This window comes from Streptomyces sp. NPDC092045 (genome assembly GCF_044756005.1).
In the GTDB taxonomy this organism is placed as follows: domain Bacteria; phylum Actinomycetota; class Actinomycetes; order Streptomycetales; family Streptomycetaceae; genus Streptomyces.
The window spans coordinates 1-55,554 of the sequence record NZ_JBIVSC010000001.1; the positions used below are offsets into that span (position 1 = coordinate 1).

Here is a 55,554-nt window from a genome sequence, read left to right on the forward strand (position 1 = left end):
TCATTCCCGAACGACGCCGTCTCCGACGTGAAACGATCCCCCGCAAGCTGCATACCATCACCCGAATCACCCGCAAAACGAATGATCACCCGGTCGAGTCGACGGACTTCCTTCGCGTTGCCGTCGTGGGGCGTGGCCGGGGCGCCTCTCTGCTCCCCGAGCAGGGCCTCGCCGGCCTCGCTGCTGACCTGGCTGGTCACTGAACTGGACCTCCCTCGTGGCAAGGGGACTCTCCGCCGGAGGCGGGGAGGAGCTCGGGGCGCGGTCGGCCGATCACCGTCCGTCCCGTTGCCCACCCTACGACGGCGGGGTCGAGTCTCCCTGGACTTCTTGCATCATGGACCGCTTTTCGAGATCCGTTCTGTCAAGATTCGTCACGTTGTGCCGCTGTCCGAAGTGCTACGGAAGGTCTGATTCCGGTTTTTTGTCGTTTCAGGACCGCCCAAGAGGCACTTCAGGCCTCCCGGGCCCCTGCGCCCCCTCAGGACCTCAGGTACGTCAACACGGCGAGTACCCGTCGATGATCGCCGTCACTCGGCGAGAGCCCCAGCTTCAGGAAGATGTTGCTGATGTGCTTCTCCACCGCGCCGTCGCTCACGACCAGCGTCTTCGCGATCGCCGAGTTCGTCCGGCCCTCCGCCATCAGGCCCAGGACCTCCCGCTCGCGCGGGGTCAGGTTCGCCAGGACGTCCTGCTGACGGCTGCGGCCGAGGAGCTGCTGCACGACCTCCGGATCCAGGGCCGTGCCGCCCCCGGCGACCCGGACGACCGCGTCCACGAACTCGCGGACCTCCGCGACCCGGTCCTTCAGGAGGTAGCCCACGCCCCGGCTGGAACCGGCCAGGAGCTCGGTGGCGTACTGCTCCTCCACGTACTGCGACAGGACGAGGACCCCGAGCCCCGGGTGGTCCCCGCGCAGCCGCACCGCCGCCCGCACGCCCTCGTCCGTGTGGGTCGGCGGCATCCGCACGTCCGCCACCACCACGTCCGGCAGCGCCCCCTCGGCCGCGAGCTTCCCGACCGTCTCCACCAGCGCCTCGCCGTCGCCGACCTTGGCGACGACCTCGTGCCCCAGGTCGGTCAGGAGCCGGGTCAGCCCCTCCCGGAGCAGTACCGAATCCTCGGCGATGACCACCCGCACCCGCCCCGCCACGTCCCGCTCTCCCACGCCCCACAGCCCCCATGATCAGGTCGTCCGGTCTTCCGTAGAAGCCCAGCATCGCACCCGGGAGCCGGTGCGCGCCCCGGACCCGTCCGGCGGGTCACGGCCGGGGCCGGGGCCCCGGCCCGCCGGGCAGGCCTCAAGCCCGCCAGGGCAGTTCGGCCGTCACCGTCGTCGGGCCGCCCACCGGCGAGTTCACGGCGAGGACCCCGTCCACCGCCCCGACCCGCTCGGAGAGCGTCGCCAGGCTCCGCCCGGCCACCGTCTCCGCACCGCCGACGCCGTCGTCCCCGACCTGGAGCATCAGCCGGTCGCCCGCCCGCCACACGTCCACCCGGGCGCGCCGCGCCCGCGCGTGCTCGGTGACGTTCCGCAGGAGCTCCGACACCGTGAAGTACGCGATGCCCTCGATCGCCGGGACCGGCCGCGCCGGCAGGTCCACGTCCACCGACACCGGGACCGCGCAGCGCGAGGCCACCGCCGACAGGGCCGCGTCCAGGCCCCGGTCGGTGAGGACGGCCGGGTGGATGCCCCGGGCCAGGTCCCGCAGCTCCTGGAGCGCGAGCTTCACCTCGCCGTGCGCGTCCTCCACCAGGACCGCCGCCGCCCCCGGGTCCTCCGCCAGCTTCTCCTTCGCCCTGCCGAGGTCCATGGCGAGCGCCGAGAGCCGGGCCTGCGCGCCGTCGTGCAGCGCGCGCTCGATGCGCCGCAGGTCGGCGGCGGCGGTGTCCACGAGGACGCCCCGGTCCGACTCCAGCTCCGTCACGCGCGAGGCCGGCCGCGACGGGCCGAGCAGCCCGGCCACCAGGAACCGGTCGACGGCGACGAACCCGCGCAGCAGCCACGGCCCCGCCATCACGAACAGCAGGCCGATCAGGCAGGTCGCCGCGATCTCGAACGGCGAGTCCAGGTAGAGGCCGTGCGTCCCGTCGCCGTACAGCTGGATCCCGTCCTGCCCGACGTACGCGGGGAACGTCCACTGCCACAGCGGATACGTGAAGAGGCTCCAGCCCCAGCCCCAGAACGCCACCGTCACCGAGAAGGAGAGGACCGCCCACGGCATGTGCACGACCGCGTACAGCAGGTGCCGCCACGAGGCTCCGCTCTTCAGCATGGCCCCCATCCAGGAGAACGCCCCGCCGGTCCGGCCGCGCACCGGCTCCGGCGCCGTCACGTCGAGGCCGAGCAGCGCCCGCGCCCTGGCCCGCTCCACCGCTCCGAAGCCCCGGCACAGGGCGAGCGCCCCGGCCAGGACCGGCACGCCGAGGAAGGTGACGAGCAGTCCGGCGCCGGTCGAGACGAGGGAGACGGAGAGCGCGAACCAGCAGACGCTCAGCGGAAGTCCGATCAGCACGTACCCGAGGGCGCGCCAGGTGCGGCCCTCGAACGGCGCGCGGATCGCGGCGGGAAGTCGGTGGGAGGGCATGGCGAACGTCCTTCTCTGCTGGCTCTGCTGGTGTTCTGCCGGTGGGCTCGGGGTGGTGCGCGTTCCAGGATTCCGTTCCGGACGGTGCCGGACCATGAGGGGAGTCGGCCTCTGCGGGCGGGGGTTTTCCCCACCCCGGGTCCGGGGGCGCCCGGGGTGCGGGACCACCCCGGGGTCTGGAAGGAGAGGGGTTAGCGCGCGGCCGGCCGTTCCCGCCACGGCAGTGGAGAGGGGTTACCGCGCGGCCGGCCGTCCCCGCCACGGCAGTTCCGCCGTGACCGTCGTCGGGCCGCCCGCCGGGGAGTCCAGGACGAGGACGCCGTCGACCGCGCCGAGGCGCTCCCCGAGCCCGGCGAGTCCCGTGCCGCCGTCGAGGCGCGCCCCGCCGGTGCCGTCGTCCCTGACCTGGAGCATCAGCCGGTCGCCCGCCCGCCACACCTCCACGGACGCGGACCGCGCGCGGGAGTGCTTGGAGACGTTCTGGAGCAGCTCCGACACCGTGAAGTACGCGATGCCCTCGATGGCCTCCGCCGGCCGCTCGGCCAGCTCGACGTCGACCCGCACCGGGACCGTGCAGCGCGCGGAGACCGAGGACAGGGCGGCGCCGAGGCCCCGGTCGGTGAGGACGGCCGGGTGGATGCCCCGGGCCAGGTCCCGCAGCTCCTGGAGCGCGAGCTTCACCTCGCCGTGGGCCTCGTCGACCATCGCGGCGGCGGCCTCCGGGTCGTCGAGGAGCTTCTCCTTGGCCAGGCCGAGCCCCATCGCGAGGGCGACGAGCCGGGCCTGCGCGCCGTCGTGCAGATCGCGCTCGATCCGCCGCAGGTCGGCGGCGGCGGTGTCGACGACCACGCCCCGGTCCGTCTCCAGCTCGACGATCCGCCGCTCCAGCTCGTCGGAGGGCGAGAGCAGCCCCCGGACCATGCCCCGGTCGGCGCTCGCGAGCAGCCGCGAGACGAAGGGCAGGACGGGCCAGAGGACGAGGAGCGAGACCAGGGCGACCGTGAACGTCAGGATCCCCCAGGGCAGCCGGATCAGGTGGTAGAGCTGGGCCCGCCAGGCCACCGGGTCCTTCAGCGCCGACCACAGCCATCCGAAGAGGCCGCCGCGCCGGGGCAGCGGGGACGGCTCCGGGACCGCGACGCCGAGCAGGCCCCGGGCCCGCGCCCGTTCCGACCGGCCGATCAGCCGGGCGCCGCCGAGGCCGAGGGCGAGCAGCGGCAGGCCGATCACGGTGACCGAGAGGCCCACGCCGAGCAGGACGCTCACCACCGCGTAGACGAAACCGACGAGTGCCGTGACCAGGTTGGAGAGCAGGAAGGCGATCTCCTTCCAGGTCTCCTTCCCGTAGGCGGTGCGGGGGCGCGCCGGGGCGGCGGCGGAGCCCGTGAGGGAGGCGGCCGCGGAGCCGGCGGGGGAGTCGTGATCGGCGCTCATGGGCCCCAGGGTGCCCGGTGCGGTCCGTGCGCCGCCATGGGGGAGGTGGGCCGGTGGGAGAGGGGGTTATCCCCACCGGAACCGGCCACCGCGACTGCTTACGGTCCCTTTAGCAGGGCCTAGACTCGCGTCCGTACAGAACAGAAGTGACCCATGGGACACCTGGAGTGAGGGGCGGACGTGCGGGAACCGACCGTTGTCGCGGCCGACGCGGCGGACTACTTCCAGACGTACTCCGTCGTCGGCCTGCTCGCCGTCGTCGGCGTGCTCTTCGTCGCCGTGGCGTTCGGCGCCGGCCGGCTGCTCCGGCCCGTCGTGCCGACGCCCGAGAAGCTCCTCACCTACGAGTGCGGCGTCGACCCCGTGGGGGAGGGCTGGGCGCACACCCAGGTCCGCTACTACGTGTACGCCTTCCTCTACGTGATCTTCGCCGTCGACTCGATCTTCCTCTTCCCCTGGGCGACGGTCTTCGCCGCGCCCGGCTACGGCGCCACGACCCTGGTCGAGATGTTCGTCTTCCTCGGCTTCCTGGCCGTGGGGCTGCTCTACGCGTACAAGAAGGGCGTCCTGACGTGGACGTAACACCCGGAGTCCCCGGAACCGCCGCCGAGCCCGTGGCCCTGCCCGCCCCGAAGCTGGGGCCGCTCGCCCGGCTGGCCCCCGAGCCGATGAAGGTGGTCCTCAACTGGGGCCGCCGCTACAGCCTGTGGGTCTTCAACTTCGGACTCGCCTGCTGCGCGATCGAGTTCATCGCCGCGTCGATGGCCCGGCACGACTTCATCCGCCTCGGCGTGATCCCCTTCGCGCCCGGCCCGCGCCAGGCCGATCTGATGATCGTCTCGGGCACGGTGACGGACAAGATGGCACCGGCCGTGAAGCGCCTCTACGAGCAGATGCCCGAACCGAAGTACGTCATCTCCTTCGGCGCCTGCTCCAACTGCGGCGGCCCCTACTGGGACTCGTACGCGGTGACGAAGGGCGTCGACCAGATCATCCCGGTCGACGTGTACGTGCCGGGGTGCCCGCCCCGGCCCGAGGCGCTGCTCCAGGGCATCCTCAAGCTCCAGGAGAAGATCGCCCGGGAGAGCCTCGCGGAGCGCTACGGGCGGTCCGCGTCGGTGCCGGAGCTGACGAGCCCGCTGACGCCCCCGCCGGGAGGCACGGCATGAACGCGTACGACGGCCTCCCCGACGCGGTGACGGAGGTCTTCGGCGAGGAGGCGACGGCGGAGCGGGCGTACGACCTGCTCACGGTCGACGTCCCGCCGGCCTCCTGGATCGCCGCCCTGACCACGGCCCGCGACGAGCTGGGCTGCACCTACTTCGACTGGCTGAGCGCGGTCGACGAGCCGGGCACCGGGTTCCGGGTCTGCGCGCACGTGGTGTCCCTCGGCGGGGGCCGCCCGCGCCGCCTCCTGGTCCGTACGACGGTCCCGCACTCCGCGCCCGTCCTCCCCACGGCGGTGGAGGTGTACGCGGGCGCGGGCTGGCACGAGCGCGAGACCCACGAGATGTTCGGCGTGGACTTCACGGGCCACCCGAATCCGGCCCCGCTCCTCCTCCCCGAGAACTTCGAGGGCCACCCGCTGCGCAAGGACTTCGTCCTCGCGGCCCGGGTCGCCAAGGCGTGGCCGGGCGCGAAGGAGCCGGGCGAGTCCCACGACGGCGGCGGCCCCAAGCGCCGCCAGATGCTTCCCCCGGGCGTCCCGGACCCCAACGAGTGGGGCCCCCTCAAGGGCCAGCTCCCCCCGGCCCCCACCCGAGCCGAACGCCCGGCCCGCCGCACCCGCACGACGACGGAGGCCACCCCGCCCGACCCGACGACGACACCTCCGGTACGCCGTACGCGTTCGGCGTCGGAGGGCTCGGCGAGCCAGGAGGGGGCGGCGGCCCCGGTGCGTCGTGCGCGTTCGGCGTCGGAGGGCTCGGCCAGTCAGGACCCGGCGGCTCCGCCCCGCCGTACCCGCTCGGCCGCCGACGGCTCGGCCAGCCAGGCGGGGGACGGGGCGGCGGACACCCCGCCCGAGGCGCCGCACCCGTCGCGCCGCTCCCGCTCCGCGTCGGACGGCTCCGCGAGCCAGGCGACGGGGGAGCCGGGTGCTCCGGTACGCCGCTCCCGTTCGGCGTCGGACGGTTCCGCGAGCCAGGCGGCGGCCCCGGACGCGGCGGCACGCCCGCCGCGCCGCTCCCGCTCGGCGGCCGACGGCTCGGCGAGCCAGACGCCCCAGGAGCCGACGGCCCCCCGGCACACCCGCAGCACGGACGCCCCCTGGCACCACGCCCGCCCGGCCTTCGACGAGGACCCGGCGGAGCCGGAGATCCGGACCGAGCCCGCCGCCCCGGCGGAACCGGCCACTCCGGAGACCCCGGCGGAACCGGACACCGCCACCGAGCCGGCGGAGCCGACCGAGCCGGACACCGCCACCGAGCCGGCGGAGCCGACCGAGCCGGACACCGCCACCGAGCCGACCGAGCCGGACACCGCCACCGCTCCGGCGGAACCGGACACGGCTCCCGGGCCGGACACCGCCCCCGGTCCCGACACGGCCCCCGGCGCCACCGCTCCGGCGGAACCGGACACGGCTCCCGGGCCGGACACCGCCCCCGGTCCCGGCACGGCCCCCGGCCCCGCCGCCCCGGCGGAGCCGGACGCGGTCCCCGCCCCGCCCGCGACACGCGCCCCCGGCGCCGCCGCCCCCGGCGAGGAGAAGCCCGCCGACCCGGACACAGGCACCGACCCCGACCCCGACCCCACCCACCCCGCCGGAGGCGATCCCGCGTGAACGACGTACTCGACGTCGCCCTCCGGCTCCTCGTCGTCTTCGCCGTCTTCCTCGTGCTGCCGCTCGTCGTCGGCCAGACCGAGCACAAGGTCATGGCCCACATGCAGGGCCGCCTCGGCCCCATGTACGCCGGCGGCTTCCACGGCTGGGCCCAGCTCGTCGCCGACGGCGTGAAGTTCGCGCAGAAGGAGGACGTGGTCCCGAAGGACGCCGACCGGCGGGTCTTCCAGCTCGCGCCGGCCGTCGCCCTCCTCCCGTACCTCCTCGTCCTCGTCGCGATCCCGGTCGGCCCGGAGGAAGGGGCCGTCGGGCAGGTCGTCGACGCCGGCATCTTCTTCGTGCTCGCCGTGATGGGCGTCGGCGTCCTCGGCAGCCTCATGGCCGGCTGGGCGTCCGCGAACAAGTTCTCGCTGCTCGGCGGTCTGCGGACCGCCGCCCAGCTCCTCGCGTACGAGCTCCCGATGCTCCTCGCCGCCGCCTCCGTCGCGATGGCCGCCGGCACCGTCTCCCTCCCCGGCATCCTGAACGCCTTCGAGTGGTGGTGGCTGCCCTGGCAGATCGTCGGCGCGCTCGTCTTCTTCGTGGCCGGCCTCGCCGAGCTCCAGCGGCCGCCGTTCGACATGCCGGTCGCCGACTCGGAGATCATCTTCGGCGCGTACACCGAGTACACCGGCCTCCGCTTCGCGCTCTTCCTGCTCGCCGAGTACGCCGGCATCGTCGTCCTCTGCGGCCTCACCACCGTCCTCTTCCTCGGCGGCTGGCACGGCCCCCTCGGCGCCGACGGCCTCGGCTGGGTCTGGACCCTCCTGAAGACCGCCGTCCTCGCCTTCGTCGTCATCTGGCTGCGGGTCAGCTACCCGCGCCTGCGCGAGGACCAGCTCCAGCGCCTCGCCTGGACGGCGCTCGTCCCGCTCGCCCTCGCGCAGATCGCGCTCACCGGCATCGTGAAGGTGGCGATCCAGTAATGGCACCGATTCCGGGTTCCGGCCTCGCCAAGGGCCTCGCCGTCACCCTCCGCACGATGACGAGGAAGACCGTCACCGCGCAGTACCCCGACGCGCAGCCCGAACTCCCGCCCCGCACCCGCGGGGTCATCGGCCTGTTCGAGGAGAACTGCACGGTCTGCATGCTCTGCGCCCGCGAGTGCCCCGACTGGTGCATCTACATCGACTCCCACAAGGAGACGGTGCCGCCCGCCGCCCCCGGCGGCCGCGAGCGCAGCCGGAACGTCCTCGACCGCTTCGCCATCGACTTCGCGCTCTGCATGTACTGCGGCATCTGCATCGAGGTGTGCCCCTTCGACGCGCTGTTCTGGTCGCCCGAGTTCGAGTACGCGGAGACCGACATCCACGAGCTGACGCACGAGCGCGACAAGCTCCGCGAGTGGATGTGGACGGTCCCGGAACCGCCGGCGCTCGACCCGCGCGCGGAGGAACCGAAGGAGATCGCCGCCGCCCGCAAGGCGGCGGAGAAGGCCGCGGCGGCAGCGGCGGCCGAGGGGGAGCAGCGGTGATCCTGACAGCGGTACACACAGCACAGCAGCAGGCCGCGCAGGGCCCCGGCTTCCTCTCGCCCACCGGCGTCGAGATCGCCTTCCTCCTCGTCGGCCTCGTCACCCTCGGCGCCGCCGTCGTCACCGTCACCACCCGCCGGCTGGTGCACGCCGCCCTCTGGCTGGTCGTGGCCCTCGGCGGGCTCGCCGTCGAGTACCTGCTCCTGACCGCCGAGTTCATCGCCTGGGTCCAGGTGCTGATCTACGTCGGCTCCGTCGTCGTCCTCCTCCTCTTCGGCCTCATGCTCACCAAGGCCCCCATCGGCCGCTCCCCGGACACCGACTCGGGCAACCGCCCGGTCGCCCTCGCCGTGGCCCTGGCCGCCGCGGCCGCGCTCGTCTGGGTGGTCGTCGACGCGTTCCGCACGACCTGGATCGACCTCGACGGCGCCGTCCAGGGCTCCACCGAGGTCACCGGCTCGATCCTCTTCCGGCACTGGGTGCTGCCCTTCGAGGCGCTGTCCGTGCTCCTCCTGGCCGCCCTGGTCGGCGCCATCGTGCTCTCCCGGAAGAAGGACGCCGACAAGAAGGACGCCGACAAGAAGGACGCCGACGAGAAGGACACCGGGAAGACCGCGACAAAGGCCGGAGGCGTCCGCTGATGCACCTCGCCTACCCGGCCGTCCTCGCCGCCCTCCTCTTCGCCGTCGGCGTGTACGGCGTCCTCGTCCGCCGCAACGCGATCCTCGTCCTGATGTCCGTCGAGCTGATGCTCAACGCCGTCAACCTCAACCTCGTCGCCTTCGACGTCTGGCTCCGCGACGCCCTCCACGCCGGCCAGGCCCTCACCCTCTTCACCATCGCCATCGCCGCCGCGGAGATCGGCATCGGCCTCGCGATCGTCCTGATGGTCCACCGCGACCGCGGCACCTCGGACGTCGACCGCCTCCGCGACACGGCGGAGCACCCGCACGCGGACCCGGACGCGGCCCCGCACGACGAGAAGGCCGAGGCCGCCGCGTGACCACCACCACCCTCGCCGTCCTCGTCCCCCTCCTCCCCTTCCTCGGCTCCGCCGCCGGCCTCCTCCTCGGCCGCACCGCCCCCGGCTTCGTCCGCCCCCTCGCCGTCCTCCCGACCCTCGCCGCCGCCGTCCTGGCCGTGCTCGTGGCGGTCCGGCAGGGCGGCGGGAAGGCGATCGACGCCGCCACCCAGCTCACCCCCACCGGCTCGGTCCCGATCGACCTGGCCCTGCACGTCGACGGCTTCGCCGCCCTCGTCGCCGTCCTCGTCGGCGTGATCGCCACCTGCGTGCAGATCTACTCGACCGGCTACCTCCGCGACGACCCGCGCTACCCCTCGTACGCCGCGCTCGTCTCCCTCTTCACCGCCGCGATGCTCCTCGTCGTCTACTCCGGCGACCTGATGGTGCTCCTGGTCGGCTGGGAGGTCATGGGCATCTGCTCGTACTTCCTCGTCGGCCACTACTGGGAGACCCCCGAAGCCCGGTCCGCCTCCCTCAAGGCCTTCCTCGTCACCAAGCTCGGCGACGTCCCCTTCCTCATCGGGCTCTTCGCGCTCGCCGTCGACGCCGGCACCTTCCGGATCACCGGGGTCCTCGGCGCCGTCGCGACCGGCGGCCTCGACCACCCCACCGTGATCGCGCTGCTGCTGCTCGCCGGCGTCGCGGGCAAGTCCGCGCAGTTCCCGCTGCACACCTGGCTCCCGGACGCCATGGCCGGCCCCACGCCCGTCTCCGCGCTCATCCACGCGGCGACGATGGTCGCCGCCGGCATCTACTTCACGGCCCGGCTGCTGCCCGTCTTCGCGGCCTCCGCCGCCGCGATGACCGTCCTCGCCGTGCTGGCCGCGATCACGATGGTCGGCTCGGCGCTCGCCGCGCTCGCCCAGGACGACATCAAGCGGGTCCTCGCCTACTCGACGATCGGCCAGCTCGGCTACATGGCCGGCGCCCTCGCCGTCGGGGACCGGGGCGCCGCCGTCTTCCACCTGCTCTCGCACGCCGCCTTCAAGGCGCTCCTCTTCCTCGCCGCCGGGGCGGTCATCCACGCCGCCGGCACGAACTCGCTGACCGCCATGTCCCGCATGGGCGGCCTCGCGAAGCGGACCCCGGACGCCTACTGGACGACGACCGTCGCCCTCCTCGCGCTCGCCGCGATCCCGCCCTTCGCCGGCTTCTTCTCCAAGGAGGCCGTCCTGGTGGCCGCCGAGCACACCGCGCTCGGGGACCGGACCGTCGCCCCCGCCGGAGCCGGCTGGACCGTCCTCGTCGCGGGCCTCCTGACCGCCCTCCTCACCGCCGCCTACGCCCTCCGGCTCTGGCTGCGCGCCTTCCGGGGCCGAGGGCCGGAGGCCCCCGACCACGGCCGTCAGCCGATCGCCATGACGAGCGTCCTGTGGGTCCTGGCCGTCCCCTCCCTCGGCTTCGGCCTGACCGTCCGGCACCTCCCCGACTGGTTCGACGGGCACGACCTCGCCCCGACCCTCACCACCGCCGTCCTCGGCACCGGCCTCGCCGCCGCCGGGGCCGCCGTCACCTACGCGGTCTGGCGCACCCTCGCCGCCCGGGCACCCGTCGTACCCACCCAGCACGTCGCCCACCCGGACGCCGACGCGGGCCTGGTCGAGGCCGAGGCGCTGCACCTGCCGCACCCCGCCGAGGACCCGGCCGACCCCGGCCGCGTCCTCCTCGGACGCCTGTACCGCCCCGCCGCCGACGGCTTCCACCTGGACGCCCTCTACCGCGCCGCCCTCGTCCGCCCCGTCCTCGCCGCCGCATCCCTGGTCCGCTTCCTGGACCGCGAGGTCGTCGACACCTACGTCCGGGGCGCCGCGGGCTCCGCCAAGGGCCTGGGGTGGCTCGTCCGCCGGGCCCAGACCGGCAACGTCCAGACCTATCTGAGCGCCCTGCTCGCCGGCTCCGTCGTCCTGGCGATCGCCGCAGTCGCCCTCGCCAACGCCGTCGCCGGAGCGTGAGCCGTGATCGACCTCAACGAAACCGTGATGCAGTTCCTCCTGGTGCTGATCGTCGCCGGCCCGCTCCTCGGCGCCGCCACCGCCCTCCTCCCGGCCCCGCCGGGACTGCGGGGGAAGTCGCCCGACCAGGCCGTCCTGCGCCACGGCGTCACCGTCACCGGCGCGGTCCTGCTCGCCGCGATCGTCCTCGCGCTCGGCTTCGACCACGACCACCCGTCGACGATGCAGGCCACGACGGACGTCGGCTGGATCAGGGCACTGGACGTCCGGATCCACCTCGGTGTCGACGGCATCTCCCTGCCCCTCCTGGTCCTGACCGCCCTCCTGGGCTTCCTCTGCGCGCTCCACAGCTACTTCAGGACGCCGAGCGGGCCCTCGCCCAAGGCCTTCGTCGCCCTGCTCCTCGTCCTGGAGTCCGGCACCCTCGCCACCTTCGCCGTCCTCGACCTGGTCCTGTTCTTCCTGGCCTTCGAGACCGTCCTCGTCCCGATGTACTTCCTCATCGCCCGGTGGGGCGGCGAGGGCAGGCGCGCCGCCTCCTGGAAGTTCGTCCTCTACACGCTGCTCGGCTCCGTCGTCATGCTGCTCGGCCTGCTCCTCGTCGGCGTGAAGGCGGGCACGTTCGACATGGTGGCGCTCGCCGCCGGCAACGGCCGGGGCCTGACCGCGTCCGTGCAGGTCGTCGCCGTCCTCGCGATCGGGCTCGGGCTCGCCGTGAAGACCCCGATGTGGCCGCTGCACAGCTGGCTCCCGGACGCCCACACCGCCGCCCCCACCGTCGGCTCCGTCCTCCTCGCCGGCGTCCTGCTCAAGATGGGCACGTACGGCTTCGTCCGGATCGTCCTGCCGGTCGCGCCCGACGGCATGCGGACCTTCGCCCCGTACCTCGGCGCCTTCGCCGTCGCCGGGATCGTCTACGGTTCGCTCGCCTGCCTCGCCCTCGCGCGCCCCGGCGCCAAGGGCGACCTCAAGCGCCTCATCGCGTACTCCTCCGTCGGCCACATGGGCTTCGTGCTCCTCGGCATCGCCTCCATGACCCCCACCGGGGTCAACGGCGCGCTCTTCGCCAACATCGCCCACGGCCTCGTCACCGGACTGCTCTTCTTCCTGGTCGGCGCGGTCAAGGACCGGTACGGCACCGCCGACCTCGACACCCTCGCCGGTGCCACCGGAGCCGCCCTCTACGGTCGCGCGCCCCGCCTCGGCGCCCTCCTCGCCTTCGCCGCCGTCGCCTCCCTCGGCCTGCCCGGCCTGGCCGGCTTCTGGGGCGAGATGCTGGCCCTCTTCGGCGCCTTCGACCCCGCCGGGGGCCTCAGCCGCCCCGCCTTCCTCGCCTTCACGGCGATCGGCGCCCTCGGCACCCTGCTCACCGCCGCGTACCTCCTGATCGTCGTCCGCCGCGTCTGCGCGGGCGGCCCCCGGCCCGCCGGGGAGACCCCGATCCCCGACGTCCAGGGGTACGAGTTCGCCGCCTGGACCCCGCTCGTCGCCCTCACCGTCCTCGCCGGACTCTGGCCCGCCGTCCTCCTCGGCCTCACCGACCCGGCCGTCCAGAAGCTCCTCGCCGGAGGCACCCAGTGACGTCGCAGCTCGTCCAGTCCGTCGACTGGCTCACGATCGCGCCCCCCGTCCTCACGGCCGCGGTCGCCCTCGCCGTCCTCGTCGCCGACCTCTTCCTCCCGCCGGAGCGCAAGCAGGTCCTGGGCTGGACCGCGATCGGCGGCCTCACCGCCGCCCTCGCCCTCCTCGTCCCGCTGCGGGCCGGCGACCGCTCCACCTTCTGCCTCACCCCCGACACGCGGGTCACGGCGTGCAGCTACACCGCCGACCACTTCACCCTCGTCGTCCAGCTCCTCGTCCTCGGCGGAGCGCTCCTCACCGCGCTGCTCTCCCTGGACGAGACCCGGAAGCGGCTGCCGGCCGGCGAGTACTGGTTCCTGCTGCTCTCCTCGGCCGCCGGAGCCGCCCTGCTGCCCGCCTCCCGGGACCTCGCGACCCTCGTCGTCGCCCTGGAGGTGGCCTCCCTGCCCGCCTTCGCGCTCGTCGGCCTCAAGCGCGGCGACCGCATGTCCGGCGAGGCCGCCCTCAAGTTCTTCCTCTCCTCCGTCACCGCGACCGCCGTCACCCTGCTCGGCGCGAGCTTCGTGTACGCGACGACCGGCACCCTCCACCTCACGGAGATCGCCCAGCGCCTCGACGACGTCCCCGGGCAGTTCCAGACCCTCGCCGAGGCCGGCGTCGCCCTCACCCTCGTCGGCTTCGCCTTCAAGACGGCCGCCGTCCCCTTCCACTTCTGGGTCCCCGACACCTACGTCGGCGCCCCGCTGCCCGTCGCCGCCTACCTCTCCGTGGTCGGCAAGGCCGTCGGCCTCACCGGCCTGATCCTGGTGACCGTCGTCGCCTTCCCCTCGTACGCGGACGTGTGGGGCCCGGCGCTCGCCGTCCTCGCCGCGCTCACCATGACCGCCGGGAACGTCGCCGCCCTGCGCCAGTCCCCCACGCGCGCGTGGAGCGCGGTCCGGCTCCTGGCCTGGTCCTCCGTCGCCCAGGCGGGCTACCTCCTGGTGCCGATCGCGGCCGCCGCGTACTCCGGGAACGACCAGGTCGGCGCCACCGTCGCGTACGCCCTGATGTACGCCGTGGTGAACCTCGGCGCCTTCGCGGTCGTCGCGCTCGTCGCGCGCGTGCGCCCCCGGAACCGCATCGAGGACTACCGGGGCCTGTGCGCGGCGAGCCCCGCCGCCGCCCTCGCGCTCGCCTTCTTCCTCCTGAATCTGGCCGGTTTGCCCCCGGGTATCATCGGCCTCTTCGCCAAGGTGACCGTCTTCTCGGCGGCCGTCGACGCGGGCCTGGGCTGGCTGGCCGTGGTCATGGCGCTCAACGTCGTGATCGCGCTGTACTACTACCTCCGCTGGACGGCCCTGCTCTTCCGCACCCCGGAAGAAGCGCCCGGGGAAGCGTCGGGAGGGGCCCCGGAAGGCACCCCGGAGGGCAGCGTCGCCCTCCGCCGGCCCTCCGCGCCGATCACCCTGGCGATCGCGCTGACCGCCGCCGCCGGAGCCGTCCTGTCGGGCTACCCGCAGGTCGCCCTCCGCTTCGCCGCGACGACGCTCTTCTGACCCCACCCGAGCAGAACCTAGGAGCAGGACCCCGTGCTGAACGGATTCAAGGACTTCATACTTCGCGGGAACGTCGTCTCGATGGCCATCGGCCTGGCCGTCGGAACGGCGTTCACCTCCGTCGTCACGGGCTTCAGCAAGGCCTTCATCACCCCCCTCATCGGCCTCGCCACCGGCTCCGTCGGCAACTTCAACGACGCGACGTTCAGCATCGGCAGGACCGTCTTCCCCTACGGCCTGGCCATCTCCGCGAGCATCGCCTTCGTCATCACCGCGGCGGTCCTCTACTTCCTGATCGTCGTCCCCATGACGGGCATCCAGCACAGGTTCGCCAAGGCAGAGGCCGCCGACCCCAAGTCGGAGAAGCGCGACTGCCCCCACTGCTACAGCGAGATCCCGGCCATCGCCTCCCGCTGCGCCTTCTGCACCGGCGCGGTCGAGCCCGTCGGCACCCTCCTGGAGAAGGTCGAGGTCCCGGCGCCCCGCTGATCACCCGAACGGCCCACACGGACGCCCCGGTGCGGCCGGGGAACCCGAACCTCCCGCCTGGCGTTGACCAGTACGGAAGGGTCCACTGGACGAGTGGACCACCACGAAGAAAAGGGTTCCCCTGCCGCACCACTTGGAGGGCGTACCGTGCACCGCCGGCACAACGGGCTGAGGACCGCCGTACTCCTCGGAGGGCTCTCGGCCCTCATCATCGTCATCGGCAGCTTCTTCGGGCGTACGGGACTGATCGTCGCGCTCGTCGTGGCGCTCGGCACCAACGCGTACGCGTACTGGAACAGCGACAAGCTGGCGCTGCGGGCCATGCGCGCCCGCCCGGTCAGCGAGTTCGAGGCGCCCGCGCTCTACCGGATGGTGCGCGAGCTCTCCACGCAGGCGCGCCAGCCCATGCCCAGGCTCTACATCTCGCCGACCCAGGCGCCCAACGCCTTCGCCACCGGCCGCAACCCGCGCAACGCCGCCGTCTGCTGCACCGAGGGCATCCTCTCCCTCCTGGACGAGCGCGAGCTGCGCGGGGTCATCGGCCACGAGCTGAGCCACGTCTACAACCGGGACATCCTGATCTCGTCGGTCGCCGGAGCACTGGCCTCCGTGATCATGTTCCTGGTCAACTTCGCCTGGCTGATCCCGGTCGGCCGCTCCAACGACGACGACGGCCCCGGACTGCTCGGCATGCTGCTGATCATGATCCTGGGCCCGATCGCCGCCTCGGTCATCCAGCTCGCCATCTCCCGCTCCCGGGAGTACGAGGCCGACGCCTCCGGCGCCCAGCTCACCGGCGACCCGCTCGCCCTGGCGGGCGCCCTGCGGAAGCTGGAGGCCGGCACCAAGCAGCTCCCGCTGCCGCCCGAGCCCCGGATCGAGACCGCGAGCCACATGATGATCGCGAACCCGTTCCGCCCCGGCCAGGGCCTCTCCAAGATGTTCTCCACCCACCCGCCGATGGCCGAGCGCATCGCCCGGCTCGAACAGATGGCAGGTCGACGCCCGTGAAGACGATCCTGAACGTCATTTGGCTGATCCTGTGCGGATTCTGGATGTTCCTGGGCTACATGCTCGCGGGACTCCTGCTCTGCGTCACGATCATCGGCATCCCCTTCGGGCTCGCCGCCTTCCGCATCGGCGTCTACGCCCTGTGGCCCTTCGGCAAGACGGTCGTCGACCGCCGCGACGCGGGCGCGCCCTCCTGCGTGGGCAACGTGCTGTGGCTGATCCTCGCCGGCTGGTGGCTGGCCCTCGGCCACATCACCACCGGCATCGCCCTCTGCCTCACGATCATCGGCATCCCGCTGGGCATCGCGAACTTCAAGCTGATCCCGGTCTCGCTGCTGCCCCTGGGCAAGGAGATCGTCTCCACGGACCGCGCCGCGGGCGTCCACGTCCCCCAGAGCTACTGACCGGACCGGGGGATCCCGGTCTCCCGCAGGGTGATGTTGAGCCGCCCGCGCAGCCCGAGGGCGGGCTCGGCGGTCCCGGGGAACACCCGGGGCACCCCGTGGTGCGCCCACCGCGAGGGCCCGCCGAAGACGAACAGGTCCCCGGAGGCCAGCTCGACGTCCCGGTAGGGCCGCCCCCGGCCCTCCGCGTTCCCGAAGCGGAACACGCACCGGTCCCCGAGGCTCAGCGACACCACCGGCGCCCCGGAGCGCTCCTCCCGGTCCTGGTGCATCCCCATCCGCGCCCCGGGCCCGTAGAAGTTCACGAGCGCGGTGTCGGGCGCGAAGCCCCCGTCCTCCCCGTACGCCTCGGCGACGGCCTCCCGCCCGAGCGAGACCAGCCGGCCGGGCAGTTCGGGACCGACGGCGTCGAGATACCGGTACGGCACCCACTGCCGCCCCAGACACAGCGACCGCACCGACATGACGCCCCCGCCGGGCAGCACGGTCCGCCGGTACGGCACGGGCCCGCGCCCCCACTCCCGGCAGGCCTCCACCAGCTCCCGCTGCCGCGAGAACGGCAGCCACGCGGGCACGTGCACGGCCCCGGGCGCCACGACGACCCGTTCCCGGGGAAAGAGCCCCTCGCTCACACCAGGACCCCCTCCAGGCCCAGCAGCCGCTCCTTCCGCCCGACCCCCGCGGCGTACCCGCGCAGGGCCCCGTCGGCCCCGATCACCCGGTGGCAGGGCCGCACCACGAGCAGCGGATTGCGCCCGATCGCGGTCCCCACGGCCCGCACCCCGGCCCCGGCCGAGCCGACCCGCCGGGCGATCTCCCCGTACGAGACGGTCGCGCCGTACGGCACCTCTTCGAGCGCCCGCCAGACGCGCCGCTGGAACGCGGTCCCGGCGTCACCGTCGAACTCCACCTCGAACCGCTCCCGCTCCCCGGCGAAGTACTCGCGCAACTGCCCGGCGACCTCCTCGAACGCCTCCGGATCGGACGTCCACCCGTCCTCGACCACGGCGCCCCCCTTCTGCCCCGGCAGGGACAGCGAGCGCAACAGGACATGCCCCCCGGGCACGGGCCGCCCGACGAGCAGCATCTCGCCCAGGGGGCCGTCGGCGTACGCGTACACGGTCATGACTGCTTCCTCTCCCGCACGGGCCTTCCACGACCCAGTGTGCGGGGCCGCCGACTCGGAGGCTGGCGGGATTCGGACACGGCTCTCACGGGGGCCGGCCGGGCGGACCGTCAGGTGCTGCCGGCGCCGGTCCCGTCGTGCGGACGCGACCGCCCGTCGCAGGCGGCGATCCGGGCCGCGAGCCCCTCGTGGCCGACGGGGTCGCCGCAGAGCCGGCGTACGGCGGCCAGCCCCAGACTGGCCCGCCCGGTGGCCTCCACGAGGGCGCGGGGAGCGACGTGGAAGTGCCACTGGCCGACGTCGAGCGGGTCGTAGTCGGAGTGGGTGCGCGCGGTGTGGAGGGCGAAGACGTAGACGTCGGCGTTGTAGGACCGGGCCTCGGAGACGCCGTCCTCGGGGGTCCAGGTGCGTCCGCGCAGGCGGGAGAAGCGGATGTCCGACAGCCGGGCCTGCCCCCAGGACTGGAGGTAGGCGCTCGTCTTCACCTCGATCCTCAGCCCGTCGGGCGCCAGGACGTCGAAGCTGTCCCACTCCGCGTTGCGTTCCACCGCGCCCACCGCGCGGTGGACCAGGAACTCCGCGAGCAGGCCCCGCGTCGTGTTGGTCCGGAGGTCGGGCATCGCGTAGCGCCAGAAGTCCAGCACCGTCCCGGCGCCGGCGCCGCGGAAGGCCTCGTCGCCTTCGAGCGGCACCGGCTCGGCCGGGACGTGCCAGGTGTCGGAGACCGCGGGGTCGAACGGCATTCCACCACCCTCCCACGCGGCCGGCCCCGGACGCGCCCGGATGCGCACGGGGGCACGGCGCCCGTCGCTCCGGCGCCGTGCCCCCGATGCGTCCTCCGGGTGCGGGGGGCCGGCGTCCCCGCGGGCCGGAACGGTTCCGCTAGCGGTAGTTCACGAACTGGATCGCGAAGTCGAAGTCCTTGCCCTTGAGGAGGGCCTGCACGGCCTGGAGGTCGTCGCGGCTCTTCGAGCTGACCCGCAGCTCGTCGCCCTGCACCTGCGCCTTGACGCCCTTGGGGCCCTCGTCCCGGATGGCCTTCGCGACCTTCTTGGCGTTCTCCTGCGAGATGCCCTCGGTGACCGAGGCGAAGAGCTTGTACTCCTTGCCGGAGAGCTGCGGCTCGCCCTCGACCTCCAGCGACTTGAGCGAGATCCCGCGCTTGATCAGCTTGGACTGGAAGATGTCGAGGATCGCGTTGACCCGCTCCTCGCCGTTCGCCTGCATGAGGATCTTCTCGCCCGACCAGGAGATCGAGGCGTTGGTCCCCTTGAAGTCGTAGCGCTGAGAGATCTCCTTGACGGCCTGGTTGAGGGCGTTGTCGACCTCCTGCCGCTCGACCTTGGAGACGATGTCGAAACTGGAGTCGGCCATGACTCGTGGCTCCTTGCTCGGATGCTGTGGGTTACAGACCGAAGCCTAGGGGGTGAGCCACGGCCCGAACCGCTGATCAATCCGGTGGCGAACCACCCCGTGGGATCAGGTATTGTTTACGTCGTTGCCAGGGAACACCGCCGAAAAGCGGCTCCACGGCAGCGGTCTCATGGCGATGTGCCCGAGTGGCCAATGGGAGCGGACTGTAAATCCGTCGGCTTAGCCTACCCAGGTTCGAATCCTGGCGTCGCCACGTGATGGAGAAGGTCCCCGGTGCTTGCACCGGGGACCTTCTCTCGTGGTGAGGAGGGGCTCCCGTCGTACGAGGTCGTACGAGGGGGCGGGTCAGTTTCCGGCCACCGACCTCACCGCCACCGAGACCGGCGTCGAGCCCGAGGTCAGTTCCAGGGTGAGGCCGGACGTCGCCGGGGTCTCCAGGAGTTCCGCGACGACCGCCGCCACGTCGTCGCGGGGGACGTGGCCGCGGCCCGTGCGGGCCTCCAGGCGGACCAGGCCCGTGCCCGCGTCGTTCGTGAGGGCGCCCGGGCGCAGGATCGTCCAGTCCAGGGCCGTGCGCGAGCGGATCTCGTCGTCGGCCGAGCCCTTGGCCCGCAGGTACGTGTCGAAGATCTCCTCGCCCCGGTGGGACGCGTCCGCGCCCATCGAGGAGACGACCACGTACCGCCGCACCCCCGCCCGTTCCGCCGCGTCCGCGAAGAGCACCGCGGCCCCCCGGTCCACCGTGTCCTTGCGGTCCGCGCCGCTGCCCGGGCCCGCGCCCGCGGCGAAGACCACCGCGTCGGCGCCCCGCAGGGCGTCGGCGACCATGTGGGACGACGCCGTCTCCAGGTCCAGGACGACGGGCTCGGCACCCGCCTCCCGCAGGTCCGCCGCCTGCTCCGGCCGGCGGATGACCCCCGCCACCTCGTGTCCGCCCGCCGAGAGCAGCCTCTCCAGGCGCAGGGCGATCTGTCCGTGTCCTCCAGCGATGACGATGCGCATACTCACGACCGTACGACGGGACCGGCCGGAGGGCTCCCCGGCCCGGGCGGCCGCCTCGTCCGCGCCTGCCGCGGCAGGTCGAGCGCCGCCGCCGAGTCGCAGTACTCCCGCACCGCGCTCGTCCGCGCCACCACCCGCCCCCGGTGCACCACGATCCGGCTGTACGCCAGCGACAGCGCGCCCGCGAGCCGCTCGCCCCGCACCGCCAGGAGCTCCGCCGGGAAGCCCGCCTCCACCCGCACCTCCGGCAGGCCCATCACCGCCCTGGCCTCCGCGCTCACCGCCCCGTACGCCTCCTCGGGCGAGAGCCCGCCCTGCGAGGCCAGCAGATAGGCCGCCTCCAGCGGGTCCCCGCGCCCCACCGGGTTCGCCGCGTCCCGCAGCGCCCCGCTCCCGGCCGCCACCCGCACCCCCGCCGCCCGCAGCAGCCGCACCGGCGCCACCCCCCGGGGCCCTCCGTCCCCCGTCCCCGCGTCCGCGCACCCGCCCTGCGGCAGGCACACCACCGCCACCCCGGCCGCCGCCAGCCGCTCCGCCGCCCGCCCCGCCACCTCCGGGGGGAGCCGGGCGAGGCCCGCGCACGGGCCGATCGTCACCCCCGTCCCCAGCTCCCCGGCCATCGCCGCCAGCCGGGCCAGCCACGCCGGGTCGTCCCCCTCCGCGTGCAGGTCCACCGGCACCCCGTGCTCCGCCGCCACCTCCAGGACCGCCGCCACGTGCCCGACCGGATCGGGGTCCAGGTCCGGACGCCCGCCGACCGCGCCCGCGCCCCTCCGCACCGCGTCCCGCAGCAGCGCCCGTCCCTCCGCGCCCGCCGCCCCGCCGAGCAGCCGCGGCACGGCCACCGGCGTCAGCGTGCCGAGGCCGTGCAGCGAGCCCTGGACCCGGAGCACCGCCTCCAGCGGCCCGAGCCCGCGGTCGTCGCCGATCCGCACGTGCGCGCGCAGCGCGGTCGCCCCGTGCCCGAGCTGGAGCAGCGCGGCCTCCGTGGCCCGGCGCCGCACCTCCTCCCCGTCGTACGGGACGGGGCCCGGGCGGTCGGCGGAGAACGCGCCGTCGGGGTGGGCGTGGGGCTCGGCGGGCGCGGGCAGCAGCAGGTGGCCGGTGAGGTCCACCCGGGCGCCCGGCGTCACGGGCGCGAGGCTGCCCGCCGTGCCGACCGCCTCGATCCGTTCGCCCACGAGCCGTACGTCCACGGTCCGCCCGTCGGCGAGCCGCGCGTGCGAGAGCAGGAGCGAGGTCGGTCCGGCGCCGGCCGCGGCCCCTTCCCCGGGCGGCTGGGGCTGCTTGCTGTCGGCTGCCATCCGGCTCCTCGGGCCTCCTCGGGACCGGGATCGCCCGGCGTGGGCCCGAGCCTAGGGGCGCCCGCGGTGACCTGCGGGGAGAGGCGCGGCGGGCGCACCCGATGAGGGCACGTGTGGCGTACGTGACACCTGGTGGGAAGGGCCGGAACGGCGCCGGGAAACGGATTTGGGAGATGGGCCGGAGACCGTGTAATGTCTTCCTCGCTCGCCCCAATAGCTCAGTCGGTAGAGCGTCTCCATGGTAAGGAGAAGGTCTACGGTTCGATTCCGTATTGGGGCTCTGGTGAGAAGGACCCGCCTTCGGGCGGGATCCGGATCATCAAAGCGGTGTAGCTCAGTCGGTAGAGCAAGCGGCTCATAATCGCTGTGTCACCGGTTCAAGTCCGGTCACCGCTACAAACGGTAGCCGATTGCGGGGTCGGTCCTTCGATCGGCTACCCTTTTATGCGTTCATCCGTCCAACCGTCCGTCCAAGGAGCACTCACGTGGCTGCCACCGACGTCCGCCCGAAGATCACGCTGGCCTGCGTGGAGTGCAAGGAGCGGAACTACATCACCAAGAAGAACCGGCGTAACAACCCGGACCGTCTTGAGATGAAGAAGCACTGCCCTCGCTGCAACTCGCACACCGCGCACCGCGAGACGCGTTAATCAGGCTCGTACACGAGGCCGTCCCCACTCGGGGGCGGCCTCGTGTCGTTTGTCGGAAACGAATTCCAGGAGGTATCGAGTCCATGGCGCTCGACCAGTCCTTCGTGGGCCGGACCTATCCGCCCACCCCGCCCTACGAGGTAGGCCGCGAGAAGATCCGCGAGTTCGCCGAGGCGATCGAGGACGCCAACCCCGCGTACACCGACGCCGAGGCGGCCAAGGCGCTCGGCCACCCCGACGTGATCGCCCCGCCCACCTTCGTGTTCGCCATCACGTTCAAGGCGGCCGGACAGGTCGTCGAGGACCCGCAGCTCGGCCTCGACTACAGCCGGGTCGTCCACGGCGACCAGAAGTTCGTGTACGCCCGTCCCGTACGCGCCGGGGACCGGCTCTCCGTCACCTCCACCATCGAGGCGATCAAGTCGATGGCGGGCAACGACATCCTGGACATCCGCGGCGAGGTCCACGACGAGACCGGCGAGCACGTCGTCACCGCCTGGACCAAGCTCGTCTCCCGAGCGCCCGAGGAGGCCTGACCATGACCGCGAAGATCGCCTACGACGAGGTCGAGGTCGGCACCGAGCTGCCCGCGCGGACCTTCCCGGTGACCCGCGCCACCCTCGTCCGGTACGCCGGCGCCTCCGGGGACTTCAACCCCATCCACTGGAACGAGAAGTTCGCGGTCGGCGTCGGCCTGCCCGACGTCATCGCCCACGGCATGTTCACCATGGCCGAGGCGATCCGCGTCGTCACCGACTGGGCCGGCGACCCCGCCGCCGTCGTCGAGTACGGCGTCCGCTTCACCAAGCCCGTCGTCGTCCCCAACGACGACACCGGCGCCCTGATCGAGGTCGCCGCCAAGGTCGCGGCCAAGCTGGACGACGGCCTGGTACGGGTGGACCTCACCGCGACCAGCGCGGGGCAGAAGGTCCTGGGGATGAGCCGGGCCGTGGTGCGGCTCGCCTGACAGGTGTGCACGAGAGCCCCGGCGCCCCGGCACGGTGCCGGGGCGCCGCTGTTTCACTCGTGGGACAGAATGTCCGTCGACAGGGACGCCGCACGTACGCTGGGCCCGTGCAGCTCCTCAACGACGCCCCCCTCGCCCCCCTCACCACCTTCCGTCTCGGCGGACCCGCCTCCCGGCTCGTCACCGCGACCACCGACGACGAGGTGATCGCGGCCGTCCGCGAGGCCGACGACGCCGGGACGCCGCTGCTGATCGTCGGCGGCGGGTCCAACCTGGTCATCGGGGACAAGGGCTTCGACGGCACCGCGCTCCGGATCGCCACCACCGGCTTCTCCCTCGACGGGACCCGCCTGGAACTGGCCGCCGGAGAGGTCTGGACGGACGCCGTCGCGCGGACCGTCGAGGCCGGGCTCGCCGGGATCGAGTGCCTGGCCGGGATCCCCGGCTCGGCCGGGGCCACCCCGATCCAGAACGTCGGCGCGTACGGGCAGGACGTCTCCGCCACCGTCACCGAGGTCGTCGCGTACGACCGGACCACCCGCGAGACCGTCACGCTGACCAACGCCGAGTGCGCCTTCTCGTACCGGCACAGCCGCTTCAAGGAGCACCCCGAGCGCTACGTCGTGCTGCGGGTCCGCTTCGAGCTCGAAGACGCCGGCGGGCTCTCCGCGCCGATCAAGTACGCCGAGACCGCCCGCGCCCTCGGCGTCGGGGCCGGCGACCGCGTCCCGCTCGCCGCCGCCCGCGAGACCGTCCTGGGGCTGCGCGCCGGCAAGGGCATGGTCCTCGACCCGGAGGACCACGACACCTGGTCGGCCGGCTCCTTCTTCACCAACCCGATCCTCACGGCCGGGCAGTACGAGGCCTTCCTGGCGCGCGTGGCCGAGCGCCTCGGCCCGGACGTCGTCCCGCCCGCCTTCCCCGCCGGCGAGGACGCGGTGAAGACCTCCGCGGCCTGGCTGATCGACCGGGCCGGGTTCACCAAGGGGTACGGCTCCGGGCCCGCCCGGATCTCCACCAAGCACACGCTCGCCCTCACCAACCGGGGCGGGGCCACCACCGAGGACCTGCTCGCCCTCGCCCGCGAGGTCGTCGCCGGGGTCAGGGACGCCTTCGGCATCACCCTCGTCAACGAGCCCGTCACCGTCGGCGTCGAGATCTAGTACGGCCGGTACGGCAGGTACCGCTGGTACGCGACGCCCACGCCCTGCTTGATCGTCGCCGGGTCGTCGGCCATCGCCGGCGTCGCGTGCGCCACGCCCGCGCGGGCCGGGAAGCGGCCCCGGGGCGGGGTGCCGCCGGCGACCGGCCGGGCGGGCGCACGGCGGTCCGGTCGGCGCCGCTCGCGGCGGGGTCGGACTCCACGGCCCGCAGGTCGTCGCGGACGTCCTTCGGGACGGTGCCGACGACCGCCAGGACCGCCCTGTCCAGAACGCCCCGGCCGGCCGGGCCCGGCGGGGACGCGCCGACCACCAGGAGGCGGCGCACCTTCCCGGCCTCCGCCGCCGCGAGCACCGAGCGGGTCGGCCGGGCCGCCACGCCCGCGTCCGCGCGGCTCCCGGCGCCCGGGCCCGAGAGGACCGCGTCCCGGCCGGCGACCGCCGCGCGCAGCGCCTCCGGGCCGGACGGGTCCTCGGCCCGCCGGACCACGAGCCGCGTCCCGGTCACCGCGAGCCGCGCCGGGTCCCGCACCACCGCCGTCGCCTCGCGGCCCGCGGCCGGCGGACAGCCTCCCGGCCGGCGCCCGGCGGACGGCCTCCCGGCCGACGCCGCCGGTCGCGCCGAAGACGGTGAGCCTCGTCATTCCGTGCCCCCCGTGGCGGGACCCGCCCGTTCAGGACCCGATCCAGTCGTCGATCCCCGCGAGCAGCTTCTCCCGCACCCCCTCCGGCGCCGCCGAACCACGGACCGACTGCCGTGCCAGCTCCGCCAGTTCCGCGTCCGTGAAGCCGTGGTGGCGGCGGGCGATCTCGTACTGCGCCGCGAGCCGCGAGCCGAAGAGCAGCGGGTCGTCCGCGCCGAGCGCCATCGGCACCCCCGCGTCGAAGAGCGTCCGCAGCGGCACGTCCTCGTGCCGCTCGTACACCCCGAGGGCCACGTTCGACGCCGGGCAGACCTCGCAGGTCACCCCGCGCTCGGCCAGCCTGCTCAGCAGCCTCGGGTCCTCCGCCGCCCGCACCCCGTGGCCGACCCGCGCCGCCCGCAGGTCGTCCAGGCAGTCCCGCACCGACGCCGGACCCGTCAGCTCGCCGCCGTGCGGGGCCGCGAGGAGGCCGCCGTCCCGGGCGATCGCGAACGCCCGGTCGAAGTCCCGGGCCATGCCCCGGCGCTCGTCGTTGGAGAGCCCGAAGCCCACCACGCCCCGGTCCGCGAACCGCACCGCGAGCCGGGCCAGGGTGCGCGCCTCCAGCGGGTGCTTCATCCGGTTCGCCGCCACCAGGACCCGCATCCCGAGCCCGGTCTCCCGGGACGCCGACTCGACCGCGTCCAGGATGATCTCCAGGGCCGGGATGAGCCCGCCGAGGTGCGGGGCGTACGAGGTGGGGTCGACCTGGATCTCCAGCCACCCCGAACCGTCCCTGACGTCCTCCTCGGCCGCCTCGCGGACCAGCCGCCGGATGTCCTCGGGCGCGCGCAGGCAGGAGCGGGCGATGTCGTAGAGGCGCTGGAAGCGGAACCAGCCGCGCTCGTCGGTCGCCCGCAGCTTGGGGGGCGTACCGCTGCTCAGCGCTTCGGGGAGGTGCACGCCGTACTTGTCGGCCAGCTCGATCAGCGTCGTGGGCCGCATCGAGCCGGTGAAGTGCAGGTGCAGATGGGCCTTGGGCAACAGGGTGAGGTCGCGAGAAACGTGCTCCATCGACCGATCCTGCCGCACCCGAACGGAGGAGGACAGCCCCTTTCCCCGATCGGGACCCTCCCGAACGCAGAAACGGGCCCCGGTTCCGAAGAACCGGGGCCCGCCTCGTACCCGCTCTCACGAGCGGGCGGGCCGGCTCAGTCCGTCGCCTCGGCCAGCAGCTTCTGGATCCGGGAGACGCCCTCCGCCAGGTCCTCGTCGCCGAGCGCGTACGACAGGCGCAGGTAGCCGGGGGTGCCGAAGGCCTCGCCCGGGACGACCGCGACCTCGGCCTCGTCGAGGATCAGGGCGGCCAGTTCGACCGAGGTCGCCGGACGCCGCCCGCGGATCTCCTTGCCGAGCAGCCCCTTCACCGACGGGTACACGTAGAACGCGCCCTCCGGGGTCGGGCAGACGACGCCGTCGATCTCGTTCAGCATCCGCACGATCGTCCGGCGGCGCCGGTCGAAGGCGGTGCGCATCTCCGCGACCGCGTCCAGGTTCCCGGAGACGGCGGCGAGCGCGGCGACCTGCGCGACGTTGCTCACGTTGGACGTGGCGTGCGACTGGAGGTTCGTGGCGGCCTTCACGACGTCCTTCGGGCCCACGATCCACCCGACGCGCCAGCCCGTCATCGCGTACGTCTTCGCCACGCCGTTGACCACGACGCACTTGTCGCGCAGCTCGGGCACCAGGGCCGGCAGCGAGGTGAACGTCGCGTCGCCGTAGACCAGGTGCTCGTAGATCTCGTCCGTCAGGACCCACAGGCCGTGCTCGACGGCCCAGCGGCCGATCGCCTCGGCGTCGGCCTCGCTGTAGACGGCGCCGGTCGGGTTCGAGGGGGAGACGAAGAGGACGACCTTGGTCTTCTCCGTGCGGGCCGCCTCCAGCTGCTCCACCGACACCCGGTAGCCGGTCGTCTCGTCGGCCACGACCTCCACCGGCACGCCGCCCGCGAGGCGGATCGACTCGGGGTACGTCGTCCAGTACGGCGCCGGGACGATGACCTCGTCACCCGGGTCCAGGATCGCGGCGAAGGCCTCGTAGATCGCCTGCTTGCCGCCGTTGGTCACCAGGATCTGGGACGGGTCGACCTCGTAGCCGGAGTCGCGCAGCGTCTTGGCGGCGATGGCGGACTTCAGCTCGGGCAGGCCGCCGGCCGGCGTGTAGCGGTGGTACTTCGGGTTCTTGCAGGCCTCCACGGCCGCCTCGACGATGTAGTCGGGGGTCGGGAAGTCGGGCTCGCCCGCGCCGAAGCCGATCACCGGACGGCCGGCGGCCTTGAGGGCCTTGGCCTTGGCGTCGACGGCGAGGGTGGCGGACTCGGAGATCGCACCGATACGGGCGGAGACCCGACGCTCGGTGGGAGGGGTAGCAGCGCTCATGCGGCCCATCGTCCCAGACCGCGTCCCGGCCGGGCACACAGGTTTCACGGACCGGACAGGAACGGTCATTCCCGGTCGTACGGCCGTCCCGCGACAGGTCTGCGGCAGGTCGGGGCGGCTTCTGTTCGACGTAGGGCCCCAAGACCACGTATGCTCACTCCTCGTTGGTCCGCACCGGCCGCGTCTCGCGATGCGGTAGGTTGGGGCACTGACAAAGGGTCGTAGCTCAATTGGTAGAGCACCGGTCTCCAAAACCGGCGGTTGGGGGTTCAAGTCCCTCCGGCCCTGCTACACACACCGCCAGGTGTTGTGCGCATGTACGTACTTCATTGCACCGCCGTGCGGCTCCACCCGGGCGCGGCACGGCCGACCCGGAATCAGGTGAGACATCGTGACGGACGCCGTAGGCTCCATCGACACGCCTGATGCCGACGACGAGACGGCAGACTCGAAGAAGAAGTCCCGCAAGGGCGGAAAGCGCGGGAAGAAGGGCCCTCTGGGCCGCCTCGCCCTTTTCTACCGCCAGATCATCGCGGAGCTCCGCAAGGTCGTCTGGCCCACGCGCAGCCAGCTGTCGACGTATACCACCGTGGTGATCATCTTCGTCGTCATCATGATCGGCCTCGTCACCGTGATTGACTATGGCTTCCAGGAAGCAGTCAAGTACGTCTTCGGCTGACTTTTTGTTCCACCCCATCTGTATCGCAGGAAGAAGCAGCCACCGTGTCTGACGCGAACCTGAACGACGCCTTCGAGTCCGAGCCCGTCGAGGACGAGCTGGACATCGTCGAGGCCGCCGACGAGGACCAGGCCGACGCTGCTGAGGACGCTGCGGACGAGGCCGCCGCCGACGAGGTCGTCGAGGACGAGCTCGCGGAGGACGAGGACGCCGCCGACGAGGACGAGGCCGAAGAGGTCGAGGACGCCGTCGAGGCCGAGGAAGAGGAGGAGGCCGAGGAGGCCGCTCCGGTCGACCCGGTCGCCGCGCTTCGCGAGGAGCTGCGCACCCTCCCCGGCGAGTGGTACGTCATCCACACCTACGCGGGCTACGAGAAGCGCGTGAAGGCCAACCTGGAGCAGCGCGCCGTCTCGCTCAACGTCGAGGACTTCATCTACCAGGCCGAGGTCCCCGAGGAAGAGATCGTCCAGATCAAGGGCGGCGAGCGGAAGAACGTCAAGCAGAACAAGCTCCCCGGCTACGTGCTCGTCCGCATGGACCTCACGAACGAGTCCTGGGGCGTCGTCCGCAACACGCCCGGCGTCACCGGCTTCGTGGGCAACGCCTACGACCCGTACCCGCTGACCCTGGACGAGATCGTCAAGATGCTCGCCCCGGAGGCCGAGGAGAAGGCCGCCCGCGAGGCCGCCGAGGCCGAGGGCAAGCCGGCTCCGGCCCGCAAGCTGGAGGTCCAGGTCCTGGACTTCGAGGTCGGCGACTCGGTCACCGTCACCGACGGCCCCTTCGCCACCCTCCAGGCCACGATCAACGAGATCAACGCCGACTCGAAGAAGGTCAAGGGCCTCGTCGAGATCTTCGGCCGCGAGACCCCGGTCGAGCTCAGCTTCGACCAGATCCAGAAGAACTGATCCCACGGTTTTCCGAGCAGGTCAGAGCGGCTGTCGCAGCCGCTCTGACCTGCTCGGTTTTTAGCCGCACGTGTATACCCGTTATCGTTGTGCGGTATGCCTCCATCCGTATGTCCGGATGGCGGGCTGAACACTCTCACTAGGACCCGGAGAGAGCAATGCCTCCCAAGAAGAAGAAGGTCACGGGGCTTATCAAGCTCCAGATCAACGCCGGTGCGGCCAACCCGGCCCCGCCGGTCGGCCCCGCACTGGGTCAGCACGGCGTCAACATCATGGAGTTCTGCAAGGCCTACAACGCCGCGACCGAGTCGCAGCGTGGCATGGTCGTGCCGGTGGAGATCACGGTCTACGAGGACCGCTCCTTCACCTTCATCACCAAGACTCCGCCGGCCGCCAAGCTGATCCTCAAGGCCGCGGGTGTGGACAAGGGCTCCGGCGAGCCGCACAAGACCAAGGTCGCCAAGCTCACCGCCGCCCAGGTCCGCGAGATCGCCACGGTCAAGCTCCCCGACCTGAACGCCAACGACCTGGACGCCGCGTCCAAGATCATCGCTGGCACCGCCCGTTCCATGGGCATCACGGTCGAGGGCTGACCAGCCCCCTCGTGACCCAGTGGTAGGGCCGGCGCGGCCCGCACCACGACTCCATACCTGAAACAACAGGAGAAGAAGTGAAGCGCAGCAAGGCTCTCCGCGGCGCGGACGCCAAGGTCGACCGCGAGCGGAACTACGCTCCCCTCGAGGCCGTCCGTCTCGCCAAGGACACCGCCACCACGAAGTTCGACGGCACCGTCGAGGTCGCCTTCCGCCTGGGTGTCGACCCGCGCAAGGCCGACCAGATGGTCCGTGGCACCGTGAACCTCCCGCACGGCACCGGCAAGACCGCCCGGGTCCTGGTCTTCGCGACCGGTGAGCGTGCCGAGGCCGCGATCGCCGCGGGCGCCGACATCGTCGGCTCCGACGAGCTCATCGACGAGATCTCCAAGGGCAACCGCCTGAACGAGTTCGACGCCGTGGTGGCCACCCCGGACCTCATGGGCAAGGTCGGCCGCCTCGGCCGCGTCCTCGGCCCGCGTGGTCTCATGCCCAACCCGAAGGTCGGCACCGTCACCCCCGACGTCGCCAAGGCCGTCAACGAGATCAAGGGCGGCAAGATCGAGTTCCGCGTCGACAAGCACTCGAACCTGCACTTCATCATCGGCAAGGTCTCCTTCGACGAGACGAAGCTGGTCGAGAACTACGCCGCGGCCCTGGAGGAGATCCTCCGTCTGAAGCCGTCCGCCGCCAAGGGCCGCTACATCAAGAAGGCGACCCTGACGACGACGATGGGCCCCGGCATCCCGCTGGACTCCAACCGCACCCGCAACCTCCTCGTCGAGGAGGACCCGGCCGCGGTCTGAGCCCCATCGGCTCGCTGAAGTGGTCAGCCGGCCCCGCACCTCTCCGGAGGCGCGGGGCCGGCTTCTTGCTGCTCCCGGAGGGTCCGGAGCCGCCCACAAGGGCGTACGAGGACGCGGACGCGGGCGCCCGCCGACGTCCGGGCGCCGACGGCCGGAGGCCCGACCGGAGCCGATTTGCTCCCGGACGACCCGGTCGCGTACGCTTCCCAGGAAGCCAAAGACCGCTGGTCGTCTCTGCGCCCATACGGGTGCGGTGGCCGAAGGATTCGCTGAGAGACGCGAACGACCCGCGCAGGTGACTGTGGAAGAGTTCCCGATTCCTTGTGAAACGGTCGAGCTGAGCCCCGTGCGCCTGCGCCCGGGGCGTTTTGTTTTTGTTCAGCCCCTTCCGAGCGGTCCCATCACCCGGAAGGAGGCCGACGCTTATGGCAAGGCCCGACAAGGCTGCCTCGGTGGCCGAGCTGGAGGACCAGTTCCGCAGCTCGAACGCCGCTGTGCTGACCGAGTACCGGGGTCTCACCGTCGCGCAGCTCAAGACGCTGCGTCGTTCGCTCGGTGAGAACGCCCAGTACGCCGTGGTGAAGAACACGCTGACCAAGATTGCGGCCAACCAGGCCGGGATCACCGCGCTGGACGAGCACTTCGCTGGTCCGACCGCGGTCGCCTTCGTCACCGGTGACCCGGTGGAGTCGGCGAAGGCCCTGCGTGACTTCGCCAAGGAGAACCCGAACCTCATCATCAAGGGCGGTGTCCTTGACGGTAAGGCGCTCTCCGCGGATGAGATCAAGAAGCTCGCGGACCTCGAGTCCCGCGAGGTTCTGCTCAGCAAGCTGGCCGGCGCGTTCAAGGGCAAGCAGTCCCAGGCTGCCTCGCTCTTCCAGGCGCTGCCGTCGAAGTTCGTCCGCACCGCGGAGGCGCTTCGCGTCAAGCTCGCCGAGCAGGGCGGTGCCGAGTAATTCGGCTCGCGCATTGATCCGCGCCGCCTAGTGCGCGGATCGCAGCGGGCCGACAGTACGCCCGCCTCTACACACCTCCGGCACCTGCCGAATTAGTGGAAGGATCGCCCATCATGGCGAAGCTCACCCAGGACGAACTCCTCGCCCAGTTCGAGGAGCTCACCCTCATCGAGCTCTCCGAGTTCGTGAAGGCCTTCGAGGAGAAGTTCGACGTCACCGCCGCCGCGGCCGTCGCCGCCGCCCCGGCGGGCGTCGCCGCCCCGGCCGAGGCCGAGGCCGAGCAGGACGAGTTCGACGTCATCCTCGAGGGTGCCGGCGACAAGAAGATCCAGGTCATCAAGGTCGTGCGCGAGCTCACCTCCCTGGGCCTCAAGGAGGCCAAGGACCTCGTCGACGGCACCCCGAAGCCGGTCCTCGAGAAGGTCGCGAAGGACGTCGCCGAGAAGGCCGCCGAGTCCCTCAAGGCCGCCGGTGCCGCTGTCACGGTCAAGTAAGGCCGTTTCGGTTCGCTGAGCCGACTCCCGCTCCCGCGTCACGCGTCCGTGTAACGCGGGAGCACCGAAGGGCGATCATCCACATGGGTGGTCGCCTTTCGGCGTTCCCGGGGACGGGCGTGGCGGCCGTCCGGAGGGGTGCCGGAAGCGGAGTATGGTGATCTTCGCCGTGCGCCCCGCGGGACGGGGCCCCTTGACGAACCGCACGCAGCGCGCAATTCTCAGGACGCGTCGTCACAACGATTCGTATCCGAGGCATGGATCGACGGCGGAACGGGCAGTATCGAGGTGCGCCGCACGGCGCGAAGTAGCGCGGAGTTGAGAGCAACGAGGGTCGCGAGGAACTCGCCCTGGACATCAGTGAGCCAAGTGGCTACACTGACCCTTTGCGCTGCCTGTTAGCTGCCCCCTGCCCGTCACCAGGGGCATACCTTCGCATCCGTTTCATCGGCCGACCCCTTCTGACCTGGCCTTTCGGTCATATCAGGAAACGTCTGCCCTGAAGCTCTGCTGGGGACCGGTACGCGCGTAGTGAGTCCGAGCCCTCGGAAGGACCCCCTCTTGGCCGCCTCGCGCAACGCCTCGACCAATACGAACAACGGCGCAAGCACCGCCCCGCTGCGCATCTCCTTTGCAAAGATCAAGGAGCCCCTCGAGGTTCCGAACCTCCTCGCGCTGCAGACCGAGAGCTTTGACTGGCTGCTCGGCAACGCCGCCTGGAAGGCTCGCGTCGAGGCTGCCCTTGAGTCGGGACAGGACGTCCCCACGAAGTCCGGTCTGGAGGAGATCTTCGAGGAGATCTCCCCGATCGAGGACTTCTCCGGGTCGATGTCGCTGACCTTCCGCGACCACCGCTTCGAGCCGCCGAAGAACTCGATCGACGAGTGCAAGGACCGTGACTTCACGTACGGCGCCCCGCTCTTCGTCACCGCCGAGTTCACCAACAACGAGACCGGCGAGATCAAGTCCCAGACGGTCTTCATGGGCGACTTCCCGCTCATGACCAACAAGGGCACCTTCGTCATCAACGGCACCGAGCGTGTCGTGGTGTCGCAGCTGGTCCGTTCGCCGGGCGTCTACTTCGACTCGTCGATCGACAAGACGTCCGACAAGGACATCTTCTCCGCCAAGATCATCCCGTCCCGGGGTGCCTGGCTGGAGATGGAGATCGACAAGCGCGACCTGGTCGGCGTCCGCATCGACCGCAAGCGCAAGCAGTCGGTCACCGTCCTCCTGAAGGCCCTCGGCTGGACCACCGAGCAGATCCTCCAGGAGTTCGGCGAGTACGAGTCCATGCGCGCCACCCTGGAGAAGGACCACACCCAGGGCCAGGACGACGCGCTGCTCGACATCTACCGCAAGCTCCGTCCGGGCGAGCCGCCGACCCGCGAGGCCGCTCAGACGCTGCTCGAGAACCTCTACTTCAACCCGAAGCGCTACGACCTCGCGAAGGTCGGCCGCTACAAGGTGAACAAGAAGCTCGGCGCGGACGAGCCGCTGGACGCCGGCGTCCTCACCACCGACGACGTCATCGCCACGATCAAGTACCTCGTGAAGCTCCACGCGGGCGAGACCGAGACGATCGGCGAGAACGGCAACGAGATCGTCGTCGAGACCGACGACATCGACCACTTCGGCAACCGTCGTCTGCGCAACGTCGGCGAGCTCATCCAGAACCAGGTCCGCACGGGTCTGGCCCGCATGGAGCGCGTCGTCCGCGAGCGCATGACCACGCAGGACGTCGAGGCGATCACGCCGCAGACCCTGATCAACATCCGGCCGGTCGTCGCCTCCATCAAGGAGTTCTTCGGCACCAGCCAGCTGTCGCAGTTCATGGACCAGAACAACCCGCTGTCGGGCCTGACGCACAAGCGTCGTCTCTCGGCGCTGGGTCCCGGTGGTCTGTCCCGCGAGCGGGCCGGCTTCGAGGTCCGAGACGTGCACCCGTCCCACTACGGACGCATGTGCCCGATCGAGACCCCCGAAGGCCCGAACATCGGTCTGATCGGTTCGCTCGCCTCGTACGGCCGCGTCAACGCGTTCGGCTTCATCGAGACGCCGTACCGCAAGGTCGTCGACGGCCAGGTCACCGACGAGGTCGACTACGTCACCGCCGACGAGGAGGACCGCTTCGTCATCGCGCAGGCCAACGCCGGCCTCGACGACGACCTGCGGTTCACCGAGAACCGCGTCCTGGTCCGCAAGCGCGGCGGCGAGGTCGACTACGTCCTCCCCGCCGACGTGGACTACATGGACGTCTCGCCGCGCCAGATGGTGTCGGTCGCGACCGCCATGATCCCGTTCCTGGAGCACGACGACGCCAACCGCGCCCTCATGGGCGCGAACATGATGCGTCAGGCGGTGCCCCTCATCAAGTCGGAGGCCCCGCTCGTCGGCACCGGCATGGAGTACCGCTGCGCCACCGACGCCGGCGACGTGCTCAAGGCCGAGAAGGACGGTGTCGTCCAGGAGCTGTCGGCCGACTACATCACGGTCGCCAACGACGACGGCACGTACATCACGTACCGCCTGCACAAGTTCTCCCGCTCCAACCAGGGCACCTCCGTGAACCAGAAGGTCGTCGTGGACGAGGGCGACCGCGTCATCGAGGGCCAGGTCCTCGCCGACGGTCCCGCCACCGAAGACGGCGAGATGGCGCTCGGCAAGAACCTGCTCGTGGCGTTCATGCCGTGGGAGGGCCACAACTACGAGGACGCGATCATCCTGTCGCAGCGCCTCGTGCAGGACGACGTCCTCTCCTCGATCCACATCGAGGAGCACGAGGTCGACGCCCGTGACACCAAGCTGGGCCCCGAGGAGATCACCCGGGACATCCCGAACGTCTCCGAGGAGGTCCTCGCCGACCTCGACGAGCGCGGCATCATCCGCATCGGTGCCGAGGTCGTCGCCGGCGACATCCTGGTCGGCAAGGTCACGCCCAAGGGCGAGACCGAGCTGACCCCGGAGGAGCGCCTGCTCCGCGCGATCTTCGGCGAGAAGGCCCGCGAGGTCCGCGACACCTCCCTGAAGGTGCCCCACGGCGAGATCGGCAAGATCATCGGCGTGCGCGTCTTCGACCGCGAGGAGGGCGACGAGCTTCCCCCGGGCGTGAACCAGCTGGTCCGCGTCTACGTCGCCCAGAAGCGCAAGATCACCGACGGTGACAAGCTCGCCGGCCGTCATGGCAACAAGGGCGTCATCTCGAAGATCCTGCCGATCGAGGACATGCCGTTCCTGGAGGACGGCACCCCGGTCGACATCATCCTCAACCCGCTCGGCGTCCCGTCCCGAATGAACCCGGGACAGGTCCTGGAGATCCACCTCGGCTGGCTCGCCAGCCGCGGCTGGGACGTCTCCGGCCTCGCCGACGAGTGGGCGCAGCGCCTCCAGGCCATCGGTGCCGACCAGGTCGCCCCCGGCACCAACGTCGCCACCCCGGTCTTCGACGGCGCGCGCGAGGACGAGCTCGCGGGTCTGCTGAACCACACCATCCCGAACCGCGACGGCGAGCGCATGGTGCTCCCGACCGGCAAGGCGAGGCTGTTCGACGGCCGCTCCGGCGAGCCGTTCCCGGACCCGATCTCCGTCGGGTACATGTACATCCTCAAGCTCCACCACCTGGTCGACGACAAGCTCCACGCGCGTTCGACCGGCCCGTACTCGATGATCACCCAGCAGCCGCTGGGTGGTAAGGCCCAGTTCGGTGGCCAGCGCTTCGGTGAGATGGAGGTGTGGGCGCTGGAGGCTTACGGCGCCGCGTACGCCCTCCAGGAGCTGCTGACGATCAAGTCCGACGACGTGACCGGCCGCGTGAAGGTCTACGAGGCCATCGTCAAGGGCGAGAACATCCCTGAGCCCGGCATCCCCGAGTCCTTCAAGGTGCTCATCAAGGAGATGCAGTCCCTGTGCCTCAACGTGGAGGTGCTGTCCTCGGACGGCATGTCCATCGAGATGCGCGACACCGACGAGGACGTCTTCCGCGCAGCGGAGGAGCTCGGCATCGACCTGTCCCGGCGCGAGCCGAGCAGCGTCGAAGAGGTCTGACGGGAGTCCGGTCGGGGGGACAGCAACGGTCCCCCCGCCGGCCCCAGGACCCCCGTATCAGACCCACAGCCTTACAACCCTGAGAGGGATTGACGCATAGTGCTCGACGTCAACTTCTTCGACGAGCTCCGGATCGGTCTGGCCACCGCTGACGACATCCGTCAGTGGAGCCACGGCGAGGTCAAGAAGCCGGAGACCATCAACTACCGCACGCTCAAGCCCGAGAAGGACGGACTCTTCTGCGAGAAGATCTTCGGTCCGACCCGGGACTGGGAGTGCTACTGCGGCAAGTACAAGCGCGTCCGCTTCAAGGGCATCATCTGCGAGCGGTGTGGCGTCGAGGTCACCCGCGCCAAGGTGCGCCGCGAGCGGATGGGCCACATCGAGCTCGCCGCCCCCGTCACCCACATCTGGTACTTCAAGGGCGTCCCGTCGCGCCTCGGGTACCTGCTCGACCTCGCCCCGAAGGACCTGGAGAAGGTCATCTACTTCGCGGCGTACATGATCACGTACGTCGACGACGAGCGCCGTACGCGTGACCTGCCCTCCCTGGAGGCGCACGTCTCCGTCGAGCGCCAGCAGATCGAGAACCGCCGCGACTCCGACCTGGAGGCCCGCGCCAAGAAGCTCGAGAACGACCTCGCCGAGCTGGAGGCCGAGGGCGCCAAGGCCGACGTGCGCCGCAAGGTGCGCGAGGGCGCCGAGCGCGAGATGAAGCAGCTGCGCGACCGCGCGCAGCGCGAGATCGACCGTCTGGACGAGGTCTGGTCGCGCTTCAAGAACCTCAAGGTCCAGGACCTGGAGGGCGACGAGCTCCTCTACCGCGAGCTGCGTGACCGCTTCGGCACGTACTTCGACGGCTCGATGGGCGCCGCGGCGCTGCAGAAGCGCCTGGAGTCCTTCGACCTGGAGGAGGAGGCCGAGCGCCTCCGCGAGATCATCCGCACCGGCAAGGGCCAGAAGAAGACCCGCGCGCTCAAGCGCCTCAAGGTCGTCTCCGCGTTCCTGCAGACCGCGAACAGCCCCAAGGGCATGGTTCTCGACTGCGTGCCGGTCATCCCGCCGGACCTGCGTCCGATGGTGCAGCTGGACGGTGGCCGCTTCGCGACCTCCGACCTGAACGACCTGTACCGCCGCGTGATCAACCGCAACAACCGCCTGAAGCGGCTTCTCGACCTCGGCGCGCCCGAGATCATCGTGAACAACGAGAAGCGCATGCTCCAGGAGGCCGTGGACGCCCTCTTCGACAACGGTCGTCGCGGTCGCCCGGTCACCGGTCCCGGCAACCGCCCGCTGAAGTCCCTGAGCGACATGCTCAAGGGCAAGCAGGGTCGTTTCCGTCAGAACCTGCTCGGCAAGCGAGTCGACTACTCGGCCCGTTCCGTCATCGTCGTCGGCCCGCAGCTCAAGCTGCACCAGTGCGGTCTGCCGAAGGCCATGGCGCTGGAGCTCTTCAAGCCGTTCGTGATGAAGCGCCTGGTCGACCTGAACCACGCGCAGAACATCAAGAGCGCCAAGCGGATGGTCGAGCGCGGCCGCACGGTCGTGTACGACGTCCTCGAAGAGGTCATCGCGGAGCACCCGGTCCTGCTGAACCGTGCGCCCACGCTGCACCGCCTCGGCATCCAGGCCTTCGAGCCCCAGCTGGTCGAGGGCAAGGCCATCCAGATCCACCCGCTCGTCTGCACCGCGTTCAACGCGGACTTCGACGGTGACCAGATGGCCGTGCACCTGCCGCTCTCCGCGGAGGCGCAGGCCGAGGCCCGCATCCTGATGCTGTCCTCGAACAACATCCTCAAGCCGGCCGACGGCCGCCCGGTCACGATGCCGACCCAGGACATGGTCCTCGGCCTGTTCTTCCTGACCACCGACGGCGAGCTGCGTGACACCAAGGGCGAGGGCCGCGCGTTCGGCTCCACGGCCGAGGCGATCATGGCGTTCGACGCCGGCGAGCTCGCGCTGCAGTCGCCGATCGACATCCGCTTCCCGGTGGGCACCATCCCGCCGCGCGGCTGGACCCCGCCGGCGCGCGAGGAGGGCGAGCCCGAGTGGCAGCAGGGGGACTCGTTCCGCCTGCGCACCACCCTGGGCCGCGCGCTCTTCAACGAGCTGCTGCCCGAGGACTACCCGTTCGTCGACTACTCGGTGGGCAAGAAGCAGCTCTCCGAGATCGTCAACGACCTGGCCGAGCGCTACCCCAAGGTCATCGTGGCGGCGACGCTCGACAACCTGAAGGCGTCCGGCTTCTTCTGGGCGACCCGTTCCGGCGTCACCGTGGCCATCTCCGACGTCGTCGTCCCCGAGGCGAAGAAGGAGATCGTCGCCGGGTACGAGGCGCAGGACGAGAAGGTCCAGAAGCAGTACGAGCGCGGTCTGATCACCAAGGAAGAGCGCACGCAGGAGCTCATCGCGATCTGGACCAAGGCGACCAACGAGGTCGCCGAGGCGATGAACGCGAACTTCCCCAAGACCAACCCCATCTTCATGATGGTCGACTCGGGTGCCCGAGGAAACATGATGCAGATGCGGCAGATCGCGGGTATGCGCGGTCTGGTGTCGAACGCGAAGAACGAGACCATCCCGCGTCCCATCAAGGCGTCCTTCCGCGAGGGTCTGTCCGTCCTCGAGTACTTCATCTCGACGCACGGTGCCCGTAAGGGTCTCGCCGACACCGCCCTGCGCACCGCCGACTCGGGTTACCTGACCCGTCGTCTGGTGGACGTCTCGCAGGACGTCATCATCCGCGAGGAGGACTGCGGCACCGAGCGCGGTCTGAAGCTGCGGATCGCGGCGAAGGACGAGACGGGTGTCCTGCGCAAGACCGAGGACGTCGAGACCTCCGTGTACGCGCGGATGCTCGCCGAGGACGTCGTCGTGGACGGCAAGGTCATCGCGCCGGCCAACGTCGACCTGGGCGACGTGCTCATCGACGCCCTGGTCAACGCGGGCGTCGAGGAGGTCAAGACCCGTTCGGTCCTGACCTGCGAGTCCGCCGTCGGCACCTGCGCGTTCTGCTACGGCCGTTCGCTCGCCACCGGCAAGCTGGTCGACATCGGTGAGGCGGTCGGCATCATCGCCGCCCAGTCCATCGGTGAGCCCGGCACCCAGCTGACGATGCGCACCTTCCACACCGGTGGTGTGGCCGGTGACGACATCACCCAGGGTCTGCCCCGTGTCGTCGAGCTCTTCGAGGCCCGGCAGCCGAAGGGTGTCGCCCCGATCTCGGAGGCGGCCGGCCGCGTCCGCATCGAGGAGACCGAGAAGACCAAGAAGATCGTCGTCACCCCGGACGACGGCACCGACGAGACGGCGTTCCCGATCTCGAAGCGCGCCCGTCTGCTCGTGGGCGAGGGCGACCACGTCGAGGTGGGCCAGAAGCTCACCGTGGGTGCCACCAACCCGCACGACGTGCTCCGGATCCTCGGTCAGCGCGCGGTCCAGGTCCACCTGGTCGGCGAAGTCCAGAAGGTCTACAACTCGCAGGGCGTGTCGATCCACGACAAGCACATCGAGATCATCATCCGGCAGATGCTGCGCCGCGTGACGATCATCGAGTCCGGCGACGCGGAGCTGCTTCCGGGCGAGCTGGTCGAGCGGTCGAAGTTCGAGCAGGAGAACCGTCGTGTGGTCACCGAGGGCGGTCACCCCGCCTCCGGCCGTCCGCAGCTGATGGGTATCACCAAGGCCTCGCTCGCGACGGAGTCCTGGCTGTCGGCCGCCTCCTTCCAGGAGACGACCCGAGTCCTGACGGACGCGGCGATCAACGCCAAGTCCGACAGCCTCATCGGCCTCAAGGAGAACGTCATCATCGGTAAGCTCATCCCGGCCGGTACGGGTCTGTCCCGCTACCGCAACATCCGGGTCGAGCCGACCGAGGAGGCCAAGGCCGCGATGTACTCGGCCGTCGGCTACGACGACATCGACTACTCGCCGTTCGGCTCGGGCTCCGGCCAGGCCGTTCCGCTGGAGGACTACGACTACGGTCCGTACAACCAGTAGGCGAGACGCACGACGCCGAGGGCGGTCATCCCGAGCACGGGGTGGCCGCCCTCGGCGGTTCCCGGGGCCCCTCGGCGGGTCCGGCGGGTGGCGCGGGCCCTTCCCGGCCCGGGAGGCGCCCGTGACCGCCCTCCCGGCCGCGGGAGGCCCCTCCGTCCCGGCCCTCCGCCGCCGGGAGGCGTACGCGGCCCTCCGGCGGCTTCCGTCCCGTGCCGTACGGGCGGACCGCCGGCCCCGGAGGACGGCGGGGGAGGGCCGCTCGTCGGGCCGTTCCCCGTCCCGATCATGTGCGCGTGGGCATTTGTTTTGACCGGAGTCCGTACGGTAGGTACGCTCAAGCCTTGTGCCTGGGGTGTGCCTGGGCTCGTGTGCGTGTCCTCAACCGCACGGCGAGTTCCGTACCGGCCACCGTGATCCGCGCTTCCTCCCGCCCTCGGCGGGGGTCCGCAGGATTCGACACACCCGACCGCGTGGGTCGGTGAATGTTCCAGGTTAGTTTGACGACGGCACACAGAAACCGGAGAAGTAGTGCCTACGATCCAGCAGCTGGTCCGCAAGGGCCGGCAGGACAAGGTCGAGAAGAACAAGACGCCCGCACTCGAGGGTTCCCCTCAGCGTCGCGGCGTCTGCACGCGTGTGTTCACGACCACCCCGAAGAAGCCGAACTCGGCCCTCCGTAAGGTCGCGCGTGTGCGTCTGACCTCCGGCATCGAGGTCACGGCCTACATCCCGGGTGAGGGTCACAACCTGCAGGAGCACTCCATCGTGCTCGTGCGCGGTGGCCGTGTGAAGGACCTGCCGGGTGTTCGCTACAAGATCATCCGCGGTTCCCTCGACACGCAGGGCGTCAAGAACCGTAAGCAGGCTCGCAGCCGCTACGGCGCCAAGAAGGAGAAGTAAGAATGCCTCGTAAGGGCCCCGCCCCGAAGCGCCCGGTCATCATCGACCCGGTCTACAGCTCTCCTCTTGTCACCTCGCTGATCAACAAGATCCTGCTGGACGGCAAGCGTTCCACCGCCGAGCGCATCGTGTACGGCGCCATGGAGGGTCTTCGCGAGAAGACCGGCCAGGACCCGGTCATCACGCTGAAGCGCGCGCTGGAGAACGTCAAGCCGGCCCTCGAGGTCAAGTCCCGCCGTGTCGGTGGCGCCACCTACCAGGTGCCGATCGAGGTCAAGCCGGGCCGCGCGTCCACGCTCGCCCTCCGCTGGCTCGTCGGTTACTCCCGCGCCCGTCGCGAGAAGACCATGACCGAGCGCCTCATGAACGAGCTCCTCGACGCCTCGAACGGCCTCGGTGCTGCCGTCAAGAAGCGTGAGGACACGCACAAGATGGCCGAGTCCAACAAGGCCTTCGCGCACTACCGCTGGTAGTCGCAACCCACATCGAGACCGAGAGAAGACTGAGCCGATATGGCTACCACTTCGCTTGACCTTGCCAAGGTGCGCAACATCGGCATCATGGCTCACATCGACGCGGGCAAGACGACCACCACCGAGCGGATCCTGTTCTACACCGGTGTCTCGTACAAGATCGGTGAAGTCCACGACGGCGCTGCCACGATGGACTGGATGGAGCAGGAGCAGGAGCGCGGCATCACGATCACGTCCGCCGCGACGACCTGCCACTGGCCGCTCGAGAATGTCGATCACACGATCAACATCATCGACACGCCGGGCCACGTCGACTTCACCGTCGAGGTGGAGCGTTCGCTGCGCGTGCTCGACGGTGCTGTCACCGTGTTCGACGGCGTGGCCGGCGTCGAGCCCCAGTCCGAGACCGTCTGGCGTCAGGCGGACCGCTACGGCGTTCCGCGCATCTGCTTCGTCAACAAGCTCGACCGCACCGGCGCCGACTTCCTGCGCTGCGTCGACATGATCGTGGGCCGCCTCGGCGCCACCCCGATCGTCATGCAGCTCCCGATCGGTGCCGAGGCCGACTTCCAGGGCGTCGTCGACCTGGTCCGCATGAAGGCGCTCGTCTGGTCCGCCGAGGCCAGCAAGGGCGAGATGTACGACATCGTCGACATCCCGGCCGAGCTGACCGAGCTGGCCGACGAGTACCGCGGCAAGCTGGTCGAGACCGTCGCGGAGAACGACGAGGAGCTCATGGAGCTCTTCCTCGAGGGCGTCGAGCCCACCGAGGAGCAGCTGTACGCGGCTGTCCGTCGCATCACCATCGCCTCCGGCAAGGGCGGCGAGACCACGGTCACCCCCGTGTTCTGCGGCACCGCCTTCAAGAACAAGGGCGTCCAGCCCCTGCTCGACGCGGTCGTGCGCTACCTCCCCTCGCCCCTGGACGTCGAGGCCATCGAGGGCCAGGACGTCAAGGACCCCGAGGTCGTCGTCCGGCGCAAGCCGTCCGACGAGGAGCCGCTGTCGGCCCTCGCGTTCAAGATCGCGAGCGACCCGCACCTCGGCAAGCTCACCTTCGTCCGGATCTACTCCGGTCGCCTGGAGGCCGGCACCGCGGTGCTGAACTCCGTCAAGGGCAAGAAGGAGCGCATCGGCAAGATCTACCGCATGCACGCGAACAAGCGTGAGGAGATCGACTCGGTGGGCGCCGGCGACATCGTCGCCGTCATGGGCCTCAAGCAGACCACCACCGGTGAGACGCTGTGCGACGAGAAGAACCCGGTCATCCTGGAGTCCATGGACTTCCCGGCGCCGGTCATCCAGGTCGCCATCGAGCCCAAGTCCAAGGGTGACCAGGAGAAGCTGGGTGTCGCCATCCAGCGTCTCGCGGAGGAGGACCCCTCCTTCCAGGTCCACTCGGACGAGGAGACCGGCCAGACCATCATCGGTGGCATGGGCGAGCTCCACCTCGACATCCTCGTCGACCGCATGCGTCGCGAGTTCAAGGTCGAGGCGAACGTCGGCAAGCCGCAGGTCGCGTACCGCGAGACGATCCGCAAGACCGTCGAGCGCGTGGACTACACCCACAAGAAGCAGACCGGTGGTACCGGTCAGTTCGCCAAGGTGCAGATCGCGATCGAGCCCATCGAGGGTGGCGACGCCTCCTACGAGTTCGTGAACAAGGTCACCGGTGGCCGCATCCCGAAGGAGTACATCCCTTCGGTCGACGCGGGTGCGCAGGAGGCCATGCAGTTCGGCATCCTGGCCGGCTACGAGATGACCGGCGTCCGCGTCATTCTTCTCGACGGTGGCTACCACGAGGTCGACTCCTCCGAGCTCGCGTTCAAGATCGCCGGTTCGCAGGCCTTCAAGGAGGCCGCGCGGAAGGCTTCGCCGGTCATCCTCGAACCCATGATGTCCGTCGAGGTCACCACGCCCGAGGACTACATGGGTGAGGTCATCGGCGACATCAACTCCCGCCGTGGCCAGATCCAGGCCATGGAGGAGCGCAGCGGCGCTCGCGTCGTGAAGGGCCTCGTGCCCCTTTCGGAGATGTTCGGCTACGTCGGAGACCTCCGCAGCAAGACCTCGGGTCGCGCAAGCTACTCGATGCAGTTCGACTCCTACGCCGAGGTTCCCCGGAACGTCGCCGAGGAGATCATCGCGAAGGCCAAGGGCGAGTAACTCTCCCGAGTTCACGCTTTAGGCTTGACACCAGACGCCGGGGCTCGGCCCCCGAAACCCGAGGAACCGGGCCCCGGCGGATGGCATCCCAGCAAAGATCACCTGGCGCCGATGAGCAAGGCGTACAGAACCACTCTCCAGGAGGACCCCCGTGGCGAAGGCGAAGTTCGAGCGGACTAAGCCGCACGTCAACATCGGCACCATCGGTCACATCGACCACGGTAAGACGACCCTCACGGCCGCCATTACCAAGGTGCTGCACGACGCGTACCCGGACCTGAACGAGGCCTCGGCCTTCGACCAGATCGACAAGGCTCCCGAGGAGCGCCAGCGCGGTATCACCATCTCGATCGCGCACGTCGAGTACCAGACCGAGTCGCGTCACTACGCCCACGTCGACTGCCCCGGTCACGCGGACTACATCAAGAACATGATCACGGGTGCCGCGCAGATGGACGGCGCCATCCTCGTGGTCGCCGCCACCGACGGCCCGATGCCGCAGACCAAGGAGCACGTGCTCCTGGCCCGCCAGGTCGGCGTTCCGTACATCGTCGTCGCCCTGAACAAGGCCGACATGGTGGACGACGAGGAGATCCTGGAGCTCGTCGAGCTCGAGGTGCGTGAGCTCCTCTCCGAGTACGAGTTCCCGGGCGACGACCTTCCGGTCGTCCGCGTCTCGGCGCTCAAGGCGCTCGAGGGCGACAAGGAGTGGGGCGAGAAGCTCCTCGGCCTCATGCACGCCGTGGACGAGTCCATCCCGCAGCCCGAGCGTGACGTCGACAAGCCGTTCCTGATGCCGATCGAGGACGTCTTCACGATCACCGGTCGTGGCACCGTCGTCACCGGTCGCATCGAGCGCGGCATCCTCAAGGTCAACGAGACCGTCGACATCATCGGCATCAAGACCGAGAAGACCACCACCACGGTCACCGGTATCGAGATGTTCCGCAAGCTGCTCGACGAGGGCCAGGCCGGTGAGAACGTCGGTCTGCTCCTCCGTGGCATCAAGCGTGAGGACGTCGAGCGCGGCCAGGTCATCATCAAGCCGGGTTCGGTCACGCCGCACACGAACTTCGAGGCCCAGGCCTACATCCTGTCGAAGGACGAGGGTGGCCGTCACACCCCGTTCTTCAACAACTACCGCCCGCAGTTCTACTTCCGTACCACGGACGTGACCGGCGTCGTGACCCTCCCCGAGGGCACCGAGATGGTCATGCCGGGCGACAACACCGCCATGAGCGTTGAGCTGATCCAGCCCATCGCCATGGAGGAGGGCCTCAAGTTCGCCATCCGTGAGGGTGGCCGGACCGTCGGCGCCGGCCAGGTCGTCAAGATCACTGCCTGATCCTGCGCTGACCTGGTGGCTCGCACGAGCCGCTGAGCAGTAGGGAGGAGCCCCGCACCGGAAGGTGCGGGGCTCCTTTCGCGTTCCCGGGCCCTTACGGCTTCCAGCTCCAGGGCCGGCCGTCCGCGCCGAGCCCCACCACGGTCGCCCCCCGCGCCCCCAGGTGCAGCGCGGCCGGGGCCGCCGCCGCGCCCCCCGCCGTGCGGACGAGGGTGCGGCCCCCGATCCGCACCGCCGCCCGGCCGCGCGGGTCCGTGCCGAGCAGGACGGTGCCGAGCGCCGCCGAACGCGCGGCGACCACCTCCCCGTACCCGTCGAGACCGGTGTCGCCGTCCGGGCCGAGCAGCCGGGCGTCCGCCGGCGGCCGGTGGAACAGCTCGCCGTCCGCGCTCGCCACCGCGGAGCCGGAGAGCGGCAGCCGCTCCGCCCGCTCCCGCCCGTCCACCCAGTGCCGCACGGACTCCCGGCCCGCCGCGTACACGTGGATCCGGCCCGCCGCGTCCACCGAGACGGCCGGACCGTCCTGGACCTCGGCGTCGCCGGGGAGCGTCCGCCACGGGCCCCAGGAGCCGTCCGCCGCCCGCACCCGGGTCGAGAGGCGCCTGTCCGCGTTCCGCACGAAGAGGTGGACCCGGCCGTCGGGGGCCGTGACGGCCGCGGGGGAGCCGAGCCGGCGCCCCCGGTCGTCCCCGCGCTCCGGGTTCCCCAGGCTCCGCCAGGCGAGGAACGGGCCGCCGGGGGACCGCTGTTCGAGGAGGACGACCTCCCGCCGGTTGGCGCCGCCGTGTCCGTCGAGCGCGGCGAACCGCACCCCGAGGAGCAGCACCCGGCCGTCGGGGAGGACCGCCGGGCCGAGCGCCGGGGCGAGGGGGCCGCCGCCGAGGTCCTCCGGCTCGCCCCAGACGCCGCTGCCGGGGGCCGACTCGCGCCGGCGGACCGCGCGCAGGCCCAGCACCCCGTACGCCGCGAGCCGGCCGTCCGGCTCCTCGGCGAGGGCCGGGCGGGCGCCGGGCCAGCGGTGGTGGGTGGAGCGGACCCAGCCCTTGCGGTTGGTCAGCGGACGGTCGCCGCCGACGCCGTAGTCGCCGCAGCCCGAGGGGTTCCCGCACTTCCAGGAGGGGTCGCCGCCGTACGGGACGAGGCGGGCGGCCTTCTCCTCCAGGACCTTCGGCGGGAGGTTCTTGGGCCAGTGGCGGTTGTAGTAGCCGCGGAAGGCCGTCGTGGTGAACGCCGGTATCGGCTCGCCGTCCCGCACCGCGTCCGAGACCCGGCGGCACAGCGCCGCCCAGGTGAAGCAGGCGACCGCCGTGTGGTCGCCGTGGTCCGAGTGGCCCGGCTGCTCGGAGTCCCGCCGCCGGGTGGCCTCGTCGCTGTGCTGGACGTCCGGGTCGGGGTCCAGGGTGTGCACGACCGTGGGCCGGTAGCGGGCGAGCAGTCCGGCGAGGACGCCGACGAGGCCGTCGTAGTCGTAGGTGTCCGCGCGGGTGACGGGGGAGCCGGCGGACAGGTGGGTCCGCAGCTCCAGGGCGCGGTCCTCCCAGAGCGCGGGCAGGGCCATGGGGCGGCGGGGGGTGTGCATCGGCAGGTTGAGGAAGACCAGCTCGACCCGGCGCCCGCCGTGCGCGAGGACGTCGGCCACGGCCCGCCGGCCGCCGGGGAGGGCCAGGACCCGCCGCCGCCACGGCGTGAACGGCGGCAGTCCGAGCGCCACCGCGTACGACTGGCGCAGCCCCTGGTGGCGGGCGGCGGAGTAGGCCGCCCGGTCCGGAGGGGCCTCGGGCATCCCCGCGATCCGGTTCACGCCGTTGTGCTCGCCGGCCGTCACGTACACGGAGACGAGCGGGACGCCCGCGTCGAGCAGCCGCTGCGAGTCCGGGTTCATGAAGTACAGGTCGTCGTCCGGGTGCGCGGCGAACTGCATCAGGAGCGCGCGGCCGGCCCGCGCCGAGGCGATCGGCTTCCCCGGCGCCGGGTCGGCGGTCGGCGCGCTCCGGCGCGGTTCCGGTACGGAGCACCCGGCGGCGGCCGCGGTGACGGCGAGGGCGGTGGCGAGCACCGCCCGTCGGCGGGGTCGGGTGTGCTGCACTGCGGGGCCCTTCGCTCGGCGGTCCCCTGGAAGACGGAAATCCGTGCGAAGGGGTTGTGCGTGTGCGAGAGGGCCGTGTGGGCGGAGGGAGGGGAGGGGCGTGCGGAGGGTCCGTGGCCGTCTCGGATGGCGGACCCCGGCGTCCGCTTACTGGTGCTTGCATTCACATGGATGTAACAGTGGGCACGGCGGCGGGGACGACGGAGTCCCGGAGCGGCCGTCCATCCCTCCCCGCGCGCGGCAACGGCGCCGAGCGCTCCCACCCGGTTCTCCGCCGGCGTACAGCCGTGCCAGAAGGGGGTTCCACGTGCCGAACCGACCCGACCCGCAGACCGCCCGCTCCACCCTCGACGCCCTCCGCGCCGAGATCGAGCGCCGCAACCCGGCGCAGCCCGAGTTCCACCAGGCCGTCCACGAGGTGCTCGACAGCCTCGCGCCGGTGCTCGCGGCCCGTCCCGAGTTCGCCGAACCCGGGCTCCTGGAGCGGCTCGTGGAGCCCGAGCGGCAGATCATCTTCCGCGTGCCGTGGCAGGACGACCGGGGCCGGACGCACGTCAACCGGGGCTTCCGCGTCGAGTTCAACAGCGCCCTCGGCCCGTACAAGGGCGGCCTGCGCTTCCACCCCTCCGTGAACCTGGGCATCGTCAAGTTCCTCGGCTTCGAGCAGATCTTCAAGAACGCGCTGACCGGTCTCGGCATCGGCGGCGGCAAGGGCGGCAGCGACTTCGACCCGCACGGGCGCAGCGACGCCGAGGTCATGCGGTTCTGCCAGTCGTTCATGACCGAGCTGTACCGGCACCTCGGCGAGCACACCGACGTGCCGGCCGGTGACATCGGCGTCGGCGGCCGGGAGATCGGCTACCTCTTCGGCCAGTACCGGCGGATCACCAACCGCTGGGAGGCCGGCGTCCTCACCGGCAAGGGCGCGGGCTGGGGCGGCTCCGCGATCCGCCCGGAGGCCACCGGCTACGGCAGCGTGCTCTTCGCGGCGGCGATGCTCCGCGAGCGCGGCGAGGACCTGGAGGGCCGGACGGCCGTCGTCTCCGGCTCCGGCAACGTGGCGCTGTATACGATCGAGAAGCTGCTCGCCCTCGGCGCCCACCCGCTCACCTGCTCCGACTCCAGCGGTTACGTGTACGACGACAAGGGCATCGACCTCGCCCTGCTCAAGCGGATCAAGGAGGTCGAGCGCGGCCGGGTCGCGGACTACGCCGAGCGCCGGGGCGCCTCCGCGCGCTTCGTGCCCGGCGGCCGGGTCTGGGAGGTCCCCGCCGACGTCGCCCTGCCGTCCGCGACGCAGAACGAGCTCGACGGGGACGACGCGGCGACCCTGGTCCGCAACGGCGTCAAGGCCGTCGCCGAGGGCGCCAACATGCCCACCACGGCGGAGGCGGTGCACCTGTTCCAGCGGGCCGGCGTCGCCTTCGGCCCGGGCAAGGCGGCCAACGCGGGCGGCGTCGCCGTCAGCGCCCTGGAGATGGCCCAGAACCACTCCCGCACGTCCTGGAGCGCGGAGAAGGTGGAGGCGGAGCTCGCCGGGATCATGACCTCGATCCACACCGCCTGCCACGAGACGGCCGAGCGGTACGGCGCTCCGGGCGACTACGTCACGGGGGCCAACATCGCGGGCTTCGAGCGGGTCGCGGAGTCGATGCTGGCCCAGGGCGTCATCTGACCCCCGGGTCCGACGGAGGGGCGCACGGCTTCGGCGCGTGCGCCCCGCGCATGGACCTACGTGACGTGGGGTACAGTCTTCGACCCCGATTGGCGGCGGGCTGGCCCGGTGTGGCAGACTGTCGGGGTTGCTCGGTTGAGTGCCGATGCTGCGCGCCTCCCGTCGGGAGGACCGGAAGCGAGTCCCACAGTACTCGTCGCCCCTCGTCAGGGGCGGACGTACGGGAATCTTCTGGGAAGCGTCAGCGGGGTACCGGCCAGGCGCTCGGTGGGTGTTCTGCCCCCGGCTCGCGGTTCTCGGGACCGCGCCCCCTTGGTTGGGAAGTCCTCAGGGACTTCTGCGTAGAGGGAGCGCGACACGCCCGACCGCGTGGGTCGGAGGCGGAGTCATGAGAGCCCCCGGGTCCAGAGCGTTACGAGACAAAGGACTACTAGTAGCCATGGCGGGACAGAAGATCCGCATCCGGCTCAAGGCCTACGACCACGAGGTCATCGACTCCTCGGCGAAGAAGATCGTCGAGACGGTGACCCGCACTGGTGCGTCGGTCGCGGGCCCGGTGCCGCTGCCCACTGAGAAGAACGTGTACTGCGTCATCAAGTCGCCGCACAAGTACAAGGACTCGCGCGAGCACTTCGAGATGCGCACGCACAAGCGCCTCATCGACATCCTCGACCCCACGCCGAAGACGGTCGACTCGCTCATGCGTCTCGACCTGCCGGCGGGCGTCGACATCGAGATCAAGCTCTGAGGTGACGCGCGAGATGGCTAAGAACATCAAGGGCATCCTGGGCGAGAAGCTCGGCATGACGCAGGTCTGGGACGAGAACAACCGGGTCGTCCCGGTGACCGTCGTCAAGGCCGGCCCGAATGTCGTGACCCAGGTCCGCACGAACGACAGCGACGGCTACGAGTCGGTCCAGATCGCCTTCGGCGAGATCGACCCGCGCAAGGTGAACAAGCCCCTCAAGGGTCACTTCGCCAAGGCCGACGTCACCCCGCGCCGCCACCTGGTGGAGCTCCGCACCGCTGACGCCTCCGAGTACACGCTCGGCCAGGAGATCACCGCCGAGGTCTTCGAGGCCGGCGTGAAGGTCGACGTCACCGGCAAGAGCAAGGGCAAGGGCTTCGCCGGTGTCATGAAGCGCCACAACTTCCGTGGTGGCAAGGCGTCGCACGGTGCCCACCGCGTGCACCGCAAGCCCGGTTCCATCGGTGGCTGCGCCACCCCGGGCCGTGTCTTCAAGGGCATGAAGATGGCTGGTCGCATGGGCAACGAGCGTGTGACCACCCAGAACCTGACCGTCCACGCCGTTGACGCCGAGAAGGGTCTGCTGCTCATCAAGGGCGCCGTCCCCGGCCCCAACGGTGGCCTCGTCCTGGTCCGCACCGCGGCCAAGGGGGTTTGAGGAACCGATGAGCACCATTGACATCCTTTCGCCGGCAGGCGACAAGGCCGGGACCGTCGAACTCCCCGCGGAGATCTTCGGCGCCAAGGTCAGCGTCCCGCTGATCCACCAGGTCGTCGTCGCGCAGCTGGCCGCGGCCCGTCAGGGCACGCACAAGACCAAGACCCGTGGCGAAGTCCGCGGCGGTGGCAAGAAGCCCTACCGCCAGAAGGGCACCGGCCGCGCCCGTCAGGGTTCGACCCGCGCCCCGCAGTTCGCCGGCGGTGGCGTCGTCCACGGCCCGCAGCCGCGTGACTACTCGCAGCGGACCCCGAAGAAGATGAAGGCCGCCGCCCTCCGCGGTGCCCTCTCGGACCGGGCCACGCACTCCCGCATCCACGTCGTCACCGGCGTGGTCGAGGGCGAGGTCTCCACCAAGGCCGCCAAGACGCTGTTCGGCAAGATCTCGGAGCGCAAGAACCTGCTCCTGGTCGCCGAGCGCTCCGACGAGGCCGCGTGGCTGTCCGCTCGTAACCTGCCCCAGGTGCACATCCTGGAGCCGGGCCAGCTCAACACGTACGACGTGATCGTCTCCGACGACGTGGTCTTCACCAAGGCCGCCCTCGAGTCCTTCGTGTCTGGCCCCCAGACCGCTGAGACCGAAGGGAGCGACGCCTGATGAGCGAGGCCGTCGTCACCAGCAAGACCTTCTCGGACCCGCGTGACATCCTCGTCAAGCCGGTCGTCTCGGAGAAGAGCTACGCCCTGCTCGACGAGAACAAGTACACGTTCATCGTCGCGCCCGGCTCCAACAAGACCCAGATCAAGCAGGCCGTCGAGGCGGTCTTCTCGGTCAAGGTCACCGGGGTCAACACGATCAACCGCCAGGGCAAGCGCAAGCGCACCCGCACCGGTTTCGGCAAGCGCGCCAACACCAAGCGCGCCATCGTGACCCTTGCTGAGGGCAACCGAATCGACATCTTCGGCGGCCCGACCGCCTGACGGCGGTCGAGTCGTCCGATATCGGACGAGGACTGAGAAATGGGTATCCGCAAGTACAAGCCGACTACGCCGGGCCGTCGTGGCTCCTCCGTAGCCGACTTCGTCGAGATCACGCGGTCCACGCCGGAGAAGTCGCTGGTCCGCCCCCTGCACAGCAAGGGCGGCCGTAACAACACCGGTCGTGTGACCGTCCGTCACCAGGGCGGTGGCCACAAGCGCGCCTACCGCGTGATCGACTTCCGTCGTCACGACAAGGACGGCGTGCCGGCCAAGGTCGCTCACATCGAGTACGACCCCAACCGCACCGCGCGCATCGCGCTGCTCCACTACGTGGACGGCGAGAAGCGCTACATCATCGCCCCCAAGGGTCTGACGCAGGGTGACCGCGTCGAGAACGGCCCCGGCGCGGACATCAAGCCCGGCAACAACCTGGCGCTCCGCAACATCCCGGTCGGTACCACGATCCACGCGATCGAGCTCCGTCCCGGTGGCGGCGCCAAGTTCGCGCGCTCGGCCGGTGCCTCCGTGCAGCTGCTGGCGAAGGAGGGCACGATGGCCCACCTCCGCATGCCCTCCGGCGAGATCCGTCTGGTCGACGCCCGCTGCCGCGCCACCATCGGCGAGGTCGGCAACGCCGAGCAGTCGAACATCAACTGGGGCAAGGCCGGCCGTAAGCGCTGGCTGGGTGTTCGCCCGACCGTCCGCGGTGTGGCGATGAACCCGGTCGACCACCCGCACGGTGGTGGTGAGGGCAAGACCTCCGGTGGTCGCCACCCGGTCTCCCCGTGGGGTCAGAAGGAGGGTCGTACTCGTTCGCCGAAGAAGGCTTCGAACAAGTACATCGTCCGCCGCCGCAAGACGAACAAGAAGCGCTAGGAGCGGGTTTAGATGCCGCGCAGTCTCAAGAAGGGACCCTTCGTCGACGGCCACCTCGTCAAGAAGGTGGACGCCCAGAACGAAGCCGGTACCAAGAACGTCATCAAGACCTGGTCCCGTCGCTCGATGATCATCCCGGCCATGCTCGGCCACACGATCGCGGTGCACAACGGCAAGACCCACATTCCGGTGTTTGTCACCGAGTCGATGGTCGGCCACAAGCTCGGCGAGTTCTCGCCGACGCGCACCTTCCGGGGTCACGTGAAGGACGACCGGAAGTCGAAGCGCCGCTAGTAGCGGGGTGGAATGACCATGACAGACACTGGAAGGACAACCATGGAAGCCAGGGCCCAGGCGCGGTACATCCGCGTCACGCCCATGAAGGCCCGCCGCGTGGTGGACCTTATCCGTGGCATGGACGCCACGGAGGCTCAGGCGGTCCTGCGTTTCGCCCCGCAGGCCGCGAGCGTGCCGGTTGGCAAGGTGCTGGACAGCGCCATCGCCAACGCCGCGCACAACTACGACCACACTGACGCCTCTTCGCTGGTCATCAGCGAGGCGTACGTGGATGAGGGCCCGACCCTGAAGCGGTTCCGTCCGCGTGCCCAGGGCCGTGCCTACCGGATCCGTAAGCGGACCAGCCACATCACCGTGGTCGTCAGCAGCAAGGAAGGAACCCGGTAATGGGCCAGAAGGTTAACCCGCATGGGTTCCGGCTCGGCATCACCACGGACTTCAAGTCCCGCTGGTACGCCGACAAGCTGTACAAGGACTACGTCAAGGAAGACGTCGCCATCCGTCGGATGATGACGTCCGGCATGGAGCGCGCCGGCATCTCGAAGGTGGAGATCGAGCGCACCCGTGACCGTGTGCGTGTGGACATCCACACCGCGCGTCCCGGCATCGTCATCGGCCGCCGCGGCGCCGAGGCCGACCGCATCCGCGGCGACCTCGAGAAGCTGACGGGCAAGCAGGTCCAGCTGAACATCCTCGAGGTCAAGAACCCCGAGATGGACGCCCAGCTGGTCGCCCAGGCCGTCGCCGAGCAGCTCTCCTCCCGCGTCTCCTTCCGCCGTGCCATGCGCAAGAGCATGCAGGGCACCATGAAGGCCGGCGCCAAGGGCATCAAGATCCAGTGCGGCGGTCGTCTCGGCGGCGCCGAGATGTCCCGCTCGGAGTTCTACCGCGAGGGCCGCGTGCCCCTGCACACGCTCCGCGCGAACGTCGACTACGGCTTCTTCGAGGCCAAGACGACCTTCGGCCGCATCGGCGTGAAGGTCTGGATCTACAAGGGCGACGTCAAGAACATCGCCGAGGTCCGCGCCGAGAACGCCGCGGCCCGTGCGGGCAACCGCCCGGCCCGTGGTGCCGGCGCTGGCGACCGTCCCGCCGGCCGTGGTGGCCGCGGTGGCGAGCGTGGCGGCCGCGGCCGCAAGCCGCAGCAGCAGTCCGCGCCGGCTGCCGAGGCCCCCAAGGCCGACGCTCCCGCCGCCGCTGCCGCTCCGGCTGAGAGCACCGGAACGGAGGCCTGACCGTCATGCTGATCCCCCGTAGGGTCAAGCACCGCAAGCAGCACCACCCCAAGCGCTCGGGCATGAGCAAGGGTGGTACGCAGGTCGCGTTCGGCGAGTACGGCATCCAGGCCCTCACGCCGGCGTACGTGACCAACCGCCAGATCGAGGCGGCCCGTATCGCGATGACCCGCCACATCAAGCGTGGCGGCAAGGTCTGGATCAACATCTACCCGGACCGCCCGCTGACGAAGAAGCCCGCCGAGACCCGCATGGGTTCCGGTAAGGGTTCTCCGGAGTGGTGGATCGCGAACGTCAAGCCGGGTCGGGTGATGTTCGAACTGTCCTACCCGAACGAGAAGATCGCGCGCGAGGCCCTGACCCGTGCGGCCCACAAGCTGCCGATGAAGTGCAAGATCGTGAAGCGCGAAGCAGGTGAGCTGTGATGTCGGCCGGTACCAAGGCGTCCGAGCTGCGCGAGCTGGGCAACGAGGAGCTTCTCAACAAGCTCCGCGAGGCCAAGGAAGAGCTGTTCAACCTCCGCTTCCAGGCGGCGACGGGTCAGCTCGAGAACCACGGCCGGCTCAAGTCCGTCCGTAAGGACATCGCCCGGATCTACACCCTGATGCGTGAGCGTGAGCTGGGCATCGAGACGGTGGAGAACGCCTGATGAGCGAGAGCAACGTGACTGAGAAGACCGAGCGCAACGCTCGTAAGGTCCGCGAGGGCCTCGTCGTCAGCGACAAGATGGACAAGACCGTCGTCGTCGCTGTCGAGGACCGCGTCAAGCACGCGCTGTACGGCAAGGTCATCCGCCGTACGAACAAGCTCAAGGCTCACGACGAGCAGAACGCTGCCGGCATCGGCGACCGCGTCCTCCTGATGGAGACCCGGAAGCTGTCCGCCACGAAGCACTGGCGCGTCGTCGAGATCCTCGAGAAGGCCAAGTAATCACCTAGGGGGTTTCCCTTAGGTTCAGTTCCGCCAGGCTCGGTGGAGAAGCGCCGGTCATCAGCGCTTCTCCACCGGGAACCGGCAGACAATCAGGAGATAGACGTGATCCAGCAGGAGTCGCGACTGCGTGTCGCCGACAACACTGGTGCCAAGGAGATCCTTTGCATCCGTGTTCTCGGTGGCTCGGGTCGCCGCTACGCGGGCATCGGTGACGTCATCGTCGCCACCGTCAAGGACGCGATCCCCGGTGGCAACGTGAAGAAGGGTGACGTCGTCAAGGCGGTCATCGTTCGCACCGTCAAGGAGCGCCGCCGCCAGGACGGCTCGTACATCCGCTTCGACGAGAACGCCGCCGTCATTCTCAAGAACGACGGCGACCCTCGTGGCACCCGTATCTTCGGCCCGGTCGGCCGTGAGCTGCGCGAGAAGAAGTTCATGAAGATCATCTCGCTCGCGCCGGAGGTGCTGTAAGCATGAAGATCAAGAAGGGCGACCTGGTCCAGGTCATCACCGGTAAGGACAAGGGCAAGCAGGGCAAGGTCGTCACGGCCTTCCCCCGCGAGAACCGCGTCCTCGTCGAGGGTGTCAACCGGGTCAAGAAGCACACCAAGGCCGGCCCCTCGCAGGCCGGCGGCATCGTGACGACCGAGGCCCCGATCCACGTGAGCAACGTTCAGCTCGTCGTGGAGAAGGACGGCAAGAAGGTCGTCACGCGTGTCGGTTACCGCTTCGACGACGAGGGCAACAAGATCCGCGTTGCCAAGCGGACGGGTGAGGACATCTGATGGCTACCACCACTCCGCGTCTCAAGACGAAGTACCGCGAGGAGATCGCGGGCAAGCTGCGCGACGAGTTCTCGTACGAGAACGTCATGCAGATCCCCGGTCTTGTGAAGATCGTGGTCAACATGGGTGTCGGCGACGCCGCCCGTGACTCGAAGCTGATCGACGGCGCGATCCGCGACCTCACGACGATCACCGGTCAGAAGCCGGCCGTCACGAAGGCCCGCAAGTCCATCGCGCAGTTCAAGCTCCGCGAGGGCCAGCCGATCGGCGCCCACGTCACGCTCCGTGGCGACCGCATGTGGGAGTTCCTGGACCGCACCCTGTCGCTCGCGCTCCCGCGCATCCGCGACTTCCGCGGCCTGTCCCCCAAGCAGTTCGACGGCCGTGGCAACTACACCTTCGGTCTCACGGAGCAGGTCATGTTCCACGAGATCGACCAGGACAAGATCGACCGTGTCCGGGGTATGGACATCACCGTGGTGACCACGGCGACCAACGACGACGAGGGCCGTGCCCTTCTGCGTCACCTCGGCTTCCCGTTCAAGGAGGCGTAAGCGAGATGGCGAAGAAGGCTCTCATCGCGAAGGCTGCCCGCAAGCCCAAGTTCGGCGTGCGCGGTTACACGCGCTGCCAGCGCTGTGGTCGTCCCCACTCCGTGTACCGCAAGTTCGGCCTGTGCCGCGTGTGCCTCCGTGAGATGGCTCACCGTGGCGAGCTGCCGGGCGTGACCAAGAGCTCCTGGTAATCCCCTTCTGTCCACAGGACGTTAGGGATTCCCGGAGTCTCTCGGTAAGCATTGGGTCGGCGGAGGCCCACCCCGTCATGCCGTAGGCTGGTGGGGTTGGGCGTCCGCCGCCCGTACGACTTACTACGCCGTAGGTCCCCGCGCCGCACCCGTCCCGCCCCTGTGTGGGGAGAGGGATGGCGCACTGGAAACCCCGGCGAGAGAGGCCGAAG

General features: G+C 70.7%; 57 protein-coding genes, 4 tRNA genes and 2 pseudogenes. 49 read left to right on the forward strand and 14 right to left on the reverse strand.

Features of this window, described 5'->3' with window-relative positions; genetic code table 11:
* From ACIQKA_RS00005 to ACIQKA_RS00020, 4 genes and pseudogenes are all read right to left on the reverse strand, one after another.
* A pseudogene (locus ACIQKA_RS00005) lies at positions 1–200 on the reverse strand (2-oxoglutarate ferredoxin oxidoreductase subunit alpha); the annotation flags it as partial.
* 281 nt (positions 201–481) lie between these two features.
* A complete protein-coding gene (locus tag ACIQKA_RS00010) occupies positions 482–1,141 on the reverse strand; it encodes a LuxR C-terminal-related transcriptional regulator (protein ID WP_402540231.1) in 660 nt (219 codons plus the stop codon).
* Positions 1,142–1,301: 160 nt separating this feature from the next.
* A complete protein-coding gene (locus ACIQKA_RS00015; RefSeq protein WP_383429303.1) occupies positions 1,302–2,588 on the reverse strand; it encodes a sensor histidine kinase in 1,287 nt (428 codons plus the stop codon).
* A gap of 234 nt (positions 2,589–2,822) precedes the next feature.
* Positions 2,823–4,022: a sensor histidine kinase gene (locus tag ACIQKA_RS00020; RefSeq protein ID WP_383429305.1), complete on the reverse strand. Its 1,200-nt coding sequence runs from the start codon at positions 4,020–4,022 to the stop codon at positions 2,823–2,825.
* A gap of 180 nt (positions 4,023–4,202) precedes the next feature.
* Between ACIQKA_RS00020 and ACIQKA_RS00025 the strand changes: the two genes are divergently transcribed.
* From ACIQKA_RS00025 to ACIQKA_RS00085, 13 genes are all read left to right on the forward strand, one after another.
* Positions 4,203–4,604, forward strand: coding sequence for an NADH-quinone oxidoreductase subunit A (locus ACIQKA_RS00025; protein ID WP_030549874.1), 402 nt, complete (start codon positions 4,203–4,205; stop codon positions 4,602–4,604).
* Positions 4,595–5,191 (forward strand): NADH-quinone oxidoreductase subunit B, encoded by a 597-nt coding sequence (locus ACIQKA_RS00030; RefSeq protein WP_383152639.1) that lies wholly within the window; start codon positions 4,595–4,597, stop codon positions 5,189–5,191. The genes ACIQKA_RS00025 and ACIQKA_RS00030 overlap by 10 nt, the downstream gene beginning before the upstream one ends.
* Positions 5,188–6,804, forward strand: a complete 1,617-nt coding sequence (locus ACIQKA_RS00035) for an NADH-quinone oxidoreductase subunit C (protein ID WP_402539521.1) — start codon at positions 5,188–5,190, stop codon at positions 6,802–6,804. Before ACIQKA_RS00030 ends, ACIQKA_RS00035 begins: the two co-directional genes overlap by 4 nt.
* Positions 6,801–7,769, forward strand: coding sequence for an NADH-quinone oxidoreductase subunit H (locus ACIQKA_RS00040; RefSeq protein ID WP_383152637.1), 969 nt, complete (start codon positions 6,801–6,803; stop codon positions 7,767–7,769). Before ACIQKA_RS00035 ends, ACIQKA_RS00040 begins: the two co-directional genes overlap by 4 nt.
* Positions 7,769–8,317, forward strand: coding sequence for a NuoI/complex I 23 kDa subunit family protein (locus tag ACIQKA_RS00045; protein ID WP_383152636.1), 549 nt, complete (start codon positions 7,769–7,771; stop codon positions 8,315–8,317). The genes ACIQKA_RS00040 and ACIQKA_RS00045 overlap by 1 nt, the downstream gene beginning before the upstream one ends.
* Positions 8,314–8,958: an NADH-quinone oxidoreductase subunit J gene (locus ACIQKA_RS00050; RefSeq protein WP_402539523.1), complete on the forward strand. Its 645-nt coding sequence runs from the start codon at positions 8,314–8,316 to the stop codon at positions 8,956–8,958. The genes ACIQKA_RS00045 and ACIQKA_RS00050 overlap by 4 nt, the downstream gene beginning before the upstream one ends.
* Positions 8,958–9,320 carry an NADH-quinone oxidoreductase subunit NuoK gene (gene nuoK, locus ACIQKA_RS00055; protein ID WP_383152634.1) on the forward strand — a complete coding sequence of 121 codons (363 nt, stop codon included), beginning with the start codon at positions 8,958–8,960 and terminating at the stop codon, positions 9,318–9,320. Before ACIQKA_RS00050 ends, nuoK begins: the two co-directional genes overlap by 1 nt.
* A complete protein-coding gene (locus ACIQKA_RS00060; protein ID WP_402539524.1) occupies positions 9,317–11,293 on the forward strand; it encodes an NADH-quinone oxidoreductase subunit L in 1,977 nt (658 codons plus the stop codon). The genes nuoK and ACIQKA_RS00060 overlap by 4 nt, the downstream gene beginning before the upstream one ends.
* A 27-nt stretch (positions 11,294–11,320) precedes the next feature.
* Positions 11,321–12,874 (forward strand): NuoM family protein, encoded by a 1,554-nt coding sequence (locus ACIQKA_RS00065; protein WP_402540232.1) that lies wholly within the window; start codon positions 11,321–11,323, stop codon positions 12,872–12,874.
* Complete coding sequence (locus ACIQKA_RS00070; RefSeq protein WP_402539525.1) at positions 12,871–14,412, forward strand: NADH-quinone oxidoreductase subunit N; 1,542 nt, start codon at positions 12,871–12,873, stop codon at positions 14,410–14,412. Before ACIQKA_RS00065 ends, ACIQKA_RS00070 begins: the two co-directional genes overlap by 4 nt.
* Positions 14,413–14,445: 33 nt before the next feature.
* A complete protein-coding gene (locus ACIQKA_RS00075) occupies positions 14,446–14,901 on the forward strand; it encodes an MscL family protein (protein WP_383152631.1) in 456 nt (151 codons plus the stop codon).
* Between the two features lie 147 nt (positions 14,902–15,048).
* Positions 15,049–15,912: a zinc metalloprotease HtpX gene (gene htpX / locus ACIQKA_RS00080; RefSeq protein WP_402539527.1), complete on the forward strand. Its 864-nt coding sequence runs from the start codon at positions 15,049–15,051 to the stop codon at positions 15,910–15,912.
* Positions 15,909–16,316 (forward strand): YccF domain-containing protein, encoded by a 408-nt coding sequence (locus ACIQKA_RS00085; RefSeq protein WP_383152630.1) that lies wholly within the window; start codon positions 15,909–15,911, stop codon positions 16,314–16,316. Before htpX ends, ACIQKA_RS00085 begins: the two co-directional genes overlap by 4 nt.
* Here ACIQKA_RS00085 and ACIQKA_RS00090 read toward each other — a convergent pair.
* The 4 genes from ACIQKA_RS00090 to ACIQKA_RS00105 form a co-directional block, all read right to left on the reverse strand.
* Positions 16,310–16,948 carry an alpha-ketoglutarate-dependent dioxygenase AlkB family protein gene (locus ACIQKA_RS00090; protein ID WP_383152629.1) on the reverse strand — a complete coding sequence of 213 codons (639 nt, stop codon included), beginning with the start codon at positions 16,946–16,948 and terminating at the stop codon, positions 16,310–16,312. The genes ACIQKA_RS00085 and ACIQKA_RS00090 overlap by 7 nt on opposite strands.
* Positions 16,945–17,442: a methylated-DNA--[protein]-cysteine S-methyltransferase gene (locus ACIQKA_RS00095; RefSeq protein WP_402539529.1), complete on the reverse strand. Its 498-nt coding sequence runs from the start codon at positions 17,440–17,442 to the stop codon at positions 16,945–16,947. The genes ACIQKA_RS00090 and ACIQKA_RS00095 overlap by 4 nt, the downstream gene beginning before the upstream one ends.
* 110 nt (positions 17,443–17,552) lie before the next feature.
* Complete coding sequence (locus tag ACIQKA_RS00100; protein ID WP_402539530.1) at positions 17,553–18,185, reverse strand: hypothetical protein; 633 nt, start codon at positions 18,183–18,185, stop codon at positions 17,553–17,555.
* A gap of 139 nt (positions 18,186–18,324) precedes the next feature.
* Positions 18,325–18,816: a YajQ family cyclic di-GMP-binding protein gene (locus ACIQKA_RS00105; protein WP_366370994.1), complete on the reverse strand. Its 492-nt coding sequence runs from the start codon at positions 18,814–18,816 to the stop codon at positions 18,325–18,327.
* Between the two features lie 171 nt (positions 18,817–18,987).
* Here ACIQKA_RS00105 and ACIQKA_RS00110 point away from each other — a divergent pair.
* Positions 18,988–19,069 (forward strand) — tRNA-Tyr (locus tag ACIQKA_RS00110).
* Between the two features lie 92 nt (positions 19,070–19,161).
* Here ACIQKA_RS00110 and ACIQKA_RS00115 read toward each other — a convergent pair.
* Complete coding sequence (locus ACIQKA_RS00115) at positions 19,162–19,818, reverse strand: SDR family oxidoreductase (protein WP_402539532.1); 657 nt, start codon at positions 19,816–19,818, stop codon at positions 19,162–19,164.
* Positions 19,819–19,820: 2 nt separating this feature from the next.
* Positions 19,821–21,122 (reverse strand): amidohydrolase family protein, encoded by a 1,302-nt coding sequence (locus ACIQKA_RS00120; protein WP_383152625.1) that lies wholly within the window; start codon positions 21,120–21,122, stop codon positions 19,821–19,823.
* A 207-nt stretch (positions 21,123–21,329) separates the two neighbouring features.
* Here ACIQKA_RS00120 and ACIQKA_RS00125 point away from each other — a divergent pair.
* The 6 genes from ACIQKA_RS00125 to ACIQKA_RS00150 all read left to right on the forward strand — a co-directional run bounded on the left by ACIQKA_RS00125 (position 21,330) and on the right by ACIQKA_RS00150 (position 23,902).
* Positions 21,330–21,402 (forward strand) — tRNA-Thr (locus tag ACIQKA_RS00125).
* 43 nt (positions 21,403–21,445) lie between these two features.
* Positions 21,446–21,518 (forward strand) — tRNA-Met (locus ACIQKA_RS00130).
* 89 nt (positions 21,519–21,607) lie between these two features.
* Positions 21,608–21,772, forward strand: coding sequence for a 50S ribosomal protein L33 (rpmG, locus tag ACIQKA_RS00135; protein ID WP_003956487.1), 165 nt, complete (start codon positions 21,608–21,610; stop codon positions 21,770–21,772).
* A gap of 83 nt (positions 21,773–21,855) precedes the next feature.
* Entirely contained in the window at positions 21,856–22,308 is a 453-nt protein-coding gene (locus ACIQKA_RS00140; protein WP_383152624.1) for a MaoC family dehydratase N-terminal domain-containing protein, read from the forward strand.
* 2 nt (positions 22,309–22,310) lie between these two features.
* Positions 22,311–22,739 (forward strand): MaoC family dehydratase, encoded by a 429-nt coding sequence (locus ACIQKA_RS00145; protein ID WP_383152623.1) that lies wholly within the window; start codon positions 22,311–22,313, stop codon positions 22,737–22,739.
* A gap of 107 nt (positions 22,740–22,846) precedes the next feature.
* Positions 22,847–23,902, forward strand: coding sequence for a UDP-N-acetylmuramate dehydrogenase (locus ACIQKA_RS00150; RefSeq protein ID WP_402539533.1), 1,056 nt, complete (start codon positions 22,847–22,849; stop codon positions 23,900–23,902).
* On the opposite strand, the pseudogene ACIQKA_RS00155 reads toward ACIQKA_RS00150, so the two are convergent.
* From ACIQKA_RS00155 to ACIQKA_RS00165, 3 genes and pseudogenes are all read right to left on the reverse strand, one after another.
* Positions 23,899–24,543, reverse strand: a pseudogene (locus ACIQKA_RS00155) (NAD(P)-dependent oxidoreductase). The gene ACIQKA_RS00150 and the pseudogene ACIQKA_RS00155 sit on opposite strands and share 4 nt — an antisense overlap.
* 30 nt (positions 24,544–24,573) lie before the next feature.
* Positions 24,574–25,596: an adenosine deaminase gene (locus ACIQKA_RS00160; RefSeq protein WP_383152621.1), complete on the reverse strand. Its 1,023-nt coding sequence runs from the start codon at positions 25,594–25,596 to the stop codon at positions 24,574–24,576.
* A gap of 137 nt (positions 25,597–25,733) precedes the next feature.
* Positions 25,734–26,960, reverse strand: a complete 1,227-nt coding sequence (locus ACIQKA_RS00165; protein WP_383152620.1) for a pyridoxal phosphate-dependent aminotransferase — start codon at positions 26,958–26,960, stop codon at positions 25,734–25,736.
* 215 nt (positions 26,961–27,175) lie between these two features.
* Between ACIQKA_RS00165 and ACIQKA_RS00170 the strand changes: the two genes are divergently transcribed.
* From ACIQKA_RS00170 to tuf, 13 genes are all read left to right on the forward strand, one after another.
* Positions 27,176–27,248: transfer RNA gene (locus ACIQKA_RS00170), tRNA-Trp, on the forward strand.
* A gap of 103 nt (positions 27,249–27,351) precedes the next feature.
* Entirely contained in the window at positions 27,352–27,639 is a 288-nt protein-coding gene (secE, locus tag ACIQKA_RS00175; RefSeq protein ID WP_383152619.1) for a preprotein translocase subunit SecE, read from the forward strand.
* 44 nt (positions 27,640–27,683) lie between these two features.
* Positions 27,684–28,547, forward strand: coding sequence for a transcription termination/antitermination protein NusG (nusG, locus tag ACIQKA_RS00180; RefSeq protein ID WP_402539535.1), 864 nt, complete (start codon positions 27,684–27,686; stop codon positions 28,545–28,547).
* 158 nt (positions 28,548–28,705) lie between these two features.
* Positions 28,706–29,140 (forward strand): 50S ribosomal protein L11, encoded by a 435-nt coding sequence (rplK, locus tag ACIQKA_RS00185; RefSeq protein WP_030318720.1) that lies wholly within the window; start codon positions 28,706–28,708, stop codon positions 29,138–29,140.
* Between the two features lie 77 nt (positions 29,141–29,217).
* Positions 29,218–29,946, forward strand: coding sequence for a 50S ribosomal protein L1 (rplA, locus tag ACIQKA_RS00190; RefSeq protein ID WP_121831424.1), 729 nt, complete (start codon positions 29,218–29,220; stop codon positions 29,944–29,946).
* Between the two features lie 425 nt (positions 29,947–30,371).
* Positions 30,372–30,902, forward strand: a complete 531-nt coding sequence (rplJ, locus tag ACIQKA_RS00195) for a 50S ribosomal protein L10 (RefSeq protein WP_062752794.1) — start codon at positions 30,372–30,374, stop codon at positions 30,900–30,902.
* Between the two features lie 113 nt (positions 30,903–31,015).
* Positions 31,016–31,396: a 50S ribosomal protein L7/L12 gene (gene rplL / locus ACIQKA_RS00200; RefSeq protein ID WP_053646189.1), complete on the forward strand. Its 381-nt coding sequence runs from the start codon at positions 31,016–31,018 to the stop codon at positions 31,394–31,396.
* Between the two features lie 561 nt (positions 31,397–31,957).
* Complete coding sequence (rpoB, locus tag ACIQKA_RS00205) at positions 31,958–35,440, forward strand: DNA-directed RNA polymerase subunit beta (protein ID WP_376240428.1); 3,483 nt, start codon at positions 31,958–31,960, stop codon at positions 35,438–35,440.
* A 99-nt stretch (positions 35,441–35,539) separates the two neighbouring features.
* Positions 35,540–39,439, forward strand: a complete 3,900-nt coding sequence (locus ACIQKA_RS00210) for a DNA-directed RNA polymerase subunit beta' (RefSeq protein ID WP_383152617.1) — start codon at positions 35,540–35,542, stop codon at positions 39,437–39,439.
* 528 nt (positions 39,440–39,967) lie between these two features.
* Complete coding sequence (gene rpsL, locus ACIQKA_RS00215) at positions 39,968–40,339, forward strand: 30S ribosomal protein S12 (protein WP_003948652.1); 372 nt, start codon at positions 39,968–39,970, stop codon at positions 40,337–40,339.
* A gap of 2 nt (positions 40,340–40,341) precedes the next feature.
* Complete coding sequence (gene rpsG / locus ACIQKA_RS00220; RefSeq protein ID WP_015035567.1) at positions 40,342–40,812, forward strand: 30S ribosomal protein S7; 471 nt, start codon at positions 40,342–40,344, stop codon at positions 40,810–40,812.
* A 39-nt stretch (positions 40,813–40,851) separates the two neighbouring features.
* A complete protein-coding gene (gene fusA, locus ACIQKA_RS00225; protein ID WP_383152616.1) occupies positions 40,852–42,978 on the forward strand; it encodes an elongation factor G in 2,127 nt (708 codons plus the stop codon).
* 151 nt (positions 42,979–43,129) lie between these two features.
* Complete coding sequence (gene tuf / locus ACIQKA_RS00230) at positions 43,130–44,323, forward strand: elongation factor Tu (protein WP_026058274.1); 1,194 nt, start codon at positions 43,130–43,132, stop codon at positions 44,321–44,323.
* A gap of 94 nt (positions 44,324–44,417) precedes the next feature.
* On the opposite strand, the gene ACIQKA_RS00235 is transcribed toward tuf, so the two are convergent.
* The gene (locus tag ACIQKA_RS00235; RefSeq protein ID WP_402539536.1) at positions 44,418–46,409 is read right to left on the reverse strand and encodes a PIG-L family deacetylase; all 1,992 of its coding nucleotides are present in this window, start codon (positions 46,407–46,409) and stop codon (positions 44,418–44,420) included.
* Positions 46,410–46,716: 307 nt separating this feature from the next.
* Between ACIQKA_RS00235 and gdhA the strand changes: the two genes are divergently transcribed.
* The 16 genes from gdhA (at position 46,717) to ACIQKA_RS00315 (ending at position 55,342) form a co-directional block, all read left to right on the forward strand.
* Positions 46,717–48,084 carry an NADP-specific glutamate dehydrogenase gene (gdhA, locus tag ACIQKA_RS00240; protein ID WP_383152614.1) on the forward strand — a complete coding sequence of 456 codons (1,368 nt, stop codon included), beginning with the start codon at positions 46,717–46,719 and terminating at the stop codon, positions 48,082–48,084.
* 439 nt (positions 48,085–48,523) lie between these two features.
* Positions 48,524–48,832 (forward strand): 30S ribosomal protein S10, encoded by a 309-nt coding sequence (gene rpsJ, locus ACIQKA_RS00245; protein ID WP_003948644.1) that lies wholly within the window; start codon positions 48,524–48,526, stop codon positions 48,830–48,832.
* Between the two features lie 13 nt (positions 48,833–48,845).
* On the forward strand, positions 48,846–49,490 hold the full coding sequence (gene rplC, locus ACIQKA_RS00250; protein ID WP_383152613.1) for a 50S ribosomal protein L3: 645 nt from the start codon (positions 48,846–48,848) through the stop codon (positions 49,488–49,490).
* Between the two features lie 7 nt (positions 49,491–49,497).
* Positions 49,498–50,148, forward strand: coding sequence for a 50S ribosomal protein L4 (gene rplD, locus ACIQKA_RS00255; RefSeq protein WP_062752778.1), 651 nt, complete (start codon positions 49,498–49,500; stop codon positions 50,146–50,148).
* Complete coding sequence (gene rplW / locus ACIQKA_RS00260; protein ID WP_030208983.1) at positions 50,148–50,471, forward strand: 50S ribosomal protein L23; 324 nt, start codon at positions 50,148–50,150, stop codon at positions 50,469–50,471. Before rplD ends, rplW begins: the two co-directional genes overlap by 1 nt.
* Positions 50,472–50,510: 39 nt before the next feature.
* A complete protein-coding gene (gene rplB, locus ACIQKA_RS00265) occupies positions 50,511–51,347 on the forward strand; it encodes a 50S ribosomal protein L2 (protein WP_030208986.1) in 837 nt (278 codons plus the stop codon).
* A 12-nt stretch (positions 51,348–51,359) separates the two neighbouring features.
* On the forward strand, positions 51,360–51,641 hold the full coding sequence (gene rpsS, locus ACIQKA_RS00270) for a 30S ribosomal protein S19 (protein ID WP_015035577.1): 282 nt from the start codon (positions 51,360–51,362) through the stop codon (positions 51,639–51,641).
* A 42-nt stretch (positions 51,642–51,683) separates the two neighbouring features.
* On the forward strand, positions 51,684–52,031 hold the full coding sequence (gene rplV / locus ACIQKA_RS00275) for a 50S ribosomal protein L22 (RefSeq protein WP_004571827.1): 348 nt from the start codon (positions 51,684–51,686) through the stop codon (positions 52,029–52,031).
* Positions 52,031–52,879, forward strand: a complete 849-nt coding sequence (gene rpsC, locus ACIQKA_RS00280) for a 30S ribosomal protein S3 (protein ID WP_017239578.1) — start codon at positions 52,031–52,033, stop codon at positions 52,877–52,879. Before rplV ends, rpsC begins: the two co-directional genes overlap by 1 nt.
* Positions 52,880–52,884: 5 nt before the next feature.
* Positions 52,885–53,304: a 50S ribosomal protein L16 gene (gene rplP / locus ACIQKA_RS00285; RefSeq protein WP_015035580.1), complete on the forward strand. Its 420-nt coding sequence runs from the start codon at positions 52,885–52,887 to the stop codon at positions 53,302–53,304.
* Positions 53,304–53,528: a 50S ribosomal protein L29 gene (gene rpmC / locus ACIQKA_RS00290; RefSeq protein ID WP_017239580.1), complete on the forward strand. Its 225-nt coding sequence runs from the start codon at positions 53,304–53,306 to the stop codon at positions 53,526–53,528. The genes rplP and rpmC overlap by 1 nt, the downstream gene beginning before the upstream one ends.
* Entirely contained in the window at positions 53,528–53,809 is a 282-nt protein-coding gene (gene rpsQ, locus ACIQKA_RS00295; protein WP_030208995.1) for a 30S ribosomal protein S17, read from the forward strand. The genes rpmC and rpsQ overlap by 1 nt, the downstream gene beginning before the upstream one ends.
* 105 nt (positions 53,810–53,914) lie before the next feature.
* Positions 53,915–54,283, forward strand: coding sequence for a 50S ribosomal protein L14 (gene rplN / locus ACIQKA_RS00300; RefSeq protein ID WP_003956455.1), 369 nt, complete (start codon positions 53,915–53,917; stop codon positions 54,281–54,283).
* A 2-nt stretch (positions 54,284–54,285) separates the two neighbouring features.
* A complete protein-coding gene (gene rplX, locus ACIQKA_RS00305; protein ID WP_030208998.1) occupies positions 54,286–54,597 on the forward strand; it encodes a 50S ribosomal protein L24 in 312 nt (103 codons plus the stop codon).
* The gene (rplE, locus tag ACIQKA_RS00310) at positions 54,594–55,151 is read left to right on the forward strand and encodes a 50S ribosomal protein L5 (protein WP_366372315.1); all 558 of its coding nucleotides are present in this window, start codon (positions 54,594–54,596) and stop codon (positions 55,149–55,151) included. The genes rplX and rplE overlap by 4 nt, the downstream gene beginning before the upstream one ends.
* Before the next feature lie 5 nt (positions 55,152–55,156).
* Entirely contained in the window at positions 55,157–55,342 is a 186-nt protein-coding gene (locus ACIQKA_RS00315) for a type Z 30S ribosomal protein S14 (protein ID WP_003948630.1), read from the forward strand.
* Positions 55,343–55,554: the final 212 nt, after the last annotated feature.

What these genes read in the sequence shown, in the direction of transcription:
- ACIQKA_RS00140 (WP_383152624.1), top strand. Translation starts at nt 21,856, where the DNA reads ATGGCGCTCGACCAGTCCTTCGTGGGCCGGACCTATCCGCCCACCCCG.
- rplX (WP_030208998.1), top strand. Translation starts at nt 54,286, where the DNA reads ATGAAGATCAAGAAGGGCGACCTGGTCCAGGTCATCACCGGTAAGGAC.
- ACIQKA_RS00105 (WP_366370994.1), bottom strand. Translation starts at nt 18,816, where the DNA reads ATGGCCGACTCCAGTTTCGACATCGTCTCCAAGGTCGAGCGGCAGGAG.
- ACIQKA_RS00160 (WP_383152621.1), bottom strand. Translation starts at nt 25,596, where the DNA reads ATGGAGCACGTTTCTCGCGACCTCACCCTGTTGCCCAAGGCCCATCTG.
- rplC (WP_383152613.1), top strand. Translation starts at nt 48,846, where the DNA reads ATGGCTAAGAACATCAAGGGCATCCTGGGCGAGAAGCTCGGCATGACG.
- rpsC (WP_017239578.1), top strand. Translation starts at nt 52,031, where the DNA reads ATGGGCCAGAAGGTTAACCCGCATGGGTTCCGGCTCGGCATCACCACG.
- ACIQKA_RS00115 (WP_402539532.1), bottom strand. Translation starts at nt 19,818, where the DNA reads ATGCGCATCGTCATCGCTGGAGGACACGGACAGATCGCCCTGCGCCTG.
- ACIQKA_RS00020 (WP_383429305.1), bottom strand. Translation starts at nt 4,022, where the DNA reads ATGAGCGCCGATCACGACTCCCCCGCCGGCTCCGCGGCCGCCTCCCTC.
- rplD (WP_062752778.1), top strand. Translation starts at nt 49,498, where the DNA reads ATGAGCACCATTGACATCCTTTCGCCGGCAGGCGACAAGGCCGGGACC.
- rplL (WP_053646189.1), top strand. Translation starts at nt 31,016, where the DNA reads ATGGCGAAGCTCACCCAGGACGAACTCCTCGCCCAGTTCGAGGAGCTC.
- rplJ (WP_062752794.1), top strand. Translation starts at nt 30,372, where the DNA reads ATGGCAAGGCCCGACAAGGCTGCCTCGGTGGCCGAGCTGGAGGACCAG.
- ACIQKA_RS00145 (WP_383152623.1), top strand. Translation starts at nt 22,311, where the DNA reads ATGACCGCGAAGATCGCCTACGACGAGGTCGAGGTCGGCACCGAGCTG.
- ACIQKA_RS00045 (WP_383152636.1), top strand. Translation starts at nt 7,769, where the DNA reads ATGGCACCGATTCCGGGTTCCGGCCTCGCCAAGGGCCTCGCCGTCACC.
- ACIQKA_RS00065 (WP_402540232.1), top strand. Translation starts at nt 11,321, where the DNA reads ATGCAGTTCCTCCTGGTGCTGATCGTCGCCGGCCCGCTCCTCGGCGCC.
- rpsQ (WP_030208995.1), top strand. Translation starts at nt 53,528, where the DNA reads ATGAGCGAGAGCAACGTGACTGAGAAGACCGAGCGCAACGCTCGTAAG.
- ACIQKA_RS00095 (WP_402539529.1), bottom strand. Translation starts at nt 17,442, where the DNA reads ATGACCGTGTACGCGTACGCCGACGGCCCCCTGGGCGAGATGCTGCTC.
- ACIQKA_RS00100 (WP_402539530.1), bottom strand. Translation starts at nt 18,185, where the DNA reads ATGCCGTTCGACCCCGCGGTCTCCGACACCTGGCACGTCCCGGCCGAG.
- rplP (WP_015035580.1), top strand. Translation starts at nt 52,885, where the DNA reads ATGCTGATCCCCCGTAGGGTCAAGCACCGCAAGCAGCACCACCCCAAG.
- rpsJ (WP_003948644.1), top strand. Translation starts at nt 48,524, where the DNA reads ATGGCGGGACAGAAGATCCGCATCCGGCTCAAGGCCTACGACCACGAG.
- rpsS (WP_015035577.1), top strand. Translation starts at nt 51,360, where the DNA reads ATGCCGCGCAGTCTCAAGAAGGGACCCTTCGTCGACGGCCACCTCGTC.
- rpmC (WP_017239580.1), top strand. Translation starts at nt 53,304, where the DNA reads ATGTCGGCCGGTACCAAGGCGTCCGAGCTGCGCGAGCTGGGCAACGAG.
- ACIQKA_RS00015 (WP_383429303.1), bottom strand. Translation starts at nt 2,588, where the DNA reads ATGCCCTCCCACCGACTTCCCGCCGCGATCCGCGCGCCGTTCGAGGGC.
- ACIQKA_RS00315 (WP_003948630.1), top strand. Translation starts at nt 55,157, where the DNA reads ATGGCGAAGAAGGCTCTCATCGCGAAGGCTGCCCGCAAGCCCAAGTTC.
- rpsG (WP_015035567.1), top strand. Translation starts at nt 40,342, where the DNA reads ATGCCTCGTAAGGGCCCCGCCCCGAAGCGCCCGGTCATCATCGACCCG.
- fusA (WP_383152616.1), top strand. Translation starts at nt 40,852, where the DNA reads ATGGCTACCACTTCGCTTGACCTTGCCAAGGTGCGCAACATCGGCATC.
- ACIQKA_RS00035 (WP_402539521.1), top strand. Translation starts at nt 5,188, where the DNA reads ATGAACGCGTACGACGGCCTCCCCGACGCGGTGACGGAGGTCTTCGGC.
- nuoK (WP_383152634.1), top strand. Translation starts at nt 8,958, where the DNA reads ATGCACCTCGCCTACCCGGCCGTCCTCGCCGCCCTCCTCTTCGCCGTC.
- rplW (WP_030208983.1), top strand. Translation starts at nt 50,148, where the DNA reads ATGAGCGAGGCCGTCGTCACCAGCAAGACCTTCTCGGACCCGCGTGAC.
- rplV (WP_004571827.1), top strand. Translation starts at nt 51,684, where the DNA reads ATGGAAGCCAGGGCCCAGGCGCGGTACATCCGCGTCACGCCCATGAAG.
- ACIQKA_RS00165 (WP_383152620.1), bottom strand. Translation starts at nt 26,960, where the DNA reads ATGAGCGCTGCTACCCCTCCCACCGAGCGTCGGGTCTCCGCCCGTATC.
- ACIQKA_RS00120 (WP_383152625.1), bottom strand. Translation starts at nt 21,122, where the DNA reads ATGGCAGCCGACAGCAAGCAGCCCCAGCCGCCCGGGGAAGGGGCCGCG.
- rplK (WP_030318720.1), top strand. Translation starts at nt 28,706, where the DNA reads ATGCCTCCCAAGAAGAAGAAGGTCACGGGGCTTATCAAGCTCCAGATC.
- rplB (WP_030208986.1), top strand. Translation starts at nt 50,511, where the DNA reads ATGGGTATCCGCAAGTACAAGCCGACTACGCCGGGCCGTCGTGGCTCC.